Raw genomic sequence first — 52,435 nt, 5'->3', positions numbered from 1 at the left:
GTCGGCGGGCTGCAGAACGGGGTTGCGGTAGAGGAGTTCCCGGCCGGTCGGCTTGTGGTGCAGGGAGTGGATGCGGCCGCCGAGTCCGGGCAGGACGGTGGCCCGCAGCCGGTCGTTCTCGATGACGATCGTGTCGAGTCCGGTGGGGGTGCGCTCGCGCCCGTAGCCGTCGAGGACGCGCACCGGCAGCACGGTGGTCAGGGGGCGATAGCCGATCTGGCGTGCCATGTCACGTGGCAGCGCGGCCCGGTCGCGTTCGCCGAGCACATGCATCTCGTCGAGCGGCCGCAGCGCGGGCAGCGGATTCTCCGGGCCCAGCGGCGCGGCGGGCAGAGTCAGTACGGCACGTCGTACGGTCGTGGCCAAGGCAACCTCGCTCCCTCGCACGGGCCGCCGCAGGTCCGGGCGCCCCCGATGACCATGGAACACGCTGGACAACACCCCTGGCCAGGGGCATCACCATCAGACTTCGGCAAAGGCCACGGGGGCGCGGCAGAAATTCGCATGCGCCCCGCCCGTGCCTCCGTAACCTTGGCCCCCGACAGTGCAGGAACGGCGGCCGATGCGGCACGCACGAACGGAACGCGGAGCGGAACACGATGAGCACGCAGCACACCTACCGAGTGATCGTGCGCGGCACCTGGGACGGCCTGACGGAGAGCGCCCGCGCGCGACTGCTGTCCGAGGTGGACGGACACGGTCTGAGCGCGATGGAGTTCACCGAGGAGGGCTCGCTCGCATACGACCGTGTGCTCAAGCACTTCAGCTTCCGGTACGTGGTCGTCTCCGACGCCGACGACGGCGAGGAGATGGCGGGTGCGATCGCCGAGGACCGCGCGGAGACCTATCTGAACGAGCAGGGCTACGGCCATGGCGCACTGCGGTCCACGGTGACGGACATGGACACGATGAAGATCAATTACAAGGGCCGGCGCGGCTCGGGGGCGGCGTAGCGGGTGTGACGCGGTGAGCACCTCTCGACGTGACGGAAACAGCCTGGCCGGAACGGAGCGTCACACGGCGCGAACGCCTGCCGTTCACTGGGTGGAAGTCGTGCGGCGGACGAGAAACCGTGCACGGCCGCCGAGCCGGCGCAGGCCGTGCAGGGCGCCGTTCGGCCCGTACCGGTGCGGGCGGTACCGGACGCCGAGCCCGGGTGGCACACCCCGGCCGGCGCCCTGCGGCCCCCCGGCTGGACGCCCGCGACGGGCCTGGCACGCGGACTGCACTCCTTCGCCCAGGGGCTCGCCCACGAGGGGGTGCTGTCCGAATCGGACTGACCGTCGCCCGAGGGTCCGGTGGCGGCCCGCTCAGCCGAGGACGAGTTCGGGCTCGTACAGGTCCAGCCACATGGCGAGGTCCAGGGTGCGCTCCAGGCCGCGGCGGGACGCCGTGGTGACCCGGGGCGCGCCGTGGGCGGCGGCCCTGCTGAGGAGGTCGCGGTCGATCAGCTCGAAGACGCGGTGGTCCGGGCGGGCGAGCAGTTCGCGGGCGTGCTCCTGGAGGGCGACGGCGTACTTGGGGTCCTGGGTCGACGGATAGGGACTCTTCGTCCTGTCGTAGACCGAGCGGGGCAGTACGTCCGCGGTGGCCTCGCGCAGCAGGCTCTTCTCCCTGCCGTCGAAGGACTTCAGGGACCAGGGCGTGTTGTAGACGTACTCGACGAGCCGGTGGTCGCAGAACGGCACCCGGACCTCCAGGCCGACCGCCATGCTCGCGCGGTCCTTGCGGTCGAGCAGGACGCGCACGAACCGGGTCAGGTGGAGATGGCAGATCCTGCGCATGCGGTACTCGAAGTCGCTCTCGCCGGGGAGCCGTTCGATGCCGGAGACGGCGGCCCCGTAGCTGTCGCGGATGTATGCGCCCAGGTCGAGGTCGCGGCGGAGGTCGTCGCGGAGCATGTCCGAGTCCTCGCCGAAGTCCTCGGCGAACCGCACCAGCCAGGGAAAGGTGTCGGCGTTGCGGGCCCGCTCGTCGAAGAACTGGAGGTAGCCGCCGAAGACCTCGTCGGCGGATTCGCCGGACAGCGCGACGGTCGAGTGTTCGCGGATGGCCCGGAAGAGCAGATAGAGCGAGGCGTCCATGTCGCCGAGGCCCATGGGGATGTCCCGGGCCCGGATCATCCGGGCCCGTACCTCCGGGTCGGCGAGGGTGTCCGGGTCGAGCACGATGTCCCGGTGGAGGGTGCCGGCCCGCTGGGCCACGTCGTGCACGAACGGGGTGTCGGGGGTGGTGCGCAGCTCGTCGGCGACGAAGTTCTCGGTGCGTCCCACGAAGTCGACGGCGAAGGTGCGGACCTTCTCGCCGCTCTCGGCGAGCTGCCGGGCGGCGAGCGAGGTGACGGCCGAGGAGTCGAGTCCGCCGGAGAGCAGGACGCAGCGGGGTACGTCGGAGACCAGCTGACGGCGCACGATGTCGTCGAGCAGCGACCGTACGGTGGCGATCGTGGTGTCCCGGTCGTCGGTGTGCGGGCGGGTCTCCAGCCGCCAGTAGACGTGCCGACGCAGGCCGCCGCGGTCCACGGTGACGACCGTGCCCGGCTCCACCTCGTACATGCCGTCCCACACGGCGTGGCCCGGGGTCTTGACCATGGTGAAGAGCTCCCGCAGCCCGTCGGGGGTCACCCGCGGGCGGGCCAGCGGATTGGCGAGGACGGCCTTGGGCTCCGAGCCGAAGAGCACACCGTCGGAGGTCGGCCAGTAGTAGAAGGGCTTGACGCCCATCCGGTCGCGGAACATGACGAGCCGGTCGTGGCGGCCGTCCCAGATCGCGAAGGCGTACATGCCGTTGAGCCGCTCGGCGAGGGCCTCGCCCCACTCCAGGTAGCCGCGCAGCACCACCTCGGTGTCCGAGTCGGTGGTGAACCGGTGCCCGCGGGCGGTCAGTTCGTCACGGAGTTCGGTGAAGTTGTACGCCTCACCCGAGTAGACGAGGGCGACCGCTCCCTCGGGGGTCTCGACGGTCATGGGCTGGCGCCCGCCGGGCAGGTCGATGATCGCGAGCCGCCGGTGTCCGAGCGAGGCATGAGCGGCGGTCCAGGTCCCCCGGTCGTCGGGGCCCCGGCAGGACATGGTCTCCGTCATCGCGTCCAGTGCCGCGGCCTCCTCGGCCGCCCGCAGATCACGGTCGAAGGAGACCCAGCCGGTGATGCCACACATGTGCGTCCTCCCGATCCGGTCCGCCCGGGAGAGCCTCGTGGGCACGGTACCGCCCGCACTCCTGGACGGCGTGCCGAAGACGAAGCCCGGCAGAACCAGTTGTATCTAGCAGCTATATGACGAGAGTCTGCCTGGGATTGCGTACGGTCAACACGGCGGATACCTCGGCGGGGGCACGCCCCTGCTGCTTTCGGCCGCGGCTTTCCGCTTCCTGTACGCGGCGCCGCGCTCCGGAACCCTTGCGGGAAACGGCTCCTGGGCCCGGCGGGCATCCCGAATCGGCCATCGGCAAAGACTTGCCCAACCCGAGGTCGGCCGGTGGAGTGGACCGGTGCGGGCGGCAGCCGGCCCGGGGGCGCCCGATAGGCTGGCCGCTACCCTGTTCGCGTCGCCGGCCTGCGGTCTCTTGGGGCAGCCCACCCCCGAGTGCCCGGCCGACCGGCTGATCCGGAGTGCCCGTGCCCATGCCCGTCCCCGTACCGCTCACCGTCGCCGTCGCCCAGCCCGCCTGCGTCCCCCGCGACGTCGCCGCCAACGCCGCGGCCCACGCGGAGACGGTGCGGCGTTCGGGGGCCCGGCTGGTCGTCTTCCCGGAGCTCTCGCTCACCGGCTACGACCTCGCCGCCGAGGCCGTGTCCCCCGACGACTCCCGGCTGCGCCCGCTCGTCGCGGCCTGCCGCGAGGCGGGGGCGACGGCCCTGGCGGGGGCTCCGGTGCGCGCCGCCGACGGGCGCGAGCATCTCGCCACCCTGGCCGTCACGGGCCGGGGCGCGCGCTGCGTGTACGCCAAGATGTGGCTGCACGGCACGGAGTCCGACCGGTTCACCCCCGGAGAGAAGCCGCACGTCCTGGTGGTCGACGGGCATCGGCTGGGGCTTGCGGTCTGCTACGACGCCGCGGTTCCCCAGCACGCCGCCGACACCGCGGCGCTGGGCATCGACGCCTATGTGGCGAGCACCCTCTACGGCCCCGGACCTGAGCAGGCCGCCCGCCGCGACGGGCACATGAGCCAGGTCGCGCGCACCCATGGCGTGTGGGCGGTGCTGGCCACCTCGGCGGGTCCCAGCGGAACGTACGACCGGACATCGGGCGGCTCCGGCATCTGGGCGCCGGACGGAACCGCGGTCGTGCAGGCCGGGCCCGAGGCCGGCGCCGTGGTGTCCACGGCGGTGGGCGGGGCCGCCTGGTGCCGCGACCGGCACTAGGTCAGGCCCCGGGGCTGCCGGTCATTTCGGCGGTGATGGCCCACCGCTCGTGGTCGCGCCAGGCCCCGTCGATGAAGAGGAAGTCGGGCGAGAAGCCTTCGAGACGGAATCCGGACCGGCGGACGAGGGCGAGCGAACCCTCGTTGCCGGGCTGGATGTTGGCTTCGAGGCGGTGCAGGCCGAGCGGCCCGAAGGCGTATCGCACGACGAGGCCGAGGCCTTCGCCCATCAGGCCGCGTCCTGCCGCGTGGGCGAAGGCGCCGTATCCGAGCGCACCGCAGCGAAAGGCTCCGGCGACGATGTTGTTGATGTTGATGAACCCCGCGATCGAGCCGGCGGGTCCGCTCCCCCCGCCGCGTTCGCAGACGAGGAAGCCCTCCCTCGTGGGGTCCTCGATCAGCCGGCCCGCGTAGGCGGCGTACGTGCGGAGGTCGTCGGGCGGGAAGAGCCAGGGGCGGTGCAGGTCCCGGCTCTCCCGCACCCGGGTGGTGAACTCCTCGGCATCGGCCTGCGTGAAGGGGCGGATCGCCGTACGCCGCCCTTCGGCCAGATAGTCGCTGTCAGGCATCCGGCAACCCTAAGGGCTTTCCCCCGGCCCGTCCGCGTCACTTCCGCCGGCCGCCGGCCACCGGAAGCTCCAGCACCCCGGTGTCCTCCGGGGCGCTGACCACGGTGACCGGTTTGATCCCCCGGTTGCCGAAGTGCGCGCTGTCGCTCCCCGCGATCACGAATTCGAGCCGGTGGCCGGCTTCGTACCGCAGCAAGACCCTGGTGAACCGGCTGGTCTCCCCGGCGCGGGTGCCGGACGCCGCTCCACCGCCGTTCAGCTCAGTGCGGGCACCTCGACGGTGAGCGTGGCGGGGCCGCCTCCGGCCGGGGCGTCCAGCACGGCGGGCACGCCGAGCGGAATCGTGAGCGCCGTCGGCCCGTGCCCGAAGCCCAGCTCCTCGACGACGGGCACACCCAGTGGGCCGAGCCGGTCGGCGAGGACCGCCCGGACCTCCTCGTACGGGCCGCAGCCCGCCCAGGAACCGCAGGCCACACCGGCAATCCCGTCGAGCGCCCCGGCTCTCAGCAGTTGGGTGAGGATGCGGTCGATGTTGTACGGGTCCTCGGTGGTGTCCTCGATCACCAGAAGCCCGCCCCGGGCGGACGTCCGGGCGTGCGGGGTGCCGATGTCGGCGGCGAGCAGGCTCACACAGCCGCCGTAGGTGATACCGCGGGCCCTGCCGGGGACCAGCACCCGCGCGGTGGGCAGGCCTAGGGTCCGTACCGACTCGGGCTCGAACAGGGTGGCCCGCAGGGACTCCTGGGTGTCCGGGTCCTTGAGGAAGGTCTCGGTACCTGCCATCGGGCCGTGCAGGGTGGCGAGCCCCATGCGCAGCGCGAACGCCTCGTGGAGCACGGTGATGTCGCTGTAGCCGATGAACACCTTGGGCCCCGCCGCGCGCATCGCCGCCCAGTCGACCAGGTCGACCATCCGGTGCACGCCGTATCCGCCGCGGGCGCAGATCACCGCGTCCACGGCCGGATCGCACCAGGCCTCCTGGAGGTCCCTGGCCCGCGCCTCGTCCGTGCCGGCGAGATAGTCCAGCTCGGGGTGGATCTCGCGTGCGTGCGGTGCCTCGACGGGCTCCAGGCCCCAGCCGCGCAGTACGTCCAGGCCCGCGTCCAGCCGGTCGGCGGGCACCGGACCGCTCGGTGACACGACGGCGATCCTGGCTCCCGGGCGCAGCCGGGCCGGGCGGGTCAGCGGTGCGAGGGTCACTTCTTCAGCTCCTGCCGCGGTACGTCGGTGCGGTCGATCCCGAAGGTCTGTGCGTACAGGGAGAGTTCGGCCTCCAGTGCCCGGATCATGGTGTCCGCGCGTCGGAACCCGTGCCCCTCCCCCTCGAAGGTGAGATAGGCGTGCGGGATGCCTCGTCCGTCGAGCGCGGACAGGAACCTTTCGCACTGCACGGGCGGGCAGATCGGGTCGTCGAGCCCCTGGAGCAGGAGGAAGGGCGTGGTCAGCCGGTCGGTGCGGCGGACCGGTGAGCGTTCGCGGTAGCGGTCGGGGACTTCGGCGAGCGGGCCGACGAGGGACTCCAGGTACTGCGACTCGAAGTCGTGGGTCTCGTCGGTGCCCCAGCCGGTCAGGTCCAGGATGGGGTAGATGATCGTCCCGCAGGCGTAGACGTCGGTACCGGTCAGCGAGGCCGCGGTGGTCCAGCCGCCGGCGCTGCCGCCCCGGATGGCCAGTCGCCGCCGGTCGGCGGTGCCCTCGTCGGCCAGCGCCGCGGCGACGGCCGCGCAGTCCTCGACGTCGACGACGCCCCACTGCTCGCGCAGCCGGTTGCGGTACGTCCGGCCGTAGCCGGTGGAGCCGCCGTAGTTCACCTCGGCGACGCCGATGCCGCGTGAGGTGAAGTAGGCGATCTCCAGGTCGAGCACGAGCGCGGCATGGCCGGTCGGGCCGCCGTGCGCCCAGACCACGTAGGGCGGCCGTTCGTCCTCGGGGCCGGACCGGTCGGGGCTGCGCGGCGGGTGGATGTGGGCGTGGATCTCGCGTCCGTCGGGCCCGGTGAAGGTGCGTTCCTCGGGCCGGGGGTAGTACGCGGGGTCGACGGCGTCCTTGTGCGCTGCCCCGATGACGCGTGTGCGGCCGGTCGCGGTGTCCAGCTCCACCACCTCGTACGCGCTGTACGGGCTCGCCGCGACACCGATGACCCGGCTGCCGTGCACCGCGAGCGTCTCGGCCCACTCGGTCCAGGGCCCGGCGACATCTACCAGTTCGCCGGACTGCGGGTCGAGGATGCCCAGCGTGGTGGAGCCCTTTCCGTGGATCGCGGCGATCAGGCCGTTGTCCAGCGGCCGGAACCAGCTGAGGCCGATCTTCCAGAGCGGTCCGGCGAACTCCTGCTCGCGGGGGCAGAGTGCGACCGCGCCCCGGTGCGGATCGGCGCGGTACAGGTTCCACCAGCCGCTGCGGTCACTGGCGAAAAGGAGCTGCCCGTCGGTGCCCCACTCGATCTGCGGCACCGACTCCTCGGGGCCGCCGCCGAAGGACCAGGTGTGCTGGAAGGTGCCGTCCTCGGCGACATCGGCGAGCATCACCTCGGTGCCGTCCCACGGCATCCGGGGGTGGTCCCAGGCGATCCAGGCCGCCCGCCGGCCGTCGGGCGAGAGCTTCGGCCCGGTGACGAACCGGCGGCTGTCGTCGGTGAGTTCGCGTACCGCCGAGCGGTCGTCGGCGGCCGAGCCGTCCAGCGGCACGGCGGCGATCACCCGGCGCAGCTCGGTGGGGCCCTCGCCGGTGAACTCCTCCAGGACGCACCACACTTCGCCCCGGTCGGGGTGGAGCTGCGGGTCGGCCCAGCGCAGCCCGCCGCCGACGGCCGAGACCGGGGTGAGCGGCCAGGGTTCGTCGGGCCCGTCCGGGGCGTAGGCGTAGAGCCGCTGGTCGGCGAAGTGGACGAAGACGACCAGCGGACCGCCCTCGGCGCGCCCGGTCCCGGCCCAGGGCACTCCGCCGTACTCGATGACCCGGCTCCGTACGTTCCACGGGGCGGGCAGCACGCAGTCGGTGCTCCCGTCCGCCCGGCGGCGGATCAGGGCGCGGCGGCCCGCCTCGGCAGGGCGCGGCTCCGTCCACCACACCTCGTCGCCGACGGTGCCGACGTACTCCGGGCGGCCGTCTCGGGAGGCCGCGAGCGCGGCGTCGATCGGCGACGGCCATGTTCCGTAAGCCCCGATGGGCAGCATGTGTTCAATTCCCCCTGTTGCGTCAGGCAGTGCGCAGATAGTGGTCGAGGACGCGGACGCCGAAGTGCAGGGCCTCGACGGGGACGCGTTCGTCGACGCCGTGGAACAGTGCCTGGTAGTCGAAGCCGACGGGCAGTTTCAGCGGTGAGAAGCCGTAGCCGGTGATGCCGAGCCGGGAGAACTGCTTGGCGTCGGTACCGCCCGACATGCAGTACGGCACGACATGGCCGGCCGGGTCGAAGCGTTCGATCGCGGCGCGCAGCTTGGCGAACGTCGGCGAGTCGACCGGGGCCTGGAGCGGGACCTCGCGGTGGTGGAACTCCCATTCGACGTCGGGGCCGGTCAGCCGGTCGAGGGTGGCCTGGAACTCGTCCTCGCCGCCCGGCACCATCCGGCCGTCGATGAAGGCGGTGGCGTGGCCGGGGATGACATTGACCTTGTACCCGGCCTCCAGCATCGTCGGGTTGGAGCTGTTGCGAACGGTCGGTGCGACCAGGTCGGCGGCGCGGCCGAGCTTGCCGAGCAGTTCGTCGACGTCGAAGCCGGGGGCGTCGAGGTCGGGGCGGAGGCCGTGCAGGGCGGCGAGCTCGGTGAGCGCGGCGCGGACCGTCGGGGTGAGCCGGACGGGCCATTGGTGCTCGCCGATCCGGGCGACGGCGGCGGCGAGCGCGCTGACCGCGTTGGCCTTGTTGACCTTGGAGCCGTGTCCGGCCTTGCCGTGCGCGGTGAGCTTCAGCCAGGCCGTGCCGCGCTCGCCGGCGGCGATCGGGTAGAGCGGCATGCCGGGTCCGGCGTGGAAGGTGAAGGCGCCGGATTCGCTGATGCCCTCCGTGCAGCCTTCGAAGAGCTCGGCGTGCCGGTCGGCGAGGAAGCCGGAGCCGTCGTCGGCGCTGGCCTCCTCGTCGGCGGTGTACGCGATCACGATGTCGCGGCGGGGCCGGACCCCGGCCCGTGCCCAGGCGCGTACGACGGCCAGGACCATCGCGTCCATGTTCTTCATGTCGATGGCGCCGCGCCCCCAGACGACCCCGTCGCGGACCTCGCCGGAGAAGGGGTGGACGCTCCAGTCGGCCGCCTCGGCCGGGACCACGTCGAGATGGCCGTGGACGAGCAGGGCGTCGGCGGACGGGTCGGTGCCGGGAATCCGGGCGACCACATTGGTGCGTCCGGGGGTCCGCTCCAGCAGGGTGGGTTCCAGTCCGACGGCGGCCAGCCGCTCGGCGACGTACTCGGCGGCCGGGCGTTCGCGGCAGTCGCCGCCGCCGCGGTTGGTGGTGTCGATCCGGATCAGTTCGGAGGTGAACGTCACCGATTCGTCGAGCGCCTGCTGGTCGACGCTGTCCTGGGGACCGGTCGCCTCAGCCATACTGCTCCTCCACGGCGGACGACACGATCGTCGTGACCGCCTTGAACGTGCGGATACCTTCGTACATCGTCGCGCTGGTGTAGGCGACGCGCCGTTCGCCGCTGGGCGCCACGCCGGGGACGACGGTGGCCGCCTGGGCCAGGTGCTCGGCGTCGAACTCCAGCTCCACGGTGAAGGGGCCGCCCTCCACCGGTGCGTGGCGCACGGCGAGCGCGGTGGCTTCCTTCGCGGCGGCGCGGATGTCGGCGGCGGTACGGGCCGGGGTGCGGCAGACCGCCGCGTACCGCGACACATAGTCCTTGACAGCGACCTTGCGGGCCCGGGGGGCGTAACCCTCCGCGTCCACGCAGGTCAGGTCGTCGCCGGTGACGAGGACGACGGGCACCCCGTACTCGGCCACGACATGCGCGTTGAGCAGTCCCTCGCTCGCGCGGGCGCCGTTGAGCCAGACCCCGGTGATGGAGTTCGCCAGATAGGTGTGGGCGAGGACCCCCTCCGCGCCGGCGCCCGTGTGGTAGCCGACGAAGGCGATGGCGTCGACGTCGCCGTGCTGGATGCCCTCGACCATGGAGAGGGACTTGTGCCGGCCGGTGAGCATCTGGACCCGGTCGTCGAGCCGCTCCAGCAGGAGGTTGCGCATGGACCAGTGGGCCTCGTTGACGAGGACCTCGTCCGCACCGCCGTCGTAGAAGCCGAGCGCCGCCGCGTTCACGTCGGAGGTGAACATGGCACGGCACCGCTCCCATTGGGCCGTGCCCGGCAGTACGTCGGCCGGCCAGGTCACACCGGTGGCGCCTTCCATGTCCGCGCTGATCAGGATCTTCATGCCGGGCCACGGTACGCGCCCGCGAACCGCCAGGCCAGAGCCACAGGGACGTTCAATGGTCCAGTCCTCCGAAGAGAGTGCGACGCACGCCCCCAACAGGTGCATCACGGACATGCGCGCGGCGGCCCGCCCGGCGCTCCTTGACACTTTCCCGCACCCCAGACCATGATTCCATTAATTGACTAATGGAATTGAGGCGAAGTGCATGGCAGACGCATTCACTCCGGACGGCGCGTCCGGCGCCTGGGCCCTGGAGGCCCTCGGCCTGGGTAAGCGCTACGGCCGCGGCTGGGCGCTGCAGGACATCTCGTTCCGGTTGCCGGCCGGCCGGATCTGCGGTCTCGTCGGCCCCAACGGAGCCGGGAAGAGCACCCTGCTGGGGATCGCGACCCGCCAGGTGCAGCCCACGGAAGGCGGCCTCCGGGTCTTCGGTGTGCCCGTGGACGACCCCGAGGTGATGCCCAGGTTCGCCTTCCTCGGGCAGGACAAGCCGCTGTTCAAGCGGTTCACCGTGGCCGAGACGCTGCGCATGGGCGCCGAGCTCAACCCCGGCTGGGACATGGCCGCGGCGGAGCGGATCGTGCGGTCGGGCCAGGTCCCGATGGACGCCCGCGTGGGCACCCTCTCCGGGGGGCAGCGCACCCGCGTCGCGTTCGCGCTGGCCTTCGGCAAGCGGCCCGACCTGCTACTGCTCGACGAGCCGATGTCCGACCTCGACCCGCTGGCCCGCCACGACATGAGCACGCTGCTGATGTCGGAGGCCGTGGAGCGCGGCACCACGGTGCTGATGTCCTCCCACATGCTCACCGAGCTGGAGGACATGTGCGACTACCTGCTCGTCCTCGCGGGCGGCAGGATCCGGATGGCGGGCGACGCGGACGCGCTCCTCCCGGCCCACGCGCTGGTGACCGGGCTCGCCCCGGGCGGGGACCCGGCCGCCGCGCTGGCCCCGCACACCGTGGTCGAGTACCGCGTCCAGGGCCGGCAGTTCCACGCTCTGGTGCGGACGAACGGCCCCCTGTCCGGTGACTGGGTGGTCTCCGAACCCAGCCTGGAAGAGGTACTGCTGGCGCACCTCCGCTCGCCGGACGTGCCCCCGTTGTTCACACCCGGTGCCCGCACCGAGGCCGAAGGGAGCCACACCTCATGACCACCACCCCGACCGAAGCGCCCCGGACCGGGCGCACCCCGGGGCCCCGTATGCTGCGCGGGCTGAGCTGGCTCGTGGTGCGCCAGCACCGGGCCGCGCTGCTCAGCCTGCTCGCCGTGACGGTCCTCGGCTCGATCTGGATCGTCTACGAGCGCAGCCGGATGAAGGACTTCCTGGACGCCGCGGGCTGGCCGGGGAAGGAACTGACGCAGCCGACCTACGACGGGGGCGGTGCCGGTCTCGTCATGGCCGCGCTGGGCGGACTGCCGCTGATCCTCGCCGTCTTCGTCGGCGCCCCGCTGATCGCGGGGGATCAGGAGCAGGGCACCGCGCAGCTGGTCACCACCCAGTCGGTGTCACGCCTGCGCTGGGTGGCGACGAAGTTCGCCTGGATCTACGGGGCGGTGCTCGTGACCGCCGCGGTGCTCTCTGCGCTGTTCACCTGGTGGTGGAAGCCCTACCGCTCGGTGTTCTCCAGCTCGTGGTCGGACGGGTCGGTGTTCGACAGCACCGGTCCGATGCTCCCCGCGCTCTGTCTCTTCCTGACCGCCGCCGGCATCACCATCGGTGTGCTGGCCCGCCGCACCCTCATGTCAATGGCGATCACGTTCATCTTCGCCGCAGCCGTCGGGGTCTTCTGGAGCGAGATGATCGCCCACCTCGCCCCGACCCGCACGATCACCTACCCGCTCGAAGCGGACATGCCCTCGCGGCTGAACGAATCGCTCGAGGTGGACCGCTGGATCGGTTCCGCCGACGGCCATCTCTACGGCTGGGGCCTGTGCGCCGAGCAGACCGAGGCGGCCTCCGACGCGTGCGTCAAGGAGCACGGCATCGTCAACAATGTCTACGAGTACCTCGGTGTCGACCAGATGCCGGCCATGCAGTGGACCGGGGCGGGCATCCTGCTCGCGGGTACCGCCGTACTCACCGCGTTCGTCCTGTGGCGGGTGTCCCGTCGCCCCCTCTAGGGCCTGCCGCCGCAGGTACGTAGGGTTTCGGCAGTCGCACGGGAGGTGAAGGCAGTGGTCGTGTTCCGGATCGACCGGCGCAGCGGAGTGGCGACGTACCTCCAGATCGTGCGTCAGGTCGAACAGGCGCTGCGCATGGGCGCCCTGGAGGAGGGTGACAGGCTGCCCACGGCCGCTCAGGTCGCGGCCGAGACCAAGGTCAACCCGAACACCACCCTCAAGGCGTACCGCGAGCTGGAGCGGGCCGGCCTCGCCGAGGTCCGGCAGGGGGCGGGCACCTTCATCACCCGCTCGCTCGTCCCGCCCCAGGCGGACGCCGACTCGCCCTTGCGCACTGCGCTCGCCGAGTGGCTGGACCAGGCACGGGTGCAGGGGCTCAGCGGCCAGGAGGTCGACGCCCTCTTCCGGTCCGCCTTCGCGGCCGTCTATCCGGCCGAGGCGGACACCCGCTGAAGCGTGGCGCCGTACGTCCGTACGCCTCGCCGACGAGGAGCGGCCGGTCCCCCGACGGGGGGCCGGCCGGTGTCATTCCGGTGCGGGGTAGTCACCCGTGGCGCCGTCGGTCCGCTCGCGCAGCAGGTCCGCGTGGCCGTTGTGGCGGGCGTACTCCTGGATCATCACCAGGTACACCCATCGCAGGCTGACGATCCGACCGCGGGAGGCGTACGCGAAGGTCTCGTCGAGGCCGCGCCCCGCCACGGCGGCCCCGCACGCCTCGATCTCGGCGCGGAAGGCGGCGAAGTCGCGCTCGGCGTGCGCGGCTTCGACGCCTTCGATGCCCTCGTCGCCGTCGCCCGGACCGGTGAAGACATCGCCGATCGGCTCACCCGCGAAGCTCCGGCGGAACCACCAGCGTTCGATCTCCGCCATGTGCCGCACCAGGCCGAGGAGAGTAAGGCCGGAGGGCTCGGCGGTGGTGCGGGCGAGCTGTGCCGGGGTCAGCCCGGCGCACTTGGTGAGCAGCGTCTCCCGGTGCCAGCGGAGCCAGCCCTCCAGCATGACCCGCTCGTCCGCGTCGCTCGGGACGTTCAGCTGGTCGCCGTCGGCCGTCGTACGTTCGATGCGAGGTGCCGTCCACGTCATGCCGGCCATCCTCACACGACCGGGCTCACCGCTCAGGTCAGTTCCCGCAGGAGCGGCTCCGGGTCCGCGAGCAGGAACAGGTGACCGCCCTCGGGGACGGTGCGCAGTTCGGCGCCGGGGATCTGCGCGTGCGCCCAGCGCGCCACCTCGACGGGGACGTTGCCGTCCGCCTCGCCGTGGAGGAACAGAGTCGGTACGCAGACCGAGCCCAGCGGCTCCGGGAGCGGGCGGGAGTATCCGGCGAGATCGGTGATGACCGCGTCCACGCCCTGGCGCTGGCCCTCCGCGGTGTCCACGTCGGACAGCGCCCGGAAGGCGGGGGTGCTCATGATCAGCCGGTCGGAGCGGGGCCAGGCGTCGAGGTTCGGCTCGCGCCTGGCCTTCTTGAAGATCCCCTTCCCGGCGAGCATCGGCCGGGCGATCGCCGGGGCCCAGACGACCATCCGGTTCAGCAACTTGACCAGCGGGATCCGGCGCGCGTACGCCGCGCGGGGGGCGCCGGGGACGGCGGCGCACGCGAGGATCAGCCGCGTGACCCGCCCGGGGTGCTGCTGGGCCGCCGAGAGCGCGTACCCGCCGCCGCCCGAGATCGCCACGAGGGTGGCCCGTTCGTGGCCGAGGTGGTCGAGCAGGGCCACGAAGTCGTCGTTCCAGCGGTGGAAGCCGCGACCTGGTACGGGGTCGGTCTCGCCGTACCCCGGCCGGTCCGGGAAGACCAGATGCAGGCCCGCGTCCGTCGCCGCCTCCCGCAGCGCGAGGCCCTCGTAGCGGCTGCCGGGAGTGCCGTGGAGCACGATCACGGGCGGGGCGGCGGGGTCGCCGTAGGAGCAGTACGCGATGCGGCGCCCGTTCGGGGAGGTCAGGCGGTGTGTCCGCGGCAGGTCCGTCTCCGGGTGGTCCGTCTCCGGGTGGTCCGGCGGGGAGGGGGTCATCTCTGCTCCTCGGGGGATACGGGGGTGGCGGCAGCGGCGGCGATCCCGCCGATGACGAAGTCGAGGCCGAAGGAGAACCGGCGGTCGTAGTCGTGGTGGTCCGCGAACACCGAGGCTGCCCGGCGTTCCGGCGGGAGGTGGTGCAGTTCCAGGTCGCCGCGGCCGAGGCGGATCGCCACATGGCCGGTGACGAAGTCGTGCAGGGTGCCGTACGCGTACGCCGCGGCCTCCTCGTCGAGCCCGGCACTGCGCAGCGCCGCCACGACCCGGTACGCGACGTCGTCTGCGCCGGGCCCGACGAGCGAGGAGCGGCGGTGCGCCTCAAGGATGACGGGGTGCCGCATGAGCAGGTCGTGGAGCGTGTCCGCGAAGAGCCGGACGATGCCCTGCCAGTCCTTCGGCCAGTCCACCGACCGGGTCACCTCGCCGACGATCCGGGACACCAGCGCGTGCTGGAGCGCGTCGATGCCGCCCGTCGTGCGGTGGATCGCCATCGGTGACACGCCCAGCCGTTCGGCCAGCGCACGGAAGCTCACCGCATCGAGCCCCTGGTCGTCGGCCAGTTCGGTCGCCGCGTCCAGGATCGCGTCGAGCGTCACCGCCCGGGGACGGCCGTTCTTGGGAGTGCTTGCTTTCTCGACCACCATGCCCGCACCATATCGATACGCGTAACGAAACAGCAATGGGAGCGTCCATGACGGAGTTGCACGACCTCACCGCTCTTCAACTGGCCGCCGCCTACGGGCGCGGTGAGACGAGCCCGACCGAGGTGGTGGATCATCTGCTGGCCCGGATCGGGGACGGCGACCGGGTGGGGGCGTTCACCACGGTGTCGGCCGGCCCGGCCCGCACCGCGGCGGCCGAAGCCGAACGCGTCCTGCGCTCGGCGGACCGCGCCGGCCTGCCGCGCCTGTTCGGCGTACCCACCGCGATCAAGGACCTGGAGGCCACCGCGGGCGTGCGCACCACGCTGGGCTCCGCACTTTTCGGTGACTGGATCCCCGGGCACAACGACGAGATCGTCGAGGTCATGGCCGACGCCGGGCTGATCAGCCTCGGCAAGACCACCGTTCCCGAGTTCGGGGCGGCCTGCTACACCGAGCCCGAGGTGTCCGCCCCGGCGCGCAGCCCCTTCGACCCGGCCCGCAGCGCGGCCGGCAGCAGTGGCGGCGCGGCCGCGGCGGTCGGCGCGCTGCTGGTGCCGATCGCACAGGGCAGCGACACCGCCGGTTCGGTGCGCTCCCCCGCGAGCGCCTGCGGGGTGGTCGGGCTGAAGCCCAGCCGCGGACTCGTCACCGCGGGCCCGGCCGGCAACGACGGGATGGGGCTCTCCGTGCGGGGCCCGCTGGCCCGGACGGTCCGCGACACCGCCGCGTTCCTGGACGCGCTGACCACCCGTACCGGCGCCGGCACCGTGCATCCGCCCCGGGTCGACAGCTACGAGCGCGCGTGCGACGCACCCGTGCCGCGGCTCCGGATCGCGCTCGCCCAGGGGTCGGTGTCGGGCTCCTCGGTGGATCCCGAGGTGGCCGCCGCCGCCGAGCTCACCGCCCGTACGCTGGCCGGGCTGGGCCATGCGGTGTTCGCCCGGGACCAGGCACCGGACCCCGAGCTCACCGACGGCTTCAGGGTGATGTTCACCGCACTGGCCGGGTCCCGGACCATGGCGTTCGACGGATCGGCACTGCGCCCGATCGTCCGTCATCTCCGTTCTCGCTCACAGGAGTTGACCGCAGCGGAGCTGGCCGCCTCGATCGGTGTCGTGCAGGCCCGCGCCCGCGCCTGGACACTCGACTACGCGGACGCGGACGTGGTGATCACCCCGACCGTGACGACCCCGCCGACGCCCGTCGGACGGCTCCGCAACGACGCGGACCCGGCGGCGGAGCTGGCCGCGATGACCGCGTTCACGGGCAATACCGTCCTGGCGAACGCCACCGGGTTCCCGGCCATCAGCCTTCCGCTGGGCTGGAGTTCGCAGGGCCTGCCGCTCGGAGTCTCGCTCACGGCCGGATGGGGCCGCGAGGATCTCCTGCTCGGCGTGTCGGCCCAGCTGGAGGAGGCCCTGCCGTGGGCCCACCGCTACGGCGAGCGGCCCGGGGCGCGGACACCGGCGGCGGACCGGCCCTGACCGGACCGCCACGACCGGGCCCCGGGCGCGGTCCGGCTACTCGCCGGTGACGCCGTCGATACGCTCCCGGAACAGGTCCGCCTGGCCGTTGTGGCGTACTCCTCGATCATGTGCGTGAGGATGTAACGCAGCGAGACCTCGTCGCCGTAACTCCTGGTGATGTCCAGGGACTCGGCGGCTTCGACGGCGGCCCGGGAGCGTGCGCACTCCTCGTGCCAGATCCTGAACGCCTCCTCGGGATCGGCGTCGGCCACCTCGAACTCGGCGAACTCACCGGGCTTCGGCCCCGGCCAGTGCATCCGCACCACCTCGTCCTTCAACACCCTCCGGAACCACGACCGTTCGACCTCGGCGAGATGCCGGACGAGCCCGGGCAGGGTCGGACCACGTCGCGGGCCTCTAGCGGACGATCAGCAGGGAGCGGTGGTGGATCAGCGCGGGCCCCGGGCCCGGTGCCGGGAGGCGCGTCGCGGCACACCCCGGTCGGGGGCGACCGGGACCTGGCTGCGATGACTGAACTCCAGGACGGGGTAGCCGAGTGCGATGACCTGGGCGACGATTCCGGTCACCTCGCCGACACTCATGCCGGGCAGGGTCCCGGGCAGCCGGCCCATCAGTTCCCGGTAGTCGGGGAAGTCGGTGTGAGGCGCGAAGGCGGGGGCGACCGTCCCGGCGCGCGGGCCGTCGCCCCGGCCACCCTCGCCCAGCCGGCCGGCGTCCGCGGCGAGCACCAGGAGCCGCTCGGCACCGGGGCGGACCAGCGGATAGGCCCACCACAGGACGTCGATCCGGCCGCGTTCCGGTGTGTCGACCCGGGCCCGGCCCGCCATCGGGCAGGAGAAGGACCTGCCCGGCGCACCGTCGAGCTCGGGACCGAATCCTGTTCCGTCCTCCTTCATCCGACTCAACACCCCGTAAATGGGCAGGAGTTCATCTGCGGGGCTACCGACCGCCGACTGTCTGGTGACACCGAAGAGCCGTCTCGCGCCGCTCGACCAGTGGGAGACGAGCCCGTCCGCGTCGACCACCACGACGGCCGGCGGCACGCGACCCGCCACGACGTCGGACGGCGGTGGCGTCCGCTGCGTCGGCACATCGGGATCCATGGATGGAGGGCTCCTTCCCCACCGCGACGTTCCGCGGTTCGTGTCTCCACGGTACGACTCCGTGTCCGGCACCCGCCGGTCATCGGCCCGATCGCCCCGGGTGATGCGCCCGCGCACCGGGAAGCGCACCGAGCGGTCCGGCACAGGCGGTGGTCCGGCCGGACCACCGCCTGTCCAACGGTCAGTCCTCGTGCCCCAGTTGGAGATCCCGCTCGGTGCGTCCGCCGCCCGCGACCTGGAGGACGGTGGCGACCGGCGGGTACCCGGCCGCGATCACCGTGTACTCGCCGGTGGACAGGTCCACGAACCGGAAGGCCCCGTCGGGCCCGGTGGTGAGGGTGTCGACCACATTGCCCGCCGCGTCCAGGAGGGTGACCCGGGCGTCCTCGACGGGCCGGCCACCGGTCGCCCGTACGACACCGCGCAGCACTGCGCCGCCGGCGAGTTCGATGTCCTGCCGGGTCTCCCTGGCCGCCTGCACGCTCACCGGCAGCGCGGCGGGCCGGAAGGCGGGGGCGCTGGCGGCGAGGGTGTACTCGCCCGCCACCAACTCCGTGATCACATAGCCGCCTTCGCGGCCGCTGCGGGTGGAGGCGACGACTTCACCGCGGACATCGGTGAGGGTGACGGCGGCGTCGCACACCGGGATGCCGTCGGCGGTCAGGACGGTCCCGGCGAGACGCCCGGCCCCACCGAGCACCACATCGAGCTCGACGGGCCGTTCGCCGACGGTGACGCTGACGGCCTGCGGCTGGTGGCCGCCGGCCGCGGCGATGAGGACGTACGAACCGGCGCCGGGCACACTCAGCGCGTACCGCCCGTCGTCGCCGCTCGCGCCCCGTCCGACCTGCTGGCCCTGGACGTCGATGAGAGTGAGGGCGGCACGCGGCACCTTCGTACCGTCGGGGTGCTGGACGCTGCCGCACACCGGCACGCCCGACAGATAGACGGGCGGCGGCACGGCGGCCTCGGTGGTCGTCGTGGTGCGGGCGGCCGGCACGGTCACGGACTCGGCGGCGCTTTCGGGGCTGTGGTGGGACACCAGCGGTTTCTCCTTGAGGAAGAAGGCGAAGAACAGGCCGAGCGCGAGCACCGGCACGAGGTAGAGAAAGATCCGCGGCATCGCGTCGGCGTACGCCTGGACATAACTGTCGCGCAGCGCGGGATCCATCGCGTGGACCAGTTGCGGAGTGATCGACTCGGGGTCGGGGAGGTCGGCACCGGAGGGCAGACGGACGGCGAGCGCGTCCGCGAGGCGGCCCGCGAAGAGCGTCCCGAAGACGGCTGCGCCGACGCTGCCGCCGATCTGCCGGAAGTAGTTGTTGGCACTGGTGGCGGAGCCGATGTCGGCGGGCTGGACGGAATTCTGCACGGCGAGCACCAGCACCGGCATGATCAGCCCGATCCCGATGCCGAGCACGGCCTGGGCGACGCTGTACTCGATGCGCGGGGTGTCGGTTTCCAGGCGGGAGAGCAGCCACATCCCGACCACCGAGACCGCGCCGCCGATGATCGGGTGGATGCGGTAGCGGCCGGTGCGGGAGATCAACTGGCCGGAGACGACGGAGGCGATGACGATGCCGCCCATCATCGGGAGCATCAGCAGTCCGGATTCGGTGGCCGTGGCGCCGTCTACCATCTGGAGGAAGGTCGGCAGATAGCTGGCGGCGCCGAACAGCCCCACCCCGACGACCGCCCCGACGAGCGCGGTGACGTTGAAGATCGAGTCCCGGAACAGCCGCAGCGGAATGATGGGTTCGGCCGCCCGGTGCTCGACGACCAGGAACAGCAGAGCCGTTCCGGCGGCTCCGGCGCCCAGGCCCAGGATGGTGCGCGACCCCCATGCGTACTCCGTACCGCCCCAACTGGTCAGCAGCACCAGGCAGGTGGAGGCGGCCGCGAGCAGCAGCGCGCCGAGGACGTCGAGGCGGGGCCGGGCGGTGGGCCTGGGGAGTTTCAGTACGACGGTGATGACGGCGAGCGTGACCAGCCCGAAGGGGACGTTGATGTAGAAGCACCAGCGCCAGGAGGCGTGGTCGGTGAAGAACCCGCCGAGCAGCGGGCCCGCCACGGACGCAAGGCCGAAGGCGGCGCCGATGAGCCCCATGAACCGGCCGCGTTCCCGGGGCGGTACGACATCCGCGATGATCGCCTGGACCCCGATCATCAGCCCGCCGCCGCCGACGCCCTGGACGGCGCGGAATGCGATCAGCTCGTCCATGGTGCGGGACCAGCCGGCGAGCGCGGAGCCGATGACGAAGACGACGATGGCGAACTGGAAGACGCCCTTGCGGCCGAAGAGGTCGCCGAGCTTTCCGTAGATCGGCAGTCCGATCGTGGAGGCGAGCAGATACGCGGTGACGGCCCAGGACATCTTCTCCAGGCCGTGCAGCTCGCCGACGATCTTCGGCAGCGCGGTGGCGACGATCATCTGGTCGAGTGCCGCGAGGAGCAGCGTGAGCATCAGCCCGAGGAAGATCAGCCGGATGCGGCGGGGGCTGGTCTCGGGTGCGGCGGGCAGGGCAGGGGCCTCGCCGCGTACCGCCGGTGCCGGTTCCGCCTCGGCAGGGCGTGGCGGCGGCGGTGCGGCGGCGGCCGCCCGGGCGGTCCCCGTGCCGCCCGGCTCCTCCTCCAACAGAGTGATCCCACCCACCACGTGCCGCTCCCCTCGTCGCGTCTGCGCCGCCCATTTCTGCCATTGCGCAATTGGGGAGGGCAAACGCGACGGGGGGGCGCTGACGGCGCACTCCGGGGGCTTAGCTCCCGGTGGGAGCCACTACGGCACACCACTGGCGGGACGGAAAAACCACCCGAACCGGTGAGGCCGGTCAAGAGCGGGGCGGGCTACTTCTCGACCTCGGCGGCGAGGTTCTGCAGCAGCTCGTCGTAGATCCGGCCCAGCCCCTTGGGCGCGAAGGTCCTCTCGAAGAAGCCGCCGATGCCGCCGGCACCGTTCCAGACGGTCGAGACGACGGCCTTGGACCTGCCCTCGCCGGCCGGGGTGACGGTCCAAGTGGTGACCATCGAGGAGTTGCGGTCCTTCTCCACGAGCCGGCCGTCGGTGGGCTCGGTGACCTCCAGCAGACAGTCGCGCACCCGCTTGCTGGTGGCCTGGAGCTTCCAGTGCACGAGGGTGCCCTCGCCGTCACCGCCCTCACGCACCTCGTACTCGCTGAACTGTCCGGGCAGCACCCTGCCGCGGACCTCCTGGTAGTCGGCCAGCGCGTCGAACACCGTCTCCGCGTCCGCCGCGATGACTCGCTCTGTCGTGGCCTCGACCTGCGCCATGGCTGTTCCTCCAGCACTCGGTTGTTCGGGGGTGTGCTGAGCCAACCACCTCCGGCACGCCGCTCAAAATCCGGGCCGGGACGAAGGGGCGAAAACGATCAAGGGAACAAGTGTTCTATTCTCTGTCCAGTGCTACCGAGGAGGTGTCCATGCGCTGGGACAATCTGGTCGAGAACCCCGCCCCCACCGGGAACAGCGCGCTCTTCACCGCCGACGCGGTGACCACGCGCACCTTTGACACCCCCGAGTTCCGGGGGATCACCTTCCACGAGGTCCGGGCCCGCTCGATCGTGAACCGGGTGCCGGGCGCATCACGGATGCCGTTCGAATGGACCGTCAATCCGTACAGAGGCTGTTCGCACGCCTGCGTCTACTGCTTCGCGCGCAAGACCCACAGCTATCTGGATCTCGACACCGGCCTCGGCTTCGACTCCCAGATCGTCGTCAAGACCAACGCCCCGGAGCTGCTGCGCAGCCAACTCGCGTCCGGCCACTGGCACGGCGCCCACATCGCGATGGGTACCAACGTCGACTGCTACCAGCGCGCCGAGGGACGTTACCGCCTGATGCCCGGCATCATCTCGGCCCTGCGCGACCATGCGAACCCCTTCTCGATCCTGACCAAGGGCACGCTGATCCTGCGCGATCTGGAACTGCTCCGGCAGGCCGCCGAGGTCACCGATGTCGGCATCTCCGTCTCGGTCGGCTTCGTCGACGACGCACTGTGGCGCACCGTCGAGCCCGGCACCCCCTCGCCCGGGCGCCGCCTCGATGCCGTCCGCACCCTGAGCGAGAACGGCATCGACTGCGGCGTACTCATGGCCCCCGTCATCCCGTTCCTCGGCGACCACCCGGACCAGCTGCGCGCAACGGTCCGCGCGATCGCCGCCGCCGGGGCGACCTCGGTGACCCCGCTCGTCCTCCATCTGCGGCCCGGCGCGCGGGAGTGGTACATGCAGTGGCTCGGTAACCATCACCCCCATCTGGTGCGGCGGTACGAACGGCTCTACGCCGAGGGGGCCTACGCACCGAAGTGGTACCAGCGCCGCATCACCCGGTACGTCCACGAGTTGGCGGCCGAATTCGGCATCGGGCCCTCGCACCCCGGCGCGGCCCGGCGGCTCCCCGCACGGAAGGAACAGCGCTCACCGCTCGACGACCCCGGGCCCACCCAGCTGACCCTGCTCTGATCTGCCGGAACCGTCGCGGAGGCTCCGGCGGAACCGACGCGGGCAAACGGGTCAACTCTTGGCACAACAGGTCCTTCCTGGCGCGAATGCGGGGAGCATGCGGCGGGGGCTGCGCCACGCGCAGCCGTGTTTCCCCCACCACGGGAGGCCATATGACGAATCGTCCAGGAATTCTGTTCGCCGTCGGTGCGACGGTCGCCGGTCTGGTGACCGCCGCACCGTCTCCGGCAACTGCCGACAACGGCGCGCGGCCCGCCGCCGCGAAGCTCGAATGGACCGACTGCGCCACCAAGTCCTATCCGCGGCTTCAGTGCTCATCGGTCAGTACTCCGCTCGATCATGACGACCCGTCGGGCCGGCGGATCACCCTCGCGCTGTCCCGCATCCCGCACACCGCGAAGACCTTCCAGGGCCCTCTGCTCGTCAACCCGGGCGGCCCCGGGGGCAGCGGCCTGGCCATGGCCGGATTCGTGGCGTCCTCACTGCCGAAGGCGATCGCCGCCCAGTACGACGTGATCGGCTTCGACCCGCGCGGCGTCGGCAGGAGCAGACCGGCGCTGGACTGCGTACCGAAGTACTTCGGCCCGCTGCGCCCCGACTCGGTGCCGGACTCGCCCGGCGCCGAGCAGGCCAACCGGAACCGGGCCCGTTCGTTCGCCGAGGCGTGCGGGCGCAAGTACCCGGATCTGCTGCCCCACATGGACACGGTCAGCACCGCGAAGGACCTCGACGTGATCCGCCGGGCCACCGGCGCCCGGCAGCTCAACTACTTCGGGTACTCGTACGGCACCTACCTCGGCGCGGTGTACGCCAAGCTGTTCCCGGAGCGGGTGCGGCGCTTCGTCCTCGACTCGAACGTCGACCCGGACGGTGTCTGGTACGACGACAACATCGGCCAGGACTACGCCTTCGACTCCCGCCACAAGGCGTTTGCCGCCTGGGTGGCGAAGCACGACTCCACCTACCGGCTCGGCGCCGACCCGGCGGAGGTCGAGAGCGCCTGGTACGCGATGCGTGCGGCCGTCAAGGCGCACCCCGCGGGCGGGATGATCGGGCCGAGCGAGCTGGAGGACACCTTCCTGCCGGGCGGCTACTACAACGGGCACTGGCCGTATCTGGCCGAGGCGTTCGCCGCGTACGCCAACGACGGCGACCAGAACGCGCTGGTGAAGGCGTACAAGCGGTTCGGCGCGGTCGACGCCGCGGGCGACAACGGGTACTCGGTCTACACGGCCGTGCAGTGCCGCGACGCCCAGTGGCCCCGGCAGTGGAACACCTGGCGCGGCGACAGCGGGCGTGTGCACGCCAAGGCGCCCTTCTTCACCTGGAACAACAGCTGGTACAACGCCCCGTGTGCCGACTGGCCGGTGGAACCGCTCAATCCGGTGCGCGTCTCCAACAGCGCGCTTCCGCCGGTGCTGCTCTTCCAGGCCACCGACGACGGGGCCACCCCGTACGAGGGCGGCGTCACCATGCACCGCAGGCTGCACGGCTCCAGCCTGGTCGTCGAGCAGGGCGGCGGCAACCACGGCATCACACTGAGCGGCAACGACTGCCTGGACACCTATCTGGCGGACTATCTCGCCCAGGGCACCGTCCCGCACGGCGGGGGCGGTCGGGCCGACGCGGACGCGGTGTGTGCCAAGTCCGCCGACCCGCAGCCGCTGGCCGGTGACGCGGCGGCGAAGTCGGCATCGGGGGCGGCTTCCGGCAGCAGGGGCGCCGTCCTGCACGGGTTGCTCGGCTCCCGCGGCTGACCGGCCGGGCCCGCCTCGCGTACGGGCCGTCCTGACGGATGCGCCAGGATGGCCCGTATGACGGCACGGACCACACCCGCCGGGACACGCGTGCGGGACATGACGGCAGGCGACTGCGAAGCGGTGACTCGGCTCCGGGTGCGCGGCTGGCAGGCCGCTTACGCGGGGCTGGTGCCGCAGTCGTACCTGGACGACATGGACCTCACCGTCGCCGAGGACACGGCGCGGCGCCGGGTGGCCCTCACCAGGGGCAGCGCGCTCGTGAACATGGTGGCCGAACGGCCGGGCTCCGGGGTGATCGGCTGGGCCTGCTACGGCCCGTGCCGCGAGAACGGCGGGCGGCTCGCGCGGGGCGAGCTGTACGCGCTCTATGTGGCGCCCGAGCAGATCGGGACCGGGGCGGGCCGTGCGCTGATGGCCGAGGTGCTCGCCCGCGCCGCGGCGGACGGCTTCACGGGCCTGACGCTGTGGGTGCTGAAGGAGAACGCCCCGGCCCGCCGCTTCTACGAGCGCGCGGGCTTTTGTCCCGACGGCGCCGAGGAGTCCTTCGAGGCGGACGGTGTGCTCGTGCCCGAGGTGCGGTACGTGCGCACCCTCGGCGGCCCCGCCGGCCCCTGAGCCGGGCGCTTCCTCAGACCGCGTCCAGCCGGCCGAGCGCGTCGCGGGCCGCGCCGCCGAGCCTGGGGTGCGGCAGAGCGGCCGCCAGCAGCGGGCGGGCCCGTTCGTCCCCCAGCTGCCCGAGCCCCTCCACACAGGCGAGCGCCACCCGCCAGTGCGGGTCGCCCGGGGCGAGCAGCCGTTCCAGGGTGCTCATCAGCGCGGGCACCGACTCCGTGGCCCGCAGCGCGGTGAGCAGCCGCACCGGGTGCAGGGCGTACGCCGTGCGCAGGGTGTTGGTCGCGAGGGCCGCGGCGGCCCGGGGCGTGCGGGGGTCACCGAGACACACCAGGGCGTGGGCGGCAGAGACGCAGCGCTCCGGGTCGCGGTGGTTGAGCAGCAGGACCAGTGCCTCGAAGGCGCGCCGGTCCCCGTCGCAGCCGAGCCGGAAGGCGGCCATCTCACGGGCCCAGAGCGGGCGTTCGGGTTCCACCAGGACTCGGGCCAGCTCCTCCCCGTCCTCGGTGGCGAGCAGTGTGCGGTAGGCCGCCGACTCCCCCGCCGCGTCCGCCTCGTCAGCAAGCCGGTCCGCCAGCGACCGGAACTCCTCGTCCATGACCGTCAGCGTATCGGCGGGAACGGAGCGTATCGAGGGGCGGGGGAAATGTGGCCCGGCGCACAGCGACGTGGGGCTGGCGCGCTCGTTACCGGGCAGTTAATCTCATGTGAGCGGGACACGATCCCCGCTCGCTCCAGTGGCCTGGTGACGCAGCCACCCGGAGTGCTTGTCGGTTCGGCAGCTTTGCGAGACGTGACTCCGGGACAGAGTCCGTCGCCCCTTCCGGGTCCGGGCGCGCTCAAGGCGCGTCGGCCCGAGCACCACGACACGCCATTCCCGCACGTGTCGCGCCGGTTCTCCTTCTCAGCGCGCGCCGTGCCCCCTCACAGTCGTCACTCATTCTCTGGAGTCCCGTGATGGACACCCCACTCAGCACCATTGCCGTCGTCGGTCTCGGCACCATGGGCACCGGCATCGCCGAGGTCCTGGCCCGCGCCGGCCACGAGGTCATCGGCATCGACGTCAGCGACACGGCCGCCCGCCAGGCCGTCGCCGCCCTGGAGGCCTCGACCGCCCGCGCCGTGCGGCGCGAGCGGATCACCGAGGAGGAGCGCGGCGATGTCCTCGCCCGGTTCCGTACCTTCGCCGATCTCCGGGCCGCCGCGGAGGCGGAGCTGGTCATCGAGGTCGTGCCCGAGTCGTACGAGATCAAGCAGCAGGTCTTCCGGGAGCTCGACGAGATCGTCTCCCCCACCACGATCCTGGCGACCGGCACCAACGCCCTGTCGGTGACCCGGCTCGCCGCCGAATCGCTGCGTCCCGAGCGCGTGCTCGGTCTGCACTTCTTCAATCCGGCGCCCGCGATGAAGCTGGTCCAGGTGGTCTCCTCGGTGCTGACCGCGCCGCCGGCCGTCGAGGCCGTCACCGCGCTCGCCCGCAGCCTGGGCAAGGAGCCGGTCGCGGTCGGCGACCGGCCGGGCTTCGTCGCCGACGGGCTGCTGTTCGGGTACCTCAACCAGGCCGCCGCGATGTACGAGGCCAACTACGCCTCCCGGGAGGACATCGACGCGGCGATGAAGCTCGGCTGCGGCCTGCCGATGGGCCCGCTCGCCCTGCTCGACCTGATCGGGATCGACACCGCCCGTACCGTCCTGGAGGCGATGTACGCCGAGTCGCAGGACCGGCTGCACGCCCCGGCGCCGGTGCTCCGGCAGCTGAGCGATGCGGGGCTGGCCGGCCGCAAGTCGGGCCGCGGCTTCTACACGTACGAGGAGGCCGGCAGCCGGAGAGTGGTGCCGGACGCGCTGACCCCGAGCGCCGACGGGACGGCGGTGGCCGGACGCACGGTGCGTTCGGTGGGTGTCGCGGGTTCCGGGACGATGGCCTCGGGGATCGCCGAGGTCTTCGCCAAGGCCGGGTACGACGTGGTGCTCGCCGCCCGCAGCCAGGAGAAGGCGGACACCGCGAAGGCCCGGATCGCCAAGTCGCTGGAGCGTTCCGTCGCCAAGGGGCGGCTGACGGCCGAGGCGCGGGACGGGGCCCTGGCCCGGATCACCGCGGCCGGTTCGCTGGACGCCTTCGCCGATGTCGATCTCGCGGTGGAGGCCGTCGCCGAGGACCTGGCGGTCAAGCAGCAGCTGTTCGGGACCCTGGACAAGGTCTGCAAGCCGGGCGCCGTCCTCGCCACCACCACCTCGTCGCTGCCGGTCGTGGCGATCGCGCGGGCCACCTCGCGCCCGCAGGACGTGATCGGGATGCACTTCTTCAACCCGGCGCCCGCGATGAAGCTGGTCGAGGTGGTCCGTACGGTGCTCACCGCCGACGATGTCCACGCCACCGTCCGCGAGGTCTGCGGCACGGTCCGCAAGCACCCGGTGGACTGCGGGGACCGGGCCGGCTTCATCGTGAACGCGCTGCTGTTCCCGTACCTCAACAACGCGATCAAGATGGTCGAGGAGCACTACGCGACCCTCGACGACATCGACGCCGCGATGAAGCTGGGTGGCGGCTACCCGATGGGCCCGTTCGAACTGCTCGACGTCGTCGGGCTCGATGTCTCGCTGGCCATCGAGAAGGTGCTGCACAGCGAGTTCCGAGACCCGGGCCTGGCCCCGGCACCGCTGCTCGAACACCTGGTGGCCGCCGGCTGCCTCGGCCGCAAGACGGGGCGCGGCTTCCGCGAATATGCCCGGCGCTGACCACGGCGCCGGGTGGGGTGGGCTGCTCGACCCCTCGGGCGGCCCGCCCCCACGGGCGCACTCCCCGGGCCCGATGCAGTACGTTCACACCATGTCCCAGCCCGCCAGGTCCCCCCGTGTCTCCACCGCGCCCGACACCCAGGAAAGTGCCGCAGGCACGCGCGCCGCCGCCCAACGGCTCAAAATGCGCCGTGAACTGGCCGCCGCGGCGATGGAACTCTTCGCCACGAAGGGGTACGAGGCGACGACGGTCGACGAGATCGCGGGCGCCGCCGGGGTCGCCCGGCGGACCTTCTTCCGCCACTTCCGTTCCAAGGAGGAGGCGATCTTCCCGGACCACGACGACACCCTCGTCAGGGCCGAGGCCGTCCTCAATGCCGCACCGGCGCACGAGCACCCCCTCGACACCGTCTGCCGCGGCATCAAGGAAGTCATGAAGATGTACGCGGCGAAGCCCGCGGTCTCCGTGGCCCGTTACAAACTGACCCGCGAGGTCCCCACTCTGCGTGAGGCGGAAATCGCCTCGGTGGCCCGCTACGAGCGGCTGTTCACCCGCTATCTGCTGGGCCATTTCGACGAGCGCGACCACCATGTCGGCAACGACGACCCGCTGCTGGCGGAGGTCGCGGCGTCCGCCGTCGTCACCGCGCACAACCATGTGCTACGCCGCTGGCTGCGGGCGGGCGGCGAGGGCGATGTGGAGGCGCAGCTCGACCATGCCTTCGCGATCGTCCGCGACACCTTCGGGACCGGCATCGGGGCCGGCCGGTCCGCCGGAACCGAGTCCGCGAAGCAGCCGGCCGCCTCGGTGGCCTCCCAGGGCGAGGTGCTGGTCGCCGTGGCGCGTACGGACGCGCCGCTCGACGAAGTGATGCGCACGATCCAGCAGGCGCTCCAGGACCGCTGACCGGGGGCGTGCCGGCCGGCACGCCCGCCGAAACCTGGTTGCCGGGCCCCCGCGCCGGTGCTGTGGTGAGCGGATGAATCCTGATCACGCAGCACTGCTGGCCCTTTTCGACCGCGAGATGCGCGAGCACGCCCGCCCCGACGGCCCCGGCGTCCGGGTCGAGCGCACCAGTGACGTCGTACGGCAGGTCGGCGCGGCCGACGACTGGAACGGCGTCGTCTGGTCGGCGCCGGCCCTGGACCCCGCGCGGGCGGACGCGGTGATCGCGGCCCAGGTGGCCCACTACGCGGCGCTCGGGCACGGCGAGTTCGAGTGGAAGCTGTATGCGCACGACCGGCCGGCCGATCTGGCGCAGCGGCTCCTGGCGGCCGGTTTCGAGGCGGAGGAGCCGGAGACCCTGCTGGTCGCCCCGGTCGCGGAGCTCTCGACGGCGGTGGAGCTGCCCCACGGCGTGCGGCTGCGCACCGTACGGGACGCGGCCGATGTCGAGCTGATGGCCAGGGCCCATGAACGGGCTTTCGGCTCGGACTGGTCGCGGCTGCGGCACCAGGTGCTGGCCAGGCTGGCCGAGGACCCGGACGGCTTCGTCGGCGTCCTCGCCATGGTGGGCGACGAGCCGGTCAGCTCGGCCCGGATGGAGCTGTATCCGGGCACGGGCTTCGCCGGGCTCTGGGGCGGCGGAACGGTCGAGGCGTGGCGCGGGAGGGGCGTCTACCGGGCCCTGGTGGCCTTCCGTGCCCGGATAGCGGCGGAGCGCGGCTACCGCTACCTTCAGGTCGATGCGTCCGGGATGAGCAGCCCGATCCTCCAGCGGCTCGGATTCGCGGCCCTGAGCACCACGACCCCCTACATGTACCGGTCGCACTGATCGATCATTCACGACCCTTACCGGGGCATATCTCTGCGAAACACCCTTCACACCGCTCATCGGTGCCCTGCGGGTGACAAGTGAGAGAAATTGTTGGCACCGAGTGCCTTGCCAGGTGTCACGGAGTGCCATACGTTGAAGTTGTCCGGGCGGCCGGCGTGCTGAGATCTCACGTACGCCGGCTGTCCCCGCAAGCCATGTGCCTGCGCGTCCGGACGCCTGCGTCACAGGCGAACCCTTCTGCTCCACAGAGCAAGCCGAAGCTTTGACAGCCGAACCGACGGCACCACCTCCACACCACACCGCTCCCCTCTTGCTCGCAGGGACTCCCAAGCGATCCCGCAGCGCCCCCATCCGCCGGAGGCACACCGTGAAGGAAATCCTGGACGCGATCCAATCGCCGGACAGCACAGCCGCGGACTTCGCGGCCCTGCCCATTCCTGAGTCGTACCGCGCGGTGACCGTGCACAAGGACGAGACCGAGATGTTCCACGGCCTCGCCACTCGCGACAAGGACCCCCGCAAGTCGCTGCACCTCGACGAGGTCCCGGTGCCCGAACTCGGGCCCGGCGAGGCCCTGGTCGCCGTCATGGCGAGCTCGGTGAACTACAACTCGGTCTGGACCTCGATCTTCGAGCCGATGGCCACCTTCGGCTTCCTGGAGCGCTACGGAAAGCTCAGCGAGCTCACCCGGCGCCACGACCTGCCGTACCACGTCATCGGCTCGGACCTGGCGGGCGTCGTCCTGCGCACCGGTCCCGGTGTCAACGCCTGGCACCCCGGCGACGAGGTCGTCGCACACTGCCTCTCGGTCGAACTGGAGTCCTCGGACGGCCACAACGACACGATGCTCGACCCCGAGCAGCGCATCTGGGGCTTCGAGACCAACTTCGGCGGCCTGGCGGAGATCGCACTCGTCAAGTCCAACCAGCTGATGCCGAAGCCGCAGCACCTCAGCTGGGAGGAGGCCGCGGCTCCGGGCCTGGTCAACTCCACCGCGTACCGCCAGCTCGTCTCGCGCAACGGCGCGGGGATGAAGCAGGGCGACAACGTGCTGATCTGGGGCGCCAGCGGCGGACTCGGCTCGTACGCAACGCAGTTCGCCCTGGCCGGCGGCGCCAATCCGATCTGTGTCGTCTCCAGCGAGCAGAAGGCCGACATCTGCCGGAAGATGGGCGCCGAGGCGATCATCGACCGCACCGCAGAGGGCTACAGGTTCTGGAAGGACGAGCACAACCAGGACCCGCGCGAGTGGAAGCGGTTCGGCAAGCGCATCCGTGAACTCACCGGTGGCGAGGACGTGGACATCGTCTTCGAGCACCCGGGCCGCGAGACCTTCGGCGCCTCGGTGTACGTGACCCGCAAGGGCGGCACGATCGTCACCTGCGCCTCCACCTCCGGCTACAACCACGAGTACGACAACCGCTACCTGTGGATGTCGCTGAAGAGGATCGTGGGCTCGCACTTCGCCAACTACCGCGAGGCGTGGGAGGCCAACCGGCTGGTCGCCAAGGGCAGGATCCACCCCACCCTGTCGAAGGTCTACTCACTGGAGGAGACCGGCCAGGCCGCGTACGACGTCCACCGCAACCTCCACCAGGGCAAGGTCGGCGTGCTGGCGCTGGCACCGCGCGAGGGGCTGGGCGTGCGCGACGAGGAACTGCGCGAGCGGCACATCGACGCCATCAACCTGTTCCGCGACGCGTCAGCGGAGCGGACCGACGAGCACAGCCGGGACGTCTGACATGAGCGGCCGTCAGAAGGACCGCCCGTGGCTCATGCGGACGTACGCCGGCCACTCGACCGCCGAGGCGTCCAACGAGCTCTACCGGCGCAACCTCGCCAAGGGCCAGACCGGCCTGTCGGTCGCCTTCGACCTGCCGACGCAGACGGGCTACGACCCCGACCACATCCTCGCCCGCGGCGAGGTCGGGCGGGTCGGCGTTCCCGTCTCGCACCTCGGTGACATGCGCCGGCTGTTCCAGGACATCCCCCTGGAGCAGATGAACACCTCGATGACGATCAACGCCACCGCGATGTGGCTGCTGGCGCTCTACCAGGTGGTCGCCGAGGAGCAGGGCGCCGATCCCGCCAGGCTCCAGGGCACCACGCAGAACGACATCGTCAAGGAGTACCTCTCGCGCGGGACGCATGTCTTCCCGCCCGGTCCCTCGCTCCGGCTGACCACCGACATGATCACGTACACGGTCAACCGCATCCCGAAGTGGAACCCGATCAACATCTGCAGCTACCACCTGCAGGAGGCGGGGGCCACTCCGGTCCAGGAGATCGCGTACGCCATGTCGACGGCGATCGCCGTGCTCGACGCGGTCCGCGACTCGGGGCAGGTCCCCGAGGAGAAGTTCGGCGATGTCGTCGCCCGTATCTCCTTCTTCGTGAACGCGGGCGTCCGCTTCATCGAGGAGATGTGCAAGATGCGCGCGTTCGGCCGCATCTGGGACCGGATCACCCGCGAGCGGTACGGCGTCGCCGACGCCAAGCAGCGCCGCTTCCGCTACGGCGTCCAGGTCAACTCCCTCGGGCTGACCGAGGCGCAGCCGGAGAACAACGTCCAGCGCATCGTCCTGGAGATGCTGGCCGTCACGCTCTCCAAGGACGCCCGCGCCCGCGCCGTCCAGCTGCCGGCCTGGAACGAGGCGCTGGGGCTCCCCCGGCCCTGGGACCAGCAGTGGTCGCTCCGCATCCAGCAGGTGCTCGCGCACGAGAGCGATCTGCTGGAGTACGAGGACATCTTCGCCGGGTCGCACGTCATCGAGGCCAAGGTGGACGAGCTGGTCGCCGAGTCGCTCGCCGAGATCGACCGGATCGAGCGGATGGGCGGCGCCATGGCGGCCGTGGAGTCCGGCTACCTGAAGTCCGAGCTGGTGGCCTCGCACGCCGCCCGCCGGGCCCGGATCGAGGGCGGCGAGGAGCGGATCGTCGGCGTCAACATCTACGAGACGACGGAGCCGAACCCGCTCACCGCGGACCTCGACGGGGCGATCATGACGGTCGACCCCGCCAACGAGGCCCGGGTCGTGGCCGCCCTGCACGACTGGCGCGACAACCGCGACGAGGCCCGCGCCACCGAGGCGCTGGCGGCGCTGAAGAAGGCCGCCGCGGGCAGCGACAACATGATGGAGGCGACCGTGGAGTGCGCCCGCGCGGGTGTCACCACCGGCGAGTGGTCCTGGGCGCTGCGCGATGTCTTCGGCGAGTTCCGGGCCCCGACGGGCGTCTCGTCCGCGCCGGTCGCGGTGACCGCCGAGGCGGGCACCCCGCTGGCGCTGGTCCGCGAGAAGGTCGCCCGCACCGCGGCCGACCTGGGTGCCGGACGGCTGCGGCTGCTGGTCGGCAAGCCGGGCCTGGACGGGCACTCCAACGGAGCCGAGCAGATCGCCGTACGGGCCCGCGACGCCGGGTTCGAGGTCGTCTACCAGGGGATCCGGCTGACCCCCGAACAGATCGTCTCGGCCGCCCTCGCCGAGGACGTGCACTGCGTCGGCCTGTCCGTCCTGTCCGGCTCGCACGCCGAACTCGTACCGGACGTACTCTCCCGGCTGCGCGAGGCGGGGGCCGCCGACATCCCGGTCATCGCGGGCGGGATCATTCCGCCCGCCGACGCGTCGGCCCTGATCGCGGCCGGTGTCGCCGCCGTATTCACCCCGAAGGATTTCGGTATCACGGAGATCATCGGCCGTATCGTCGACGAGATCCGGAAAGCGAACAAGCTCGACCCTCTGGAGGTCCCCGCATGACTGCCGTCAACCGCCCGCCCGTCTCCCACCACCACCCTCAAGAGACGTCCCTGCGGGACGGCACCTCCCGCCTGCGTCCACGCCGTTCGTGTCTGGCCGTGCCCGGCTCGAACCCGCGGTTCCTGGAGAAGGCCCAGGGCCTCCCCGCCGACCAGGTCTTCCTCGACCTGGAGGACGCCTGCGCGCCGCTCGCCAAGGAGGGTGCCCGGCACACCATCGTCGACGCGCTGAACAACGGTGACTGGACGGGCAAGACCCGGGTCGTGCGGGTCAACGACTGGACCACGCACTGGACGTACCGCGATGTCATCACGGTCGTCGAGGGCGCCGGCCAGAACCTCGACTGCATCATGCTGCCCAAGGTCCAGGACGCCCAGCAGGTCGTCGCCCTCGACCTGCTGCTCACCCAGATCGAGAAGACGATGGGCTTCGAGACCGGGAAGATCGGCATCGAGGCGCAGATCGAGAACGCCAAGGGTCTGGTGAACATCGACGACATCGCCGGCTCCTCGCCCCGGCTGGAGACGCTGATCTTCGGCCCGGCCGACTTCATGGCGTCGATCAACATGAAGACCCTGGTCGTCGGCCAGCAGCCGCCCGGGTACGGCGCGGACGCGTACCACTACATCCTGATGCGCATTCTGATGGCGGCCCGTACGCACGACCTCCAGGCGATCGACGGCCCCTTCCTCCAGATCCGTGACGTGGACGCGTACCGCGAGGTCGCGGGCCGGGCGGCGGCGCTGGGCTTCGACGGCAAGTGGGTGCTGCACCCGGGCCAGGTGGACGCGGCCAATGAGGTGTTCTCGCCCTCGCAGGAGGACTACGACCACGCGGAGCTGATCCTCGACGCGTACGAGTGGTGCACCTCGGAGGAGGGCGGCAAGAAGGGCTCGGCGATGCTCGGCGACGAGATGATCGACGAGGCGAGCCGCAAGATGGCCCTCGTCATCGCAGGCAAGGGCCGCGCGGCCGGCATGCAGCGCACCTCCAAGTTCGAAGCCCCGGAGGCCTGATCATGCAGTTCGGACGCACATACGAGGAGTTCGAGGTCGGTGCGGTCTACAAGCACTGGCCCGGGAAGACGGTCACCGAGTACGACGACCACCTCTTCTGTCTGCTGACCATGAATCATCACCCGTTGCACATGGACAGCAACTACGCGGAGCGGACGACCGATTTCGGAAAGAACGTCGTTGTCGGCAACTACATCTACTCACTGCTGCTCGGCATGTCCGTCCCGGACGTCTCCGGAAAAGCGATCGCCAATCTGGAGGTCGAGTCGCTGAAGCATGTCGCCCCGACATTCCACGGCGACACGATCTACGGCGAGACGACGGTTCTCGACAAGATTCCGTCAAAGTCCAAGAACGACCGCGGAATCGTTCATGTGGAGACCAAGGGGTACAAGCAGGACGGCACGCTGGTGTGCGTGTTCCGCCGCAAGGTGATGGTCCCCACCGAGACGTACATCAAGGAGCGCGGCGGCGAGCAGCCGGGCCGCCCCGAGCCGACCCAGCCTTCGCAGAAGAACGTGGAGAAGCAGCCATGACGCGACTCGCCCAGACCGCCGGTCTCAACGACGTCCAGCAGGAAATCCTCTCCACAGTCCGGGATTTCGTCGACAAGGAGATCATTCCGGTCGCGACCCGGCTGGAGCACCGCGACGAGTACCCCACCGAGATCGTGGAGGGCCTCAAGGAGCTCGGCCTGTTCGGGCTGATGATCCCCGAGGAGTACGGGGGGCTGGGTGAGTCGCTTCTCACATACGCGCTGTGCGTGGAGGAAATCGCCCGCGGCTGGATGAGCGTGTCGGGAATCATCAACACGCATTTCATCGTGGCGTACATGCTCAAGCAGCACGGCACCCAGGAGCAGAAGGACACGTTCCTGCCGCGCATGGCGCTGGGCGAGGTCCGGGGCGCGTTCTCGATGTCCGAGCCGGCGCTGGGCTCGGACGTCTCGGCGATCACCTCCAAGGGCGTCAGGGACGGCGAGGAATACGTCCTCAACGGCCAGAAGATGTGGCTGACGAACGGCGGCACGTCCTCGCTCGTCGCCGTGCTGTGCCGGAGTGACGAAGGCCACCCCGAGGGGACCGCCCCGCACAAGTCGATGACTACATTCCTGGTCGAGAAGGAACCCGGTTTCGGCGAGGTGCGTCCCGGTCTCACCATTCCCGGCAAGATCGACAAAATGGGTTACAAGGGCGTCGATACGACCGAACTCATCATGGACGGGCTGCGAATTCCGGCCAATCGAGTGCTGGGCGGCACGACCGGCCGAGGGTTTTACCAAATGATGGACGGAGTCGAAGTCGGCCGGGTGAATGTGGCCGCACGTGGCTGCGGCGTCGCACAGCGTGCTTTCGAGCTGGGCGTTTCCTATGCCCAGCAGCGCCAGACCTTCGGAAAGCCGATCGCCCAGCACCAGGCGATCCAGTTCAAGCTGGCCGAAATGGCCACCAAGGTCGAGGCCGCCCATGCCATGATGGTAAATGCAGCGCGCAAAAAGGACTCCGGGGAACGAAACGACCTGGAGGCAGGGATGGCGAAGTACCTCGCCTCCGAGTACTGCAAGGAAGTCGTCGAGGACGCCTTCCGCATCCACGGCGGTTACGGCTTCTCCAAGGAGTACGAGATCGAGCGCCTCTACCGGGAGGCCCCGATGCTGCTCATCGGCGAAGGTACCGCCGAGATCCAGAAAATGATCATCGGGCGCCGACTCCTCGAGGAGTACCGGTTCCAGGGGTGATTGTCCCTTTCGAGGCGATTTAGCCGCGAAGAAGATCACACCCTGTCATCCTCGGCCGGTGCCTTCAAGCCGTCCGACTCGGCTGCTGGCTTGCCCAGTTGTTGCCCGCAACCGATAGCATCGCCGGAAAAGCCGCCGTCCCCCGTTGCCAGCGCGGCATCATCCGCTACGAAGGTCATCCATGCCCGACAGCCAAACCTCTGCACCACGCGGCGGGGTCCGCCTTGCGCGCGGAGCTTCGCCGTGGCTCCTCCCGACCGTCGCCACCGCGGCGCTCAGCCTCACCCGGGCCCGCAGGTCCGGACGCTGGGCCGCGGTCGCCGTGCCCACCACCGCGCTCGCGGCGGGCATGCTGTGGTTCTTCCGCGACCCCGAGCGCGAGATCACCCAGGGCCGGGTCATTTCGCCGGCCGACGGCGTGGTGCAGAGCATCATGCCGTGGAAGGACGGGCGCACCCGCGTCGCGATCTTCATGAGCCCGCTGAATGTCCACGTCAACCGTGCCCCCCTGGCCGGCACGGTGACTTCGGTGGAGCACATCCCCGGCGGGTTCGTTCCGGCGTTCAACAAGGAGAGCGAGAACAACGAGCGCGTTGTCTGGCACTTCGACACCGAACTCGGCGACATCGAGATGGTGCAGATCGCGGGTGCGGTCGCCCGGCGCATCGTCCCGTACATCCCGCAGGGCACGAAGGTGGAACAGGGCGAGCGCATCGGCCTGATCCGCTTCGGCTCGCGGGTCGACATCTACCTTCCGGAAGGTGTCGATGTCGCGGTCGAGGTCGGCCAGGCCACCACCGCGGGGGTGACTCGAATTGACCGTGATTGATCCTGATACACAGGCAGGCTGGGTGCCCGAGTCGGAGTCCGAGGAGGACGCCGGCGAGGACATGCCGCTCTCTCTGCGGCTGTCGATAGCGGACACCCTCACTCTCGGTAACGCCACGAGCGGTTTCATGGCGGTGTACTTCACCACCACCGGAATCCTCATCCCGCACCTCACGGGCAGCGACGAGAGCGGCATGGCCCGGCACTCCGCGGCCACCGCCGTGATCCTGATGCTCCTGGCGGCGGTCTTCGACCTCTTCGACGGGCTCGTGGCGCGCAAGCTGCGCTCCTCGCCGATGGGTGCCGAGCTGGACAACCTCTCGGACCTGATCAGCTTCGGGCTCGCCCCGGCGTACTTCGTCCTGGTGTACGGCATGGTCGCGGACGACGCGCACCAGCGGGTGTCGGCACTGGCGGCGATCGTGGTGCTGCTGGCGGTGGTGCTCAGGCTTGCGAGATTCTCGTGCGTGACCATGAAGGACGGCATGTTCCAGGGCATGCCGAGCCCCTTCGGAGCGCTCACGGTCGTCTCGATCGTGCTTCTGGAACTGCCCTTCGTACCGACGCTGCTCGCGATCGTCGGGGTGGCGTGGCTGATGGTCAGCCGGGTCGAGTACCCGAAGCCGCGGGGCGTGCTCGCGGTGGCGATGCTCAGCTGGATCGTGGCAGCGATGGGGCTCCTCGCCGCGTGGGCATTCGAAGCCCCCGGCGGCCAGCTGCTCCTCCAGACCGGCTGTGCGCTCCAGGTGGTCCTGGGAGCGGTCATCCCGCTCTTCGCGACCGCCCGGCGGGTGAACACCTTCCGTGACAACCGGCGCGAGGCACGGACGGCACAGCTGCCGTAGCGGCAGGCAGGACACAGGTGAAGGACCCGGGTGCTCCCCAGCACCCGGGTCCTTCCGCGTGCGGCCGCCGTACGCGATCCCGTCCCCCGGGGGCTCCGCCTCACACTGCGGGTTGCGCGTACATGCTGCGGGCGAGCCCCGGCGGCTGTTGCGGGCGGCCGGACACCGATGTTCCACGCGGGCATGGTGAGCTTGATCTGCTCCGGTGCGGTCCACGAGACTGGCTCCTCAGCCCGGTCCATGCGACAGAGCCGTCTGCGAACGTGACCTGGAACGCGCCCGGGGCCGGCTCCCGGTCGGCGGCCGCGCACCGGTCGGCCGTGCGCCGGTCCCTTTCGAGGAGGGGGTCGTTTCACAGGCTGCCGCATCCGGACCAGGGTTCACCGCTCGTGAGCAACTCGCCGACCGCCCACCGGCTTTGGACGGGCGGAGACCATGATGACGAAGGACTCGGAACCCCGATGACAGACAACTCGGACATGATCGACTTCGTTCGGGAACGCCTCGCCGATGAGGAGCGCATCGCGCAGGCGGCGGGCGGCGACAGCTGGCGGTGTCCGGCCGATGTGCCCGGCGAGGTCCACGACCGGTCGGGGGCCATCGCGTTCAGCGTGCGGAATCTCGGTTTCGACCAGCACATCGCCCTCCAGGACCCCGCGCGGACCCTGCGCCGTATCGAGACGAGCCGGGTACTCCTCAACGAATACGCGGAGGTCGCCCACCTGGACACGGACCGGCCCGAGCACGACTTCCGCTCCGGCCGGGCCGTGGGGCTGGGGTTCGCCGTACGGCAGCTGGCCGCGGAACACGCCGGCCATCCCGGGTACCGGGCCAGATGGCTCCCCCGGTTCATCCAGTAGCGCCACCGCGTTCGGTGCCGCGCACCCTCGGGCACCGGCCGCGCCTCTCGGTGCCGCGCGCCCCGGGGGGCGTGCCCGGTGAGCCACGAGGCCCCTGGCGCCCTCGACCGGGTGGCTCCGTGCCCCTGCCACGGGCCCTCCTGCGGACGGCGACGGGAGGCTAAGGTTTCAGAAGGGGCGCACCGGACCGCTCAGGGACGCCATGCACCGACACCGCAGGGAACAGGACAACGCCCAGGAACTCCTCCTCACCCTCGGGCGCCTCGTCGACCGGGCCCTGGAGAACATCAGGCGCCAGCGCGCCCGGGCCGAGCTGGGCCTGGCCCTCCAGCGGCACATGCTCCCCCCGGAGCTGCCCGACTTCCCGGGCCTGCGGACAGCCGCCCGGTACTCCCCCTCGCAGGACGGTCTGGCCGTCGGCGGTGACTTCTACGACGCGTTCGCGATGCTGGACGGGGCGGCTGGGATCGCCATCGGCGATGTGCAGGGGCACGGGGTGGAGGCCGCCGCCTTCATGGGTGAGGCCCGCGCCAGTCTCAGGGCGCTCGCCAGCGTCACGGCCGACCCCGGCAAGGTACTGGCCTGCGCCAACGATCTGCTGATCTCGCTGGGCGGCGACCTGTTCACGACCTGCTGCCTGGTGAGCGTCGTCCCGGAGAGCGGCGAGCTGTCCGTGGCACGGGCCGGACACGTACCGATCGTATGGGGCACCGACGACGGCGGCTCCGGCGTCTCCCTGGACGCGGGCGGGGTGCCCCTGGGCATCCTGCGCGACCAGCAGTACCCCGTGACCCGTCGGCGGCTGGAGCAGCCCGGGTACCTCGTCCTGCTGACCGACGGGGTCGTTGAAGGGCCGTCGTATCCGATCGACGAGGGGCTCGCAGCGGTGTCGGAGGTGGTCGCCGCGGCGGACGGAGCCGATCCCGGCGAGCTGGCCGCGCGGGTGATCGAGGTGGCGGACCTGACCGGTCACGACGACGACGCCGCCGTGCTCGTCATCCGCTACGACGGTGCGCCGGGAGCGGTCGGGGGGTGACGCGGCCATCGGCGCGGGGCCGGGACGTACCCCGTTCGCCGTCTTCATCGGCACGGTGTCGGCGCGCCCGGGCGGGCGGACGGCGGCGGCGTGGTGTCTGATGCTGTGGTGGTGGACAGCGCACGGCTCCGGCAGCAGACGGCTCAGCTCCTGACGGTCCTCGCAGTGGCCGTCTGCTACTACGCGACGGCCCGTCTGGGACTGCTCCAGCAACTGGTACGTGGTCAGGTCACCCCGCTGTGGCCGCCGACCGGGATCGCGGTCGCGGCGCTGCTCGTCTTCGGGCTGCGGATCTGGCCCGCGATCGCTCTCGGCGCCCTCGCGGTGAACATCATCATCGGGCCCGCCGTCCTGCCTGTGCTGGCCATCGCCGCCGGGAACACGGCCGCCCCGGTCTGTTCCTTTCTGCTGCTGCGGCGCGTGGAATTCCGTAATGAGCTCGACCGGCTGCGGGACGCGCTGGCGCTGGTCTTCCTGGGCGCGCTGACAGGCATGCTGATCAGCGCGACGGTGGGCACCGGCTCCCTGATCCTCGCGGGCGCGGTCCGGGCCGAGGACTTCTGGCCGACGTGGTCGGTCTGGTGGACGGGCGACGCCATGGGCGTCATGGTCGTGACACCGTTCCTGCTCGTTCTGCGCCGGTTCCACCGGCCGTCCGGCATCGGACCGGCCAGATGGGCGGAGGCCGTCGGGCTGGGGGCGTGCACCCTGGCCGTCACCCTGCTGGCGACCGAATCCGGTGCTTCTCGGCTCTTTCTCGTGTCCCCGTTCCTGATCTGGTCCGCCTTCCGCTTCGAGCGCGCCGGCGCCGCATGCTGCGCCCTGGGCGTGTCGACGCTCACGATCCTCGCCGCCGGACGGATGGCGGGCCCCTTCGCCCACCACGGCCTGCTCACCAACATGATCACTCTCCAGGCCTTCATCGGCTCCACCGCGCTCACCGCCCTGCTGCTGGCCGCGGTCGTCACCGAGCGGAACAGCACCTACCGCGAGATCAAGCGGCTCTGTGCGCAACTCTCCGAGAAGGTGACCCGACAGGACCTATGAGTCACTCCATCGGTCCCGCGACGGGTGCGCGGTCGGGCGATCCGAAGCAGGCTGATGGGCGACGGCACCGCGACAAGGGCGACCGGACGCCGATACTCCGGCGGACGGGCGCCGTAAGAGGTGGAGCCATGCCCCATGTCTCTGCGAATGTCCATGTGTCCCGCCCCGCCGACGAGATCTTCTCGTTCCTCCGGGATCCGCGGAACCTGGCCGAGTGGTCCTCGAGCATAGAGCGGGTGATAGACGGCCCGATCGCCACCGGACTGGGTGACGAGTACACCTGCAAGTTCCCGGGCAGACGGCGGACGCACCGCCTGCGGTGCACCGCGAGCACGCCCGTCGAGTACCTGGCATTCCGCGGTGCGGGCATGTGGACCCCACTGGGGCGTCACTCGCCGGAACTGGAGTTCCGGCTGAGCCCGAACCGGGAGGGCACGACGGTCACCGTTTCGGTCAAGCCCCATCTGGACGGCGGCATGATCATTCTCGCGCCGTTCGTGACGATGGCCTGGCGTCGGGACCTGCCCTCTGAACTCCGGTGCCTCGCCGAACTGCTCGGCGGCGAGGGCGGCGCGGAGACGGGTGCGGTCGACCTGGGTGCCGTACGTGACAGCAGGGACATGAGAGATCTGCGGGACGCACGGGACGCAGAAAGCAGCCCGGACACGAGGGATGTGCGGGACGAAGAAAGCAGCCCGGACGCGAGGGATGTACGGGACGCAGAGAGCACCTGACAGCCGGGACAGGAAGGGTGAGCGGGACGTGAGGGCCGCGGGGGAAGCCGGGGCCCGGCGCCCTCCGTGGGCCGGCCCGGGTTACCGGGACGGCCCCAGCGTTGGGCAGGGGTGGGTTCCGTTGCGCGGAGCGGCCCCTTGCCCGCCCCTTCCCGGAGCCGGGGCCCGCCCGCGGGCCCCGGCGTGTCCTCGATCGCCGGGACGGGCCCGATCGCCATGAGCCGGGCGCTGCGGGCTACCGCAGGAAGTCGCGCGCGATCGCCTCGGAGGCCCGTTCCAGCAGGGGCCCGGCCTGGGCCATCGAGACAGCGGGGTCCGGTTCCAGATCCGCGAGGGCGTACGCGCGACGGATGCCCGCCGCCGTCAGCGCCTCCGGCGGCAGGGCCAGTCGGCCGCATACCGCGACGACCTCGATGCCCGCGGCGCGGGCCGCCGCCGCCACTCCCGCCGGAGCCTTGCCGTGGAGGGTCTGCTCGTCGAGCGACCCCTCCCCGGTGATCACCAGGGTGGCCCGCGCCAGCGCCGGGGCGAAGCCGAGGACGTCGAGCATCACCTCGATGCCGGGACGGAACCGCGCGCCGAGGGCGACCAGCGCGCCGTAGCCGATGCCACCCGCCGCTCCCGCTCCGGGCAGCGCGGCATGCTCCGGGCCGAGGACCGACGCGTAGTGGGTGAGCGCCGCGTCGAGGGTCGCGATGTCGTCCTCGGTCGCGCCCTTCTGCCTGCCGTAGACCTCGGGGGCGCCCTTCGGGCCGGTCAGCGGGTTGTCCACGTCGCTGGCGAGGATCAGATCCACCTCGGGCAGTCGGGGATCGAGTCCCGACAGGTCCGCCTCCGCCAGCTCGGCCAGACCGCCGCCACCGGGGCCGAGGGGCTTGCCGTCCGCGTCCAGGAAGCGGGCGCCGAGCGCGGCCAGCATGCCCGCACCGCCGTCCGTGGTCGCGCTGCCGCCGACGCCGAACACGATCGTCCGGGCACCCGCGTCCAGCGCGGCGGCGAGCAGTTCGCCGGAGCCGTACGTCGTGGCCGTGAGCGGGGCGAACACCCCCGCGGGCAGGTGCTGGAGGCCCGACGCCTCGGCCATCTCCACCACCGCCGTGGTGCCGCGCACCGCGTACGCCGCGGTCACCGGATCACCCAGCGGGCCGGTCACCCGCACCTCGCGGCGCTCGAATCCGGCGGCCACCGCCGCCGCCACCGTGCCGTCGCCGCCGTCCGCCACGGGCAGGGTCTCGACCCGTACGCCGGGGACGACGCGCCGCAGCCCGGCCGTCACCCGCTCCGCGACCTGTACGGCCGTGAGCGAGCCCTTGAACTTGTCCGCCGCGACGAGCACGCGTGCGGTCTCCATCACTGCTCCGTCCGCCACCTTGCATCCCTTGCTTTCGAACAGGCAGTCGCGCCGCCCCCGACCCTATCCGCAGCGGATACCCGCTGCCCAGAGCCGTCATCGCGCCGTCTGCGCCCCTGCCACTACGCTGCCCGCGTGACCACCACTGACTACAGCTCCTACATCGCGGGGCTCCCCCGCGTGCTGGCCGCCGCGGCCACCGTGTTCCGGGACGACCGGGGGCGGGTACTGCTCGTCGAACCGAACTACCGGGAGGGCTGGACGCTGCCCGGCGGAACGATCGAGTCCGACGACGGCGAGGGCCCGCGGCAGGCCGCACGGCGCGAGACGGCCGAGGAGATCGGTCTCGATCTGCCGCCGGGACGGCTGCTCGCCGTCGACTGGGCACGCGGCCCGCAGCGGCCGCCGATCGCTGCGTATCTGTACGACGGCGGAGTGCTGGACGAGACGCAGCTGAAGGAGATCCGGCTCCAGGAGGAGGAGTTGCTGTCCTGGAAGCTGGTCGAGCGCGAGGAGATCGACCACTATCTGCTCGGAGCGCTCGCGCTGCGCGTGAAGGCGGCGCTGGACGTGCTCGAATCCGGTGGTGGCGCGGTGGAGTTGGAGGACGGCCACCCGGTGGGCGGCTGACCCGAGGCCCCGGGCCCGCCCCGGCCCCACGCTCCCGCTATCGCCGCATACAGCCCGTATTCCCGTTGCGTCCCGTTGTGCTGACCAGCCGTCAACTGGTAGTCCGGTCGACGGCTGCCGGACTCCTCAGTTCATGCGCCATTGGTCCGCAGTGCACGCTCGACCGGCATCATCCGGACTCCACGACAGCGGAGGGATCATGCGTACACACACGGGACACCTCGGCAGGCTGCCGGCCACGATCGTCGCAGCGTTCGCCTGTACGGCAGTTGTCGCCACGGCGTCGACGGCACTCGCGGAACCGGGATCGGCCCCGGCCGCACACGGCAGGCTGCCGCTGACGGTCGACGGCGGCGCCTGGCAGTCCGGCCACGTCCAGGGCATGGCCATCGACCGCCGCAAGGGCTTCATGTACTTCTCGATGACCAACCTGCTGGTCAAGACCGACCTCGAGGGCAACCCGGTCGGCTCGGTCACCGGATTCACCGGCCACCTCGGCGATCTGGACTTCAACGCGGAGGACGGCCGGGTCTACGGCTCGCTGGAGTACAAGGAGGCGAAGTCCTTCTACATAGCGATCCTCGACGTCGACCGCATCACCCGGATGAACATGGACGCCCAGTCCACGGGTGTGGTCTCGACCGTCTATCTCAAGGAGGTCGTGAAGGACTTCACCGCCGACATGAACGGCGACGGCGTGTTCGACGGTGACACGGGCAAGACGCCCGACCACCGCTACGGCTGCAGCGGCATCGACGGTGTGGCGTTCGGTCCGGCCTTCGGCGACCGGCGCGGCAAGCGCGCCGAGCGGAAACTGACGGTCGCGTACGGCGTGTACGCCAACACCGGCCGCGCGGACAACGACCACCAGGTGCTGCTCCAGTACGACGTCACCCGGTGGAAGAAGTACGAGCGCCCGCTGACCGAGTCGGCCCCGCACACCAGCGGACCCGCCCGTGTCGACGGCAAGTTCTTCGCGTACACCGGAAACACCAATTACGGCGTGCAGAACCTGGAGTACGACGGGCACAGCGGCAACTGGCTGATGGCCGTCTACAAGGGCTCCAAGCCCGGCTTCCCCAACTACTCGGTCTTCGCGCTGGACGGTGCACGCAAGCCGGTGCGCGGCCCGGTGCGCGGGCAGCAGCGCCCGGAGCGCGGGCTGCTGCTTCCGCTGCTGCGCGAGGGCGCGCACGACACCACGACCGGTACGTACGGCTGGCCCGCGCCGGGACAGTACGGCCAGTACGGCCTGGTCTCGCTCGACGACGGGCGGTTCTACGTCGCGAAGAGCGGCACCGTCCAGGACGGCGGTGTCACCAAGCAGACCGCGAGCGCCGTGCTGAACACCTGGACGGGCCTGACCCCGTCGCCCTTCACCCCCGTCGGCCCCGCGGCCTGACGGCCACCACGTCCGCCACGCCCACCCACACGCACCACGGGGCCGGCAGCCGCCCGAGGCGGAAATGGCCTCGCCGGGATGTCCGGCGCTGCGTACGCTCGCGACATGACTCTCGTCGCGATCCTCAGCGGCGCCGGCATCTCCACGGACTCCGGCATCCCCGACTACCGCGGGCCCAACGGCCTCTGGCGCAAGGATCCGGAGGCCGAGAAGCTCGTCACGTACGACTTCTACATGGCCGATCCGGAGATCCGCCGCCGCTCCTGGCAGATGCGCCGCACCAGTGCGACCTGGGCCGCCGAGCCGAACGCGGCCCATCGCGCGGTGGCGGAGCTGGAGCGGTCCGGCGCCCCGGTGCGGGTGATCACGCAGAACGTCGACGGTCTCCATCAGCTCGCCGGGCTCCCGGCCCGCAAGGTCCTGGAACTGCACGGGACGGCGCGCGAGGTGGTCTGCACCCGCTGCCATGCCCGCTCCCCGATGGCCGAGGCGCTGGCCAGGGTGGAAGCGGGCGAGGCCGACCCGCCGTGCACGGCCTGCGGCGGCATCCTGAAATCGGCCACGATCATGTTCGGTGAGCGGCTCGACCCGGTGGTGCTGGGCCAGGCGGTGTCGATCGCGAAGGCCTGCGAGGTGTTCATCGCGGTCGGTACGACGTTGCAGGTGCAGCCCGCCGCCTCGCTGGCCGGGCTCGCGGTGGACAACGGGGCACGGCTCATCGTGGTGAACGCGGAGCCGACGCCGTACGACGAGCTCGCCGAGGCGACCATCCGCGAACCCATCGGCACGGCGCTGCCCGCGCTGCTGAAGCGGCTGGCCGCCGGTACGGGGCCTTAGCGTTCGATCTCCTGCTGCATGCGGCGCGAAGGGCGGAACGTGTACAGGTCGAGGATCTCCGGCGGGTCCACCAGTCCCGGACCGCCCGCCCCGGCCCAGGCGGCGATGTCCGTCACCGCGTCCGGGTCGTTGACCAGCCCGAGCCAGACCGGGCGGCCGCCCGCACGGCGGCCCTCGGCCGACGGCTGCACGACGATGACATTGGCCTGTTCGCAGGCGTCCAGGCAGTCCACGGCACGGACCGTGGCCGACTCGCCGAGCGACCGCCGCAGTTCGGCGAGCTGACCGGCGTGGTCCACGTCCGGAACCTTGGCCGTGCCGCAGCAGCAGCCGCGGCAGACGCTGACGGTGGGCCGCGACGCCCCCTGGGCGGGGACGGCCCGTGGGGTGCGGCGGCTCATGCGGGGACGCTTCCGGTGCGGGCGCGAATGATCATCAGGGGACTGTACCCATCCCGGCCATCGGATCGAACACCTGCTCTCCCCCGTGAGCGGGTGGGGTACAGTTGGTGGCTGCGAAGGGGAGTAGCCCCGCAAACCGGTCGTCGACACACTGGAACCCCCGGGTTCCCGGTGGCCGGGCCCGTGGACGATGGCGGGCGGGCGAGACCTTCGGTCAGGTATGACACGCCCGCACCCCGTGGGCGCTGACGTCATGCCGGGCCGAGTGGTCCTCCGGAAGCCCGCGTGGCGCTTCGCGAAGGCCCGGGGCCCGGCTCTTACAGAAAGCCACCCGGAATGCACCTCGACCCCCTGGCGATTCTCACCGCCTTCGGGCTGATCTTCCTCGCGGAACTCCCCGACAAGACGATGTTCGCGTCGCTCGCCATGGGCACCCGCATGCGACCGCTGTACGTCTGGTTCGGCACTTCGTCCGCGTTCATCGTGCACGTCGCCATCGCGGTGGGGGCCGGCAGCCTGATCGGGCTGCTGCCCGACTGGATCGTCAAGCTCGTCTCCGCCTCCCTCTTCGCGTTCGGGGCCTTCATGCTGCTGCGCTCGGGCGGCGGCGATGACGGCGACGAGGACGGCGCGGCGAAGACGGTGACCGGTTTCTGGCCGGTCTACTCGACCGCCTTCATGGCCGTCTTCATCAGCGAATGGGGCGATCTCACCCAGATCACCACGGCCAATCTGGCCGCGAGCGACGGCACTTGGTCCACGGCGATCGGGTCCGCGGCCGCGCTGATGTCCGTCTCGGCGCTGGCCCTGCTCGCCGGGCGCTTCATCGCCAAGCGCGTGCCGTTGAAGACGGTCCAGCGGATCGGCGGGCTCTGCATGCTGGGGCTGGCGATCTGGACCCTGGTGGAGATCTTCACCGGCTGACGCCACGCCCGCAGGGCACTTAGGGACGTGCGGACGGGCCCGGACCACTCGGGTCCGGGTCCGTTTCCATGGGCATGGGCCGGCGGGCTCAGAAGAGCGCCGGGGTGTCGTTCTCCGTACCCTTCTCGAAGGCCAGCAGCCGCTGTTTGCGGTCGAGCCCGCCGCCGTAGCCGGTGAGGCTGCCCGAGGCGCCGATGACACGGTGGCAGGGGACGATGATGCCCACCGGGTTCTTGCCGTTGGCGAGCCCCACGGCACGTGAGGCGCCCGGTTTGCCGAGGTTCTCGGCCAGTTCGCCGTACGAGCGGGTCTCGCCGTACGGAATCAGCTGGAGCTGTGCCCAGACGCGGCGCTGGAACGGCGTGCCGTCCAGGTGCAGCGGCAGGTCGAAGGTGTGCAGTTCCCCGGCGAAGTAGGCGTCGAGCTGGCGGGCGGTCTCGGTGAAGGGCCGTGGGTCGGGTTCGCCGAACGTCTCCTCGGGCGGGCGGTGCCGCTGGCCGGTCATGTAGAGGCCCGAGAGGACCTTGTCGGTGGCGACGAGGGTGAGCGGACCGTAGGGGCTGTCGAGGACCGTGTGCTGCCTGGTCGTCGTACGCGGATGCGTCGTTGTCATGGCTGGGCTTCCCGGGCTTCCTCAGGTGGGCAGGTGGTTGATGGGGTGGTTGTCGACGGTCCACAGGTACTGGACCGCGTACGCGCGCCAGGGGCGCCAGGCAGCCGCGCGGGCGGTGAGCGCCGCCGGTGTCGAGGGCAGGCCCAGCTGCTCGGCCGCGCGCCGGATGCCGAGGTCGGTGGGGAGGAAGGCGTCAGGGTCGCCGAGCGCCCGCATCGCGATCACCTCGACGGTCCAGGGGCCGAAGCCGGGGAGGGCGGTCAGTTCGGCCCGCGCCTGCTCCCAGTCGGTGTCGGTGCCCAGCCGCAGCGAGCCGTCGGCGAGCGCGCCGACGAGGGTGGTGAGGGTGGTGCGGCGGCTGCGTGGCAGGGCGAGTCGTTCGGGGTCCAGTCCGGCCAGCTCCCCGGGGTCCGGGAAGAGGTGGGTGAGACCGCCCTCCGGATCGTCGACGGGCAGGCCGTGCGCGGCGACCAGACGGGCCGCGTGGGTGCGGGCAGCGGCGGTCGAGACCTGCTGGCCGAGCACCGCCCGCACCGCGAACTCCGCGCCGTCGACGGTACGCGGCACCCGTCGGCCGGGCTCCTTGCGGACCAGGGGCGCGAGGAGCGGATCGACGCACAGCTGCTCGTCGACGGCGACCGGGTCGGCGTCCAGGTCGAGCAGCCAGCGGCAGCGGCTGATCGCGAGGGTGAGATCGCGTGGATCGGTGAGGGAGAGGCGGCAGGCGATGTGGTCGGGGTGCGGGGTGAGCGCGACGATGCCGTGTCCGTGCCGCAGGGAGAGCGTGCGGCGGTAGGCACCGTCGCGCCACTCCTCGACGCCGGGGACGGCGGTCGCGGCGAGATGGCCGAAGAGGTTGCTGGGGTTGAGCGGGGCCCGGTACGGCAGCCGAAGCGCTATCACTCCCGGAGCGACCGGCGGTTTCGCGGACCGGGTGGCGCGGCTGCGCAGCTCGCCGGGGGCCAGCGCGAAGACCGCGCGGACGGTGTCGTTGAAGGTGCGGATCGAGGAGAACCCGGCGGCGAACGCGACCTCCGCCATGGGGAGTCCGGTCGTCTCGATGAGCAGCCGCGCGGTCTGGGCGCGTTGCGCGCGGGCCAGGGCCAGCGGGCCGGCGCCCAGCTCGGCGAGCAGTTGGCGCTCGATCTGCCGGGCGGAGTAGCCGAGCCGGGCAGCGAGCCCGGGGACGCCTTCGCGGTCGACGACACCGTCCCGGATGAGCCGCATCGCGCGGGCGACGGAGTCGGCTCGGGCGTTCCACTCCGGGGAGCCGGGGCTGGTGTCGGGCCGGCACCGCTTGCAGGCCCGGAATCCGGCCTGCTGGCAGGCTGCGGCGCTGGGATAGAAGGTCATGTTCTCGACCTTGGGCGGTACGGCCGGGCAGCTGGGGCGGCAGTAGATCCGGGTGGTCAGGACCGCCGTGAAGAACCAGCCGTCGAAGCGGGCGTCCTTGGACTGGACGGCCCGTACGCAGCGCTCGGTGTCGGTGTACATGGCTCAAGCATCCGCCACCCGGGACGCGGGGGCTGGCGAGAATCCGACATCGACGTCGCGCTGCCAGGACTTGTTGCTCGCCCGGAAGCCCCGGTGGGCCGGTTCGGCCACCGGGGCTCCGCCGGGGCGCGCCCGCGTCGGCTGTCACCAGGAGGACTTGGTGACCCCTGGTAGGAATCCGGCATGGGCCTGCTCGCGTGCGCGCACGCGGGAGAGACCGAACTTCCGCAGGTATCCGCGGGGCCGCCCGTCCACGCTGTCCCGGTTGCGCACCCGGGTCGCGCCGGCGTCGCGCGGCTGGCGCCGGAGCTCGTCCGCGGCGGCCCGGCGTTCGGAGTCCGTGGTGGAGGGCCGGCGGATGATCTCCTTCAACTCGGCGCGCCGGGCGGCGTACCGCTCGACGGTCGCCCTGCGCTTCTCGTTCTGCGCGATCTTGCTCTTCTTGGCCATCAGACCTTGCCTCCCCTGGCGCGGATGCGGGCGACGGCCGCCTCGATCCCGATGTTGTCGACGGTCCTGATCGCCCTGGCGCCGAGCGTCAGCCGGACATGCCGGCCCTCGCTCGCCAGCCAGTATCTCTTGCGCTGGATATTGGGGTCGAAGCGGCGCGAGGTGCGCCGGTGCGAGTGGGAGACGGTGTTGCCGAAACCCGGCCGGGCGCCGGTCAGTTGGCAGTGGGCGGACACAAAGTCACCTGTCTTCCATGGAGAACGACTTGTTGGCAATGGAAATCATTGCCATATAGTAGCGGTCATGGCACGCAATGAACTACGGCCGGTTGTCAGGCTCCGCTCCACCGCCGGAACCGGCTCCACCTACGTCACCCGCAAGAACCGCCGGAACGACCCCGAGCGGATGGTCCTGCGCAAGTACGACCCGGTGGCCCGCAGGCACGTCGAGTTCCGCGAAGAACGCTGAGCCGCCCTCGCCCGGCCGACCGCCCCCAGCAACCCAGCACTCCAGCGATCCAGAAGGACACCGTCATGAAGCCCGGAATCCACCCCGCGTACGGCCCCGTCGTCTTCCGCGACAAGGCGGCCGGCTCCGCCTTCCTCACCCGCTCCACCGCGACCGGCGCGAAGACGGTCGAGTGGGAGGACGGCAACACCTACCCCGTCGTCGACGTCGAGATCTCCTCCGCGAGCCACCCCTTCTACACGGGCACCGCCCGCGTTCTGGACACCGCGGGCCGCGTCGAGCGGTTCGAGCGCCGCTACGGCCGAAGCGGGGCGAAGTGATGCGCGGCAGCGACCGACTGCCCGTCGTGATCGTCGGCGGGCTCCACTCCGACGCACGCAAGGAGGTCGTGGACCGGCTGCTGCGCACCGTCCCCGGCAGCGTCGCGCTCCACCACGATCTGGCCACGGCCACCGAGGGCGCCGTACGGCGTCTCGTCCGCGACGCCTCGGGCGAGCTGTCGCGCGGACGGGCCCCGCTCGTCGACGACTGCGCCTGCTGCGCGTTGCGCGAGGACCTGGTGCCGGAGCTGGAGCGGCTCGCCGCCGACGGCCAGACCCGGCTCGCGGTCGTCGAACTGTGGGACTCCGTCGAGCCGAGGGCGATGGCCGAGGCCGTCGTCGCGCACGGCGGCGACGCCCTCGAACTCACCAATGTGATGACGGCCGTCGACCCCGCTCTCGTCATGCCCTGCCTCGGCAACGGCGACGACCTGGCCGAAGCGGGTCTGGCGGCGGCCGCCACGGACCGGCGGACCGTCGGCGACACCTGGGCGCGGCAGCTGGAGTACGCGCCGGTGCTCGTTCTCGTCGACAGCGACGCGGCCGACGACGAGGACCGCGCGCTGCTCGCGCAGCTCCACCCGACGGCCCGTCAGGTGTCGTCCGGATCCGATGAACTGGTCCTGCTCGCCTTCGCGGGCTTCGACGTGGAATCGGCGGCCGCGGCCCAGCACCCGGCATGCGCGCTGCTGCCGCAGGAGGCGGACGAGGCCGGAGTCGCCACGCTCGTCTGGCACCACCACCGCCCCTTCCACCCCGAGCGGCTCTTCCAGGCGCTGGAGGAGCTGTGCTGTGCGGCCGCGCGCAGCCGGGGCCGCTTCTGGCTCGCCGACCGCCCCGACACCCTGCTGGCCTGGGACGCCGCCGGGGGCGCGCTCTGCGTGGAGAGCGCGGGCCCATGGCTGGCCTCACTGCCGGACGCGGCCTGGGACATGGTGCCTCCGGTCCGCCGGGCCGCGGCCGCCCTGGACTGGCATCCCGAGCACGGCGACCGCTGCCAGCACCTCGTCTTCACCTCCCCCGGACTCGACCGGGAGGGGCTGGCCCGGCTCCTCGATTCCTGCCTGCTCACCGACACCGAATACGCCGCGGGCACCGAGGCGTGGAGACGGCTCCCGGCCCCCTTCGACTCGTTCCTCGATCCGGCCCACTGACGCACCGGCCGGCGGCGCCCGCAGATCAGTCCTGCGCCGCCAGTACCTCTTCGAACTCCGCGTACGCCTGCGCGTCGAACAGCACGAACCGCACCTCCGTCACGGGCGGCGCGGCCTCCGCCAGGACCGTGCGGACGGCGATGCGCGCCCCGTCGTCCATGGGCCAGCCGTAGATCCCGGTCGAGATGGCCGGGAAGGCGACGGTACGCGCCCCCAACTCTGCGGCCACCCGCAGTGATTCGCGGTAGCACGAAGCGAGGAGAGCCGAGCGGTCCTCGGAGCCGCTCCAGACCGGGCCGACGGTGTGGACGACCCACTGGGCGTCGAGTGCTCCGGCGGTGGTGGCGACCGCCTGGCCGGTGCGCAGGCCCTTTCCGTACTGCGATGCGCGCAGTTCCCGGCACGCGGCAAGGATCTCCGGACCGCCCCGGCGGTGGATCGCACCGTCGACGCCGCCTCCGCCGAGCAGGGAGGAGTTCGCCGCGTTGACGATGACATCGGCGGACTGCCGGGTGATGTCGCCGCGGACCAGGGTGACGGTCACGCCCTCGGGTGTACGCATGTGGACCATCATGCCCTGCGGGTGCTCAGGCCGCCCGTGGGCGCCGCCGGACCGTCTTCACCGCGTGGTGGCGGGCCACGCCGCGCACCCCGAGGGCGCGTGGTGGGGGCGCGGCGGATTCCACTCCCACCGGCGTACTGTTCCGACCGCCCCTGTGCGCTCGCCCATCGGGCTGACTCTTCGTCAAGGCCCTTGTGTCATATTCCATTTGTATGGGTCACTTGAGCATCTCGACCGGTGGGCCGCCCATCACTCTCCGGGGGAGCGCGGAACCGTTCTGTTCGCCGGCGTTGCAGGTATGACGGGCCTCGGCATCGGCTGCTCGGGATGACCGCGATGGGCGCCCCCGTAGAGGACTTGGACCCGGCCAGTCGCCTCTGCCAGGTCATGGCAGAGGCTGATGCGGAAGCCCCCGGCATCTGCAAGGGAGCGGTGCGCGAGCCATCCGCGCACACCGAGTACCTCGTCGTCAAGGTCACGGGCGTGGCCGCGAACTCTGCGGCCCTCGTGGGGTCATGGCCACCGTCAGCGAGTCGACATCAGTCATGTGAACACCTCGGCCTCGCGCCGGGGGGGAAGAGTTCGGCGGCTGTCGGTCCAGCACCATGGGGGCAGCACCGGCTCGCACGAAGCGGCACCCGTGGTGGGCCCGACACGGCGTCCGGGGCCGAGGCACGCTGCACAGCTCATCACGGTTCCTCCCTGGCGAAGGCCGCTGCCGGCGCCTCTCCCGGCAGAGATTTCGGGCGCTGCCCCGGGTGTGTCCCACGACTTACCCGTGAGAGCGGCCGAGGAGGAGGCGAGCGAGGACGGCCGATCCGGTGGCCCGGTGGTCCACGTCGTGGCCAGGGGTCCCCGACCGTGACCCGGCTCAAGCCAACTCACCGATATCACACAGCAGTTCACACAGGAGGACGACCATGCCAATCAC

At 71.3% G+C, this 52,435-nt stretch carries 53 protein-coding genes and 1 pseudogene; 31 read left to right on the top strand and 23 right to left on the bottom strand.

What is annotated here, in order from left to right; genetic code table 11:
- Positions 1-366: DUF5107 domain-containing protein (locus tag IE107_RS34645; RefSeq protein ID WP_229866625.1), on the bottom strand; the 366-nt coding region annotated here is incomplete at its 3' end.
- Positions 367-599: 233 nt separating this feature from the next.
- Here IE107_RS34645 and IE107_RS00310 point away from each other — a divergent pair.
- Positions 600-953: a DUF6204 family protein gene (locus IE107_RS00310; RefSeq protein ID WP_189539711.1), complete on the top strand. Its 354-nt coding sequence runs from the start codon at positions 600-602 to the stop codon at positions 951-953.
- Between the two features lie 147 nt (positions 954-1,100).
- Positions 1,101-1,280, top strand: a complete 180-nt coding sequence (locus IE107_RS00305; RefSeq protein WP_189539709.1) for a hypothetical protein — start codon at positions 1,101-1,103, stop codon at positions 1,278-1,280.
- A 30-nt stretch (positions 1,281-1,310) separates the two neighbouring features.
- Here the strand turns inward: IE107_RS00305 and asnB are convergent, their stop codons facing one another.
- A complete protein-coding gene (asnB, locus tag IE107_RS00300) occupies positions 1,311-3,158 on the bottom strand; it encodes an asparagine synthase (glutamine-hydrolyzing) (RefSeq protein WP_189539707.1) in 1,848 nt (615 codons plus the stop codon).
- Between the two features lie 464 nt (positions 3,159-3,622).
- On the opposite strand from asnB, the gene IE107_RS00295 reads away from it, so the two are divergent.
- The gene (locus tag IE107_RS00295) at positions 3,623-4,363 is read left to right on the top strand and encodes a carbon-nitrogen hydrolase family protein (RefSeq protein ID WP_189540543.1); all 741 of its coding nucleotides are present in this window, start codon (positions 3,623-3,625) and stop codon (positions 4,361-4,363) included.
- A gap of 1 nt (position 4,364) precedes the next feature.
- Here the strand turns inward: IE107_RS00295 and IE107_RS00290 are convergent, their stop codons facing one another.
- From IE107_RS00290 to IE107_RS00265, 6 genes are read right to left on the bottom strand one after another with little or no spacing between them, the layout of a single operon-like run.
- Positions 4,365-4,931: a GNAT family N-acetyltransferase gene (locus IE107_RS00290; protein WP_189539705.1), complete on the bottom strand. Its 567-nt coding sequence runs from the start codon at positions 4,929-4,931 to the stop codon at positions 4,365-4,367.
- Positions 4,932-4,968: 37 nt separating this feature from the next.
- Positions 4,969-5,127 (bottom strand): hypothetical protein, encoded by a 159-nt coding sequence (locus tag IE107_RS00285; protein WP_189540600.1) that lies wholly within the window; start codon positions 5,125-5,127, stop codon positions 4,969-4,971.
- A gap of 59 nt (positions 5,128-5,186) precedes the next feature.
- Positions 5,187-6,131 (bottom strand): S66 peptidase family protein, encoded by a 945-nt coding sequence (locus IE107_RS00280; protein ID WP_189539702.1) that lies wholly within the window; start codon positions 6,129-6,131, stop codon positions 5,187-5,189.
- Positions 6,128-8,107, bottom strand: coding sequence for a S9 family peptidase (locus tag IE107_RS00275; RefSeq protein WP_189539700.1), 1,980 nt, complete (start codon positions 8,105-8,107; stop codon positions 6,128-6,130). Before IE107_RS00275 ends, IE107_RS00280 begins: the two co-directional genes overlap by 4 nt.
- 22 nt (positions 8,108-8,129) lie before the next feature.
- On the bottom strand, positions 8,130-9,473 hold the full coding sequence (locus tag IE107_RS00270) for a M20/M25/M40 family metallo-hydrolase (protein WP_189539697.1): 1,344 nt from the start codon (positions 9,471-9,473) through the stop codon (positions 8,130-8,132).
- On the bottom strand, positions 9,466-10,299 hold the full coding sequence (locus IE107_RS00265; protein WP_189539695.1) for a M55 family metallopeptidase: 834 nt from the start codon (positions 10,297-10,299) through the stop codon (positions 9,466-9,468). Before IE107_RS00265 ends, IE107_RS00270 begins: the two co-directional genes overlap by 8 nt.
- Positions 10,300-10,504: 205 nt before the next feature.
- Between IE107_RS00265 and IE107_RS00260 the strand changes: the two genes are divergently transcribed.
- Genes IE107_RS00260 through IE107_RS00250 form a run of 3 tightly spaced genes read left to right on the top strand, consistent with a single transcriptional unit; the run spans position 10,505 to position 12,873 of the window.
- Entirely contained in the window at positions 10,505-11,449 is a 945-nt protein-coding gene (locus tag IE107_RS00260) for an ABC transporter ATP-binding protein (protein WP_189539694.1), read from the top strand.
- Entirely contained in the window at positions 11,446-12,420 is a 975-nt protein-coding gene (locus IE107_RS00255) for an ABC-2 membrane transporter-related protein (protein WP_189539693.1), read from the top strand. Before IE107_RS00260 ends, IE107_RS00255 begins: the two co-directional genes overlap by 4 nt.
- A 45-nt stretch (positions 12,421-12,465) precedes the next feature.
- On the top strand, positions 12,466-12,873 hold the full coding sequence (locus IE107_RS00250) for a GntR family transcriptional regulator (RefSeq protein ID WP_189539692.1): 408 nt from the start codon (positions 12,466-12,468) through the stop codon (positions 12,871-12,873).
- Between the two features lie 72 nt (positions 12,874-12,945).
- Here IE107_RS00250 and IE107_RS00245 read toward each other — a convergent pair whose 3' ends face one another.
- From IE107_RS00245 to IE107_RS00235, 3 genes are read right to left on the bottom strand one after another with little or no spacing between them, the layout of a single operon-like run.
- Positions 12,946-13,503 (bottom strand): DinB family protein, encoded by a 558-nt coding sequence (locus tag IE107_RS00245; RefSeq protein WP_189539690.1) that lies wholly within the window; start codon positions 13,501-13,503, stop codon positions 12,946-12,948.
- Between the two features lie 32 nt (positions 13,504-13,535).
- Positions 13,536-14,435: an alpha/beta fold hydrolase gene (locus IE107_RS00240; protein ID WP_189539687.1), complete on the bottom strand. Its 900-nt coding sequence runs from the start codon at positions 14,433-14,435 to the stop codon at positions 13,536-13,538.
- The gene (locus IE107_RS00235) at positions 14,432-15,082 is read right to left on the bottom strand and encodes a TetR/AcrR family transcriptional regulator (protein WP_189539685.1); all 651 of its coding nucleotides are present in this window, start codon (positions 15,080-15,082) and stop codon (positions 14,432-14,434) included. Before IE107_RS00235 ends, IE107_RS00240 begins: the two co-directional genes overlap by 4 nt.
- Positions 15,083-15,129: 47 nt before the next feature.
- Here IE107_RS00235 and IE107_RS00230 point away from each other — a divergent pair, with 47 nt between their 5' ends.
- Positions 15,130-16,566, top strand: coding sequence for an amidase (locus tag IE107_RS00230; protein WP_189539683.1), 1,437 nt, complete (start codon positions 15,130-15,132; stop codon positions 16,564-16,566).
- Between the two features lie 36 nt (positions 16,567-16,602).
- Here the strand turns inward: IE107_RS00230 and IE107_RS00225 are convergent.
- The 4 genes and pseudogenes from IE107_RS00225 to IE107_RS00210 form a co-directional block, all read right to left on the bottom strand.
- Positions 16,603-16,946 (bottom strand): annotated as a pseudogene (locus IE107_RS00225) (mycothiol transferase); the annotation flags it as partial.
- Between the two features lie 51 nt (positions 16,947-16,997).
- The gene (locus IE107_RS00220) at positions 16,998-17,672 is read right to left on the bottom strand and encodes a PAS domain-containing protein (RefSeq protein ID WP_189539680.1); all 675 of its coding nucleotides are present in this window, start codon (positions 17,670-17,672) and stop codon (positions 16,998-17,000) included.
- 181 nt (positions 17,673-17,853) lie between these two features.
- Entirely contained in the window at positions 17,854-20,328 is a 2,475-nt protein-coding gene (locus tag IE107_RS00215) for an MFS transporter (protein ID WP_189539678.1), read from the bottom strand.
- 188 nt (positions 20,329-20,516) lie between these two features.
- Positions 20,517-20,960 carry an SRPBCC family protein gene (locus IE107_RS00210; RefSeq protein WP_189539676.1) on the bottom strand — a complete coding sequence of 148 codons (444 nt, stop codon included), beginning with the start codon at positions 20,958-20,960 and terminating at the stop codon, positions 20,517-20,519.
- Positions 20,961-21,109: 149 nt separating this feature from the next.
- Between IE107_RS00210 and IE107_RS00205 the strand changes: the two genes are divergently transcribed.
- The 3 genes from IE107_RS00205 to IE107_RS00195 all read left to right on the top strand — a co-directional run bounded on the left by IE107_RS00205 (position 21,110) and on the right by IE107_RS00195 (position 24,525).
- Positions 21,110-22,150, top strand: coding sequence for an Rv2578c family radical SAM protein (locus IE107_RS00205; protein ID WP_189539674.1), 1,041 nt, complete (start codon positions 21,110-21,112; stop codon positions 22,148-22,150).
- A 152-nt stretch (positions 22,151-22,302) separates the two neighbouring features.
- Positions 22,303-23,907 (top strand): alpha/beta hydrolase, encoded by a 1,605-nt coding sequence (locus IE107_RS00200; RefSeq protein ID WP_189539672.1) that lies wholly within the window; start codon positions 22,303-22,305, stop codon positions 23,905-23,907.
- A 57-nt stretch (positions 23,908-23,964) separates the two neighbouring features.
- A complete protein-coding gene (locus tag IE107_RS00195; protein ID WP_229866624.1) occupies positions 23,965-24,525 on the top strand; it encodes a GNAT family N-acetyltransferase in 561 nt (186 codons plus the stop codon).
- Between the two features lie 13 nt (positions 24,526-24,538).
- Here the strand turns inward: IE107_RS00195 and IE107_RS00190 are convergent, their stop codons facing one another.
- Positions 24,539-25,120, bottom strand: a complete 582-nt coding sequence (locus IE107_RS00190) for an adenylosuccinate lyase (protein ID WP_189539668.1) — start codon at positions 25,118-25,120, stop codon at positions 24,539-24,541.
- A gap of 359 nt (positions 25,121-25,479) precedes the next feature.
- Between IE107_RS00190 and IE107_RS00185 the strand changes: the two genes are divergently transcribed.
- The 14 genes from IE107_RS00185 (at position 25,480) to IE107_RS00120 (ending at position 40,898) form a co-directional block, all read left to right on the top strand.
- A complete protein-coding gene (locus IE107_RS00185) occupies positions 25,480-27,261 on the top strand; it encodes a 3-hydroxyacyl-CoA dehydrogenase family protein (RefSeq protein ID WP_189539666.1) in 1,782 nt (593 codons plus the stop codon).
- 91 nt (positions 27,262-27,352) lie between these two features.
- On the top strand, positions 27,353-28,168 hold the full coding sequence (locus IE107_RS00180; protein ID WP_189539664.1) for a TetR family transcriptional regulator: 816 nt from the start codon (positions 27,353-27,355) through the stop codon (positions 28,166-28,168).
- A 73-nt stretch (positions 28,169-28,241) separates the two neighbouring features.
- Positions 28,242-29,036: a GNAT family N-acetyltransferase gene (locus IE107_RS00175; protein ID WP_189539662.1), complete on the top strand. Its 795-nt coding sequence runs from the start codon at positions 28,242-28,244 to the stop codon at positions 29,034-29,036.
- Positions 29,037-29,406: 370 nt separating this feature from the next.
- Positions 29,407-30,780, top strand: coding sequence for a crotonyl-CoA carboxylase/reductase (ccrA, locus tag IE107_RS00170; RefSeq protein WP_189539659.1), 1,374 nt, complete (start codon positions 29,407-29,409; stop codon positions 30,778-30,780).
- Position 30,781: 1 nt separating this feature from the next.
- Positions 30,782-32,794: an ethylmalonyl-CoA mutase gene (locus tag IE107_RS00165; RefSeq protein WP_189539657.1), complete on the top strand. Its 2,013-nt coding sequence runs from the start codon at positions 30,782-30,784 to the stop codon at positions 32,792-32,794.
- Positions 32,791-33,810, top strand: a complete 1,020-nt coding sequence (locus tag IE107_RS00160; RefSeq protein ID WP_229866623.1) for an HpcH/HpaI aldolase/citrate lyase family protein — start codon at positions 32,791-32,793, stop codon at positions 33,808-33,810. The genes IE107_RS00165 and IE107_RS00160 overlap by 4 nt, the downstream gene beginning before the upstream one ends.
- Positions 33,811-33,812: 2 nt before the next feature.
- Positions 33,813-34,346, top strand: a complete 534-nt coding sequence (locus IE107_RS00155; RefSeq protein ID WP_189539655.1) for a MaoC family dehydratase — start codon at positions 33,813-33,815, stop codon at positions 34,344-34,346.
- The gene (locus tag IE107_RS00150; RefSeq protein WP_189539653.1) at positions 34,343-35,548 is read left to right on the top strand and encodes an acyl-CoA dehydrogenase family protein; all 1,206 of its coding nucleotides are present in this window, start codon (positions 34,343-34,345) and stop codon (positions 35,546-35,548) included. The genes IE107_RS00155 and IE107_RS00150 overlap by 4 nt, the downstream gene beginning before the upstream one ends.
- A gap of 181 nt (positions 35,549-35,729) precedes the next feature.
- The gene (locus tag IE107_RS00145) at positions 35,730-36,377 is read left to right on the top strand and encodes a phosphatidylserine decarboxylase (protein WP_072485156.1); all 648 of its coding nucleotides are present in this window, start codon (positions 35,730-35,732) and stop codon (positions 36,375-36,377) included.
- 22 nt (positions 36,378-36,399) lie between these two features.
- A complete protein-coding gene (gene pssA, locus IE107_RS00140) occupies positions 36,400-37,221 on the top strand; it encodes a CDP-diacylglycerol--serine O-phosphatidyltransferase (RefSeq protein ID WP_189539652.1) in 822 nt (273 codons plus the stop codon).
- A 461-nt stretch (positions 37,222-37,682) separates the two neighbouring features.
- A complete protein-coding gene (locus tag IE107_RS00135; RefSeq protein WP_189539650.1) occupies positions 37,683-38,081 on the top strand; it encodes a DUF6221 family protein in 399 nt (132 codons plus the stop codon).
- A 202-nt stretch (positions 38,082-38,283) separates the two neighbouring features.
- Positions 38,284-39,117, top strand: a complete 834-nt coding sequence (locus IE107_RS00130; RefSeq protein ID WP_189539648.1) for a PP2C family protein-serine/threonine phosphatase — start codon at positions 38,284-38,286, stop codon at positions 39,115-39,117.
- Positions 39,118-39,210: 93 nt separating this feature from the next.
- Positions 39,211-40,164, top strand: coding sequence for an MASE1 domain-containing protein (locus IE107_RS00125; RefSeq protein ID WP_229866622.1), 954 nt, complete (start codon positions 39,211-39,213; stop codon positions 40,162-40,164).
- Between the two features lie 128 nt (positions 40,165-40,292).
- The gene (locus tag IE107_RS00120; protein WP_189539647.1) at positions 40,293-40,898 is read left to right on the top strand and encodes an SRPBCC family protein; all 606 of its coding nucleotides are present in this window, start codon (positions 40,293-40,295) and stop codon (positions 40,896-40,898) included.
- Positions 40,899-41,133: 235 nt separating this feature from the next.
- On the opposite strand, the gene IE107_RS00115 is transcribed toward IE107_RS00120, so the two are convergent.
- The gene (locus IE107_RS00115; RefSeq protein ID WP_189539645.1) at positions 41,134-42,249 is read right to left on the bottom strand and encodes a glycerate kinase; all 1,116 of its coding nucleotides are present in this window, start codon (positions 42,247-42,249) and stop codon (positions 41,134-41,136) included.
- Between the two features lie 135 nt (positions 42,250-42,384).
- Between IE107_RS00115 and IE107_RS00110 the strand changes: the two genes are divergently transcribed.
- The 3 genes from IE107_RS00110 to IE107_RS00100 all read left to right on the top strand — a co-directional run bounded on the left by IE107_RS00110 (position 42,385) and on the right by IE107_RS00100 (position 45,118).
- Positions 42,385-42,879, top strand: a complete 495-nt coding sequence (locus IE107_RS00110; protein WP_189539643.1) for an NUDIX domain-containing protein — start codon at positions 42,385-42,387, stop codon at positions 42,877-42,879.
- 199 nt (positions 42,880-43,078) lie between these two features.
- Positions 43,079-44,281, top strand: coding sequence for a hypothetical protein (locus IE107_RS00105; protein WP_189539641.1), 1,203 nt, complete (start codon positions 43,079-43,081; stop codon positions 44,279-44,281).
- A gap of 105 nt (positions 44,282-44,386) precedes the next feature.
- Entirely contained in the window at positions 44,387-45,118 is a 732-nt protein-coding gene (locus tag IE107_RS00100) for an SIR2 family NAD-dependent protein deacylase (protein WP_189539639.1), read from the top strand.
- On the opposite strand, the gene IE107_RS00095 is transcribed toward IE107_RS00100, so the two are convergent.
- The gene (locus tag IE107_RS00095) at positions 45,115-45,519 is read right to left on the bottom strand and encodes a (2Fe-2S) ferredoxin domain-containing protein (RefSeq protein WP_189539637.1); all 405 of its coding nucleotides are present in this window, start codon (positions 45,517-45,519) and stop codon (positions 45,115-45,117) included. The genes IE107_RS00100 and IE107_RS00095 overlap by 4 nt on opposite strands.
- A 336-nt stretch (positions 45,520-45,855) precedes the next feature.
- Between IE107_RS00095 and IE107_RS00090 the strand changes: the two genes are divergently transcribed.
- Entirely contained in the window at positions 45,856-46,443 is a 588-nt protein-coding gene (locus IE107_RS00090) for a TMEM165/GDT1 family protein (protein WP_189539634.1), read from the top strand.
- Positions 46,444-46,531: 88 nt separating this feature from the next.
- Here the strand turns inward: IE107_RS00090 and IE107_RS00085 are convergent, their stop codons facing one another.
- The 4 genes from IE107_RS00085 to rpmB form a co-directional block, all read right to left on the bottom strand.
- On the bottom strand, positions 46,532-47,056 hold the full coding sequence (locus tag IE107_RS00085) for a methylated-DNA--[protein]-cysteine S-methyltransferase (RefSeq protein ID WP_189539633.1): 525 nt from the start codon (positions 47,054-47,056) through the stop codon (positions 46,532-46,534).
- A gap of 21 nt (positions 47,057-47,077) precedes the next feature.
- Positions 47,078-48,550, bottom strand: a complete 1,473-nt coding sequence (locus IE107_RS00080; protein ID WP_189539631.1) for a DNA-3-methyladenine glycosylase 2 family protein — start codon at positions 48,548-48,550, stop codon at positions 47,078-47,080.
- Positions 48,551-48,694: 144 nt separating this feature from the next.
- Positions 48,695-49,000 carry a 30S ribosomal protein S14 gene (gene rpsN, locus IE107_RS00075; protein ID WP_189539629.1) on the bottom strand — a complete coding sequence of 102 codons (306 nt, stop codon included), beginning with the start codon at positions 48,998-49,000 and terminating at the stop codon, positions 48,695-48,697.
- Positions 49,000-49,236: a 50S ribosomal protein L28 gene (gene rpmB / locus IE107_RS00070; RefSeq protein ID WP_189539627.1), complete on the bottom strand. Its 237-nt coding sequence runs from the start codon at positions 49,234-49,236 to the stop codon at positions 49,000-49,002. The genes rpsN and rpmB overlap by 1 nt, the downstream gene beginning before the upstream one ends.
- 67 nt (positions 49,237-49,303) lie before the next feature.
- Here rpmB and rpmG point away from each other — a divergent pair, with 67 nt between their 5' ends.
- From rpmG to IE107_RS00055, 3 genes are all read left to right on the top strand, one after another.
- Positions 49,304-49,468: a 50S ribosomal protein L33 gene (rpmG, locus tag IE107_RS00065; RefSeq protein ID WP_189539625.1), complete on the top strand. Its 165-nt coding sequence runs from the start codon at positions 49,304-49,306 to the stop codon at positions 49,466-49,468.
- A gap of 65 nt (positions 49,469-49,533) precedes the next feature.
- A complete protein-coding gene (locus IE107_RS00060; protein WP_189539624.1) occupies positions 49,534-49,788 on the top strand; it encodes a type B 50S ribosomal protein L31 in 255 nt (84 codons plus the stop codon).
- The gene (locus tag IE107_RS00055; protein WP_189539622.1) at positions 49,788-50,942 is read left to right on the top strand and encodes a CobW family GTP-binding protein; all 1,155 of its coding nucleotides are present in this window, start codon (positions 49,788-49,790) and stop codon (positions 50,940-50,942) included. The genes IE107_RS00060 and IE107_RS00055 overlap by 1 nt, the downstream gene beginning before the upstream one ends.
- Before the next feature lie 25 nt (positions 50,943-50,967).
- Here the strand turns inward: IE107_RS00055 and IE107_RS00050 are convergent, their stop codons facing one another.
- Positions 50,968-51,504 (bottom strand): O-acetyl-ADP-ribose deacetylase, encoded by a 537-nt coding sequence (locus tag IE107_RS00050; RefSeq protein ID WP_189539620.1) that lies wholly within the window; start codon positions 51,502-51,504, stop codon positions 50,968-50,970.
- Between the last annotated feature and the right edge of the window lie 931 nt (positions 51,505-52,435).

This window comes from Streptomyces gelaticus (assembly GCF_014649535.1).
In the GTDB taxonomy this organism is placed as follows: domain Bacteria; phylum Actinomycetota; class Actinomycetes; order Streptomycetales; family Streptomycetaceae; genus Streptomyces; species Streptomyces gelaticus.
This window is presented reverse-complemented; position numbering and strand designations above follow the sequence as displayed.

Excerpts from the sequence above, each read along its gene's own strand:
- IE107_RS00310 (WP_189539711.1), top strand. The coding sequence starts at position 600 with ATGAGCACGCAGCACACCTACCGAGTGATCGTGCGCGGCACCTGGGAC.
- asnB (WP_189539707.1), bottom strand. The coding sequence starts at position 3,158 with ATGTGTGGCATCACCGGCTGGGTCTCCTTCGACCGTGATCTGCGGGCG.
- IE107_RS00295 (WP_189540543.1), top strand. The coding sequence starts at position 3,623 with ATGCCCGTCCCCGTACCGCTCACCGTCGCCGTCGCCCAGCCCGCCTGC.
- IE107_RS00290 (WP_189539705.1), bottom strand. The coding sequence starts at position 4,931 with ATGCCTGACAGCGACTATCTGGCCGAAGGGCGGCGTACGGCGATCCGC.
- IE107_RS00275 (WP_189539700.1), bottom strand. The coding sequence starts at position 8,107 with ATGCTGCCCATCGGGGCTTACGGAACATGGCCGTCGCCGATCGACGCC.
- IE107_RS00270 (WP_189539697.1), bottom strand. The coding sequence starts at position 9,473 with ATGGCTGAGGCGACCGGTCCCCAGGACAGCGTCGACCAGCAGGCGCTC.
- IE107_RS00265 (WP_189539695.1), bottom strand. The coding sequence starts at position 10,299 with ATGAAGATCCTGATCAGCGCGGACATGGAAGGCGCCACCGGTGTGACC.
- IE107_RS00260 (WP_189539694.1), top strand. The coding sequence starts at position 10,505 with ATGGCAGACGCATTCACTCCGGACGGCGCGTCCGGCGCCTGGGCCCTG.
- IE107_RS00255 (WP_189539693.1), top strand. The coding sequence starts at position 11,446 with ATGACCACCACCCCGACCGAAGCGCCCCGGACCGGGCGCACCCCGGGG.
- IE107_RS00245 (WP_189539690.1), bottom strand. The coding sequence starts at position 13,503 with ATGACGTGGACGGCACCTCGCATCGAACGTACGACGGCCGACGGCGAC.
- IE107_RS00240 (WP_189539687.1), bottom strand. The coding sequence starts at position 14,435 with ATGACCCCCTCCCCGCCGGACCACCCGGAGACGGACCACCCGGAGACG.
- IE107_RS00235 (WP_189539685.1), bottom strand. The coding sequence starts at position 15,082 with ATGGTGGTCGAGAAAGCAAGCACTCCCAAGAACGGCCGTCCCCGGGCG.
- IE107_RS00230 (WP_189539683.1), top strand. The coding sequence starts at position 15,130 with ATGACGGAGTTGCACGACCTCACCGCTCTTCAACTGGCCGCCGCCTAC.
- IE107_RS00220 (WP_189539680.1), bottom strand. The coding sequence starts at position 17,672 with ATGGATCCCGATGTGCCGACGCAGCGGACGCCACCGCCGTCCGACGTC.
- IE107_RS00210 (WP_189539676.1), bottom strand. The coding sequence starts at position 20,960 with ATGGCGCAGGTCGAGGCCACGACAGAGCGAGTCATCGCGGCGGACGCG.
- IE107_RS00205 (WP_189539674.1), top strand. The coding sequence starts at position 21,110 with ATGCGCTGGGACAATCTGGTCGAGAACCCCGCCCCCACCGGGAACAGC.
- IE107_RS00200 (WP_189539672.1), top strand. The coding sequence starts at position 22,303 with ATGACGAATCGTCCAGGAATTCTGTTCGCCGTCGGTGCGACGGTCGCC.
- IE107_RS00195 (WP_229866624.1), top strand. The coding sequence starts at position 23,965 with ATGACGGCACGGACCACACCCGCCGGGACACGCGTGCGGGACATGACG.
- IE107_RS00190 (WP_189539668.1), bottom strand. The coding sequence starts at position 25,120 with ATGGACGAGGAGTTCCGGTCGCTGGCGGACCGGCTTGCTGACGAGGCG.
- IE107_RS00185 (WP_189539666.1), top strand. The coding sequence starts at position 25,480 with ATGGACACCCCACTCAGCACCATTGCCGTCGTCGGTCTCGGCACCATG.
- IE107_RS00180 (WP_189539664.1), top strand. The coding sequence starts at position 27,353 with ATGTCCCAGCCCGCCAGGTCCCCCCGTGTCTCCACCGCGCCCGACACC.
- IE107_RS00175 (WP_189539662.1), top strand. The coding sequence starts at position 28,242 with ATGAATCCTGATCACGCAGCACTGCTGGCCCTTTTCGACCGCGAGATG.
- IE107_RS00165 (WP_189539657.1), top strand. The coding sequence starts at position 30,782 with ATGAGCGGCCGTCAGAAGGACCGCCCGTGGCTCATGCGGACGTACGCC.
- IE107_RS00160 (WP_229866623.1), top strand. The coding sequence starts at position 32,791 with ATGACTGCCGTCAACCGCCCGCCCGTCTCCCACCACCACCCTCAAGAG.
- IE107_RS00155 (WP_189539655.1), top strand. The coding sequence starts at position 33,813 with ATGCAGTTCGGACGCACATACGAGGAGTTCGAGGTCGGTGCGGTCTAC.
- IE107_RS00150 (WP_189539653.1), top strand. The coding sequence starts at position 34,343 with ATGACGCGACTCGCCCAGACCGCCGGTCTCAACGACGTCCAGCAGGAA.
- IE107_RS00145 (WP_072485156.1), top strand. The coding sequence starts at position 35,730 with ATGCCCGACAGCCAAACCTCTGCACCACGCGGCGGGGTCCGCCTTGCG.
- IE107_RS00135 (WP_189539650.1), top strand. The coding sequence starts at position 37,683 with ATGACAGACAACTCGGACATGATCGACTTCGTTCGGGAACGCCTCGCC.
- IE107_RS00130 (WP_189539648.1), top strand. The coding sequence starts at position 38,284 with ATGCACCGACACCGCAGGGAACAGGACAACGCCCAGGAACTCCTCCTC.
- IE107_RS00120 (WP_189539647.1), top strand. The coding sequence starts at position 40,293 with ATGCCCCATGTCTCTGCGAATGTCCATGTGTCCCGCCCCGCCGACGAG.
- IE107_RS00115 (WP_189539645.1), bottom strand. The coding sequence starts at position 42,249 with ATGGAGACCGCACGCGTGCTCGTCGCGGCGGACAAGTTCAAGGGCTCG.
- IE107_RS00105 (WP_189539641.1), top strand. The coding sequence starts at position 43,079 with ATGCGTACACACACGGGACACCTCGGCAGGCTGCCGGCCACGATCGTC.
- IE107_RS00100 (WP_189539639.1), top strand. The coding sequence starts at position 44,387 with ATGACTCTCGTCGCGATCCTCAGCGGCGCCGGCATCTCCACGGACTCC.
- IE107_RS00095 (WP_189539637.1), bottom strand. The coding sequence starts at position 45,519 with ATGAGCCGCCGCACCCCACGGGCCGTCCCCGCCCAGGGGGCGTCGCGG.
- IE107_RS00090 (WP_189539634.1), top strand. The coding sequence starts at position 45,856 with ATGCACCTCGACCCCCTGGCGATTCTCACCGCCTTCGGGCTGATCTTC.
- IE107_RS00085 (WP_189539633.1), bottom strand. The coding sequence starts at position 47,056 with ATGACAACGACGCATCCGCGTACGACGACCAGGCAGCACACGGTCCTC.
- IE107_RS00080 (WP_189539631.1), bottom strand. The coding sequence starts at position 48,550 with ATGTACACCGACACCGAGCGCTGCGTACGGGCCGTCCAGTCCAAGGAC.
- rpsN (WP_189539629.1), bottom strand. The coding sequence starts at position 49,000 with ATGGCCAAGAAGAGCAAGATCGCGCAGAACGAGAAGCGCAGGGCGACC.
- rpmG (WP_189539625.1), top strand. The coding sequence starts at position 49,304 with ATGGCACGCAATGAACTACGGCCGGTTGTCAGGCTCCGCTCCACCGCC.
- IE107_RS00060 (WP_189539624.1), top strand. The coding sequence starts at position 49,534 with ATGAAGCCCGGAATCCACCCCGCGTACGGCCCCGTCGTCTTCCGCGAC.
- IE107_RS00055 (WP_189539622.1), top strand. The coding sequence starts at position 49,788 with ATGCGCGGCAGCGACCGACTGCCCGTCGTGATCGTCGGCGGGCTCCAC.
- IE107_RS00050 (WP_189539620.1), bottom strand. The coding sequence starts at position 51,504 with ATGCGTACACCCGAGGGCGTGACCGTCACCCTGGTCCGCGGCGACATC.